Raw genomic sequence first — 55,296 nt, forward strand, 5'->3', positions numbered from 1 at the left:
ATCTTGAGCAGCTTGCCCGCGTTGGGCGCCACCTCGATGGGCGGCATCCCGGCGTCGACCGCGGATTGGACCGCGTGCGTGAGCGCCGCGTTTGGGCGGACGACGGCGGCGGACAAGTATTCCTCGACGGCTACCCAAGCGGGCTGGGCCTTGTGTTCAAGCATGGCCCCAGTCTGGCACCGGGCACGGGGCGGAGGGAAGGACTGCGGGGCACCCGCGCTGTCCAACGGGCCGGCAGGGGAGCCCTACTCCCTTTCTGCGATCGCGCTTTCCAGCCGCTCGACTTTGCCGGTGAGCTCCCCCGTGTACCCGGGGCGGATGTCCGCCTTGATCACCAGGGAGACCCTGTTTCCGTACTTGCCCACGGCCTCGGTGGCGCGCTTCACGACGTCGAACACCTCGTCCCACTCGCCTTCGATGGTGGTGAACATCGAGTCCGTCTGGTTGGGGAGTCCTGATTCACGGACCACCCTGACGGCAGCGGCGACGGCGTCGTGCACCGAGCCATCAACGGATACGGTGCCAGCAGCGGGCTGGCCGGACGGGGCAACTGAGAAGGCAAGCAACATGAATCCAGTCTTTCACGGGCAAGAATGTCACAAAACTATTGGGAGTCCCTCCGTTGCTACTGTGAACAGCATGGACCGGCCCTTAGAACGCAAGCCACTCAGAGCTGATGCTGCACGCAATGTGGACAAGATCATTACGGCTGCGCGCCAGTGCTTCCGCGAACTGGGCCCCGAGGTTCCGCTGCAGACGATCGCCACCACCGCAGGTGTTGGCCCGGCTACTCTCTTCCGAAACTTTGCTGACAAGGAACAACTCGTCCTTGCCGCACTTTCGCGGCAGCTCAGGCTGACTGTGGATCCCGTCGTGGAAGACGCCCTCGCGGGCATGGATGCGGCCGTCGGGCTCATCAACGTGATCGACGCCGTGGTGCAGGTTGCCAGCGAAGACGCGAACCTGCTTGGCGCCGTCGCCGGCCGTCGAGGGCTCCTGGTTGGCATCACGGGTGGATTGATCGATTCGATGGCTGAGTTGCTTGCCCGTGGCCAGGGCCAGGGGTCGCTGCGCCGGGATATTTCGATCGAAGACATGGTGCGCCTTGTTGCAATGCTGATCGGCGCAGTGGACACCATGGAACCGGGCTCCCGCGCCTGGGAACGGCCGGTTGCCCTCCTTGAGGACGCCATCCGCGCCGAACGCCCGTCGCGCCCCCTGCCGCCTCAAACTCCCATCCCGGGGATGACCTTCGAGGAACCAGCGCACGACGGCGGCGCGCGCCACAGCAGCGACCGTTAAGGACGCCGGGTGGCGGGTCGCCGCCGTCGCGCTCGCCAAAAACCCCAGTCAGCGCCAGCCGAGGAGCCGCAGGCAGGCTGCCGCCGCTGATCCGACGATGACCACCACAAGGAACGGCGCGCGGAGCCATAGCGCGATAGCCCCGGCAACCAGCGCGCCGAGCCTGGCGTCGAACGCGAGGGACTGCCCCGACGCCGCCGCGTTGACCACCGTCAGGGACGCCAGCAGGCCGATAGTCATGGTGCCCGCCACGCGCATCATCCGGGGACTCCGCAGCAGCTTCGCCGGCACGAAATAGCCCGAGAGCTTGGTGAGGTACGCCAGTCCGCAGGCGATCAGTATCCAGAGCCAGAGATTCATTCAGCGTTCCTTTCCTTGCTGGCCTGGTTCGCCTGGTCCGAGCGTGAACGCTGGTGCGGGTAGGGATCTACGTCGGGCTCCATGCCTTCATCGCTGCGTCCGTGACTGAACCAACCGACGGCTCCGGCCACCACGGCAGCCACCAAAATAGGCACGCCGGCCGGAACCAACGGCACCGCAATGATGGTTGCCAGAGCAGCAGCTGCGGCAATCGCCCACGGCTCACGGCCTTTGAGCCGTGGCCACAGCAACCCCAGGAACGCAGCCACCGCGGCGCCATCGAGCCCCCACTGCTTGGGGTCGCCCAAGGCATCACCTGCCAAAGCTCCGACCGCCGTGAAAATGTTCCAGAGCACGAAGATGCCGACTCCGGCGGTCCAGAAGCCTCGGCGTTGTTCATCCGGATCGCTTTGGCCTGAAGCTGTGGCCGTGGACTCATCGATGGTGATGTGGGCTTGCGGGTATTTGAGCCAACCGCTGGGGCGCAACAGCACGTTCATCTGCATCCCGTAGATGCCGTTGCGCAGGCCTAGTAGCGCGGCCGCAGTCATGGCCGCAATCCCGGAGCCGCCACCGGCCACGACGCCTATAAAGGCGAATTGCGAGCCGCCGCTGAACATGAGCAGGCTGAATGCCATGGTCTGCCAGAAATTGAATCCTGAGGCCGAGGCCAACGCCCCGAACGAGACGCCATAGAGGCCCGTTGCGATGCTGATGGAGAGGCCGACCTTTACGGCCGGGGAGTCAAGGAGTTTCATACGCCCCGCTTCACTCCGGCCAAACTCCGTGCCCACAGAATCAGCGGAAGCTGCAAGGGCAGGCGAAGTGTGTGAATCCGCCGCTCGGCCGCGGTCCCTCCGGGTGAGTACACGCGGCGGAGTGCGTCCACATGGCCGGCCAGGAACGCCGTGAACATCAGCGTAGTGCCCCGGGCTGCGGCCTTGCGTGTGGCAGGAATAAGGAGCCCGACGGCGGCGGCCGCCTCGAGCAGTCCGCTCACCGCGATCCATTCCTCCCGGGACATGACCGCCAAAGCGCCGTTCCGTGGTGTGGCTTCCTTGGCATTGGGTTCGCCGTGCTCGGCTGCAAAATCCTCACGGCATAGGTAGTCCGGGACCACCGGAGAGAAGAACTTCGGCTCCTGGAAGTGCTTCATGGCACTCGCGAACAATAGTGCGCTCAGGGCCGCCGCGGAGATTGTCTGGGTTGTCCGGGCGGACCATGAAAAAGGCATGTATTCATGCAACCACAGCCCCGCCCGGCACGATAAACGGAACGGAGCGCACTGAACCAGCAACTTCACCAGTGTTCAGAGTATTGAACCGGGTTCAGTATAGTGTTAGCTTTTCTTGGTGGCCTTTGTCCGGCAATGTCCACCGCCACAAGCCCGGCCGCCGGCCAGGACAATCGGCCCGGCAAGTGGGTCCGGCTGAAATTCAACGAGGAGTTCCATGCGCATCGCCCGACTACAGACCCCTTCCGGCCCCACGCACGCAGTCCTGCGCAACGGAAACTGGGATCACATTGAAGATCCTTTTGCCGAGACCCTCTCTTACACGGGGGAATCCAGTTCTGCCGACCAGGCCGTGCTCTTGGCTCCGGTCCGGCCTTCCGTAGTGCTTGGAATCGGGCACAACCTGGGGAACAACAACCACGTGCTGCCCATCCAAGCCTGGCACAAGTCTGTCCACAGCATCGCCGGCCCCGGTGATGACATTGTTGCCGTACGCGGCGCAGGCACGGTGAACGTGGAAGGCGAACTGGCTGCCGTCATCGGAAAGCGGGCGGAGAAGCTCACAGCCGAGAACGCCTTGAGCCACATCCTCGGATACACCGTGGTCAACGACGTCACCAACGTGGACCAGAACCAGATCGACGAAAAACTGTTCCAGGGCAAGTCCGGACCCAATTACACACCGCTGGGCCCTTGGATCGAGACCGACGTCGAGGATCCGGACAACGTCAGCACCGAGGTAGTGGTCAACGGCGAAGTCAAGGCCCGCTCCGGTTCCTTCAACCTGCCGTCCTCCATCACGGATTGCCTTGTCTACGTCACTGAATGGCTGACCCTGGAGCCCGGCGACATCATCATGACGGGGGCACCGAACACTTTCGTGGCTGTGCAGCCCGGCGACAGGGTGGACATCACGCTGGGCGGCATCGGAACCCTCAGCAACACGGTCATCTGACTGGCAGTTGGGACCCTAAAGCTGGGCGAGAACCTGCGCCGGCTTGTTGGTGGTGATCTCGTGGATTCCCAGGCCTTGGCAGAGGGCAACATCGTTTTCCGAATCAACGGTCCACACCCGGAAGCGTCGGCCTGATTCCAGCCAACGCTGAACGGTGCGGGCGTGTTTGCGGACGTAGTCGATACCCGGGCCAGCCAGTCCGACTTCGCAGTCGTCCAGGATCCGTTCGCCCTCCTGCTGGGCCGCCTTCATTACGTTGGCCACAGCTCCCCCGGTGATGACGCCCAAGCCAAGTTCATCGCGGACTTCTTCCACCGTGACGTCATCCACTAGCTGGCAAATGTGCTCCGCGGGAACGAACTGGAGCAAGTGCTTGACGGAATCCGGGCTGAAACTCATGAAGGAAACCTGGATGTTGTCCAGCATGGACGTCTCCGGGTTCCACCCTTCACTGCGCAGGAGCTCCAGCACGCGGTCTTCAAGCTTGAGCTGGTATGGGCTGGGGTGCTTGAGCTCAATGGCCAGGCCGATGTCCCTGCCGGCGCCGCGCAGGACCTCCAGCAGTTCAGCGAGCGTCAGCAGCTGCTCCGACTTTGCGCCGTACTGCTCCGGAATCCTCGCCCCTTTCCAGGAGGAGAAGTCGAGTTGGCGGAGCTCTTCCAGCGTCTTTTCGGCCACCGGGCCTGTTCCGTCAGAGGTACGGTCCAGGTTTGCATCGTGGAGCAGGACAACGTGCTGGTCCCGGGTCAGGTGCACATCGCACTCGACCCCGTCGGCGCCGTCGGCGATTGCCTTCAGGTACGCGGCACGCGTGTGCTCCGCGAACGCGGCACTGGCTCCGCGGTGGGCGTAGACCATGGGCCGCTGGTTTTGCTCCGTGCTTTCGTCTGGGCGACCAGGCTTGTCATTCGTCATGGGGACACGTTAGCCCACGCCGATGACAGCCACAGGGCTACGCTGGGCACATGCAGGTGAACTCTGAACAAATCCCGGCGACAGACAGCGCCCTCCCGGAAAAAGCCCCCCGGCACACAGGTGCCAGGACCGCCTCAACGGTTGCGGCCGGCGTCGGGCAACGGAACGGTGACGCTGAAAAGGCGGCTGCCTTGCGTCGGATGAAGTCGGTGGCGCTGGCGCTCCTGATCGTCATGGCTGTAGTTTTCACAGCCGCTTTCGCCTTGCAAAAGCAGTATCCGTGGATGGAATATGTGCGGGCAGCTGCCGAGGGCGGCATGGTGGGAGGTTTGGCCGACTGGTTCGCAGTCACTGCGCTGTTCAAGTACCCCATGGGCCTCAAAATCCCGCACACGGCCATCATTCCTCGGCGCAAGGACCAGATCGGCGCCTCGCTCGGGGAGTTCGTGGAGACAAATTTCCTGTCCGAGCAGGTGGTCCAGGAGAAGCTCGCGAGCGTGGACATCGCCCGGAAAGCCGGCACGTGGCTCGCTTCCCCGGGCGGCGCCGAGCGCGTCGCTAAGGAGGGTTCAGCGCTGATCCGTGGCGCGTTCACCGTGCTGAACGACGACGACGTCCAGGCAGTAATCGAGGGCATGGTCCGCAAGCACGTGCTCACTCCGCCATGGGGACCGCCCGTGGGCCGGATGGCGGAACGGATCTTTGCCGACGGCCACCACCATAAGCTCGTGGACCTGCTGGTTGACCGCGCGGCGGATTGGGTGGAAGCGAACCACTCCACGGTGAACCGGCTCGTCTCCGACCGTTCTCCCCTGTGGGTTCCGTCCTTCGTGGACGACATCGTGGGCGACAGGGTCTACAACGAGATCGCCAAGTTCGTCCGGGCGGTGCAGCAGGATCCCGATCACCAAGTGCGCCAATCGATCGATACATACCTCAACGATCTCGCCCAGGATTTGCAGCACGATCCTGCAATGATTGCCCGGGCCGAGGGCATCAAAACCCAGATCCTTGGCGATCCCGAGGTCCGCGAACTAGCCTCCCGCACGTGGGGCACTATCAAGAACGCGCTGCTCACCGCCGTCGACGATCCCGATAGCGAGCTGACACAGCGTTTCAATAGCGCCGTGCGGGACTTCGGTTCGCGGCTTGTCAGCGACGACGAACTGGCGGGCAAGGTCAATGCCTGGATCGGTGACGCTGCCGGGTACCTCGTGAACACGTACCGCTCGGAGATCGCCGGGGTCATCACGGACACCGTGGCGCGCTGGGATGCCGAGGAAACATCGCAAAAGATCGAGCTCCAGGTGGGCAAGGACCTGCAATACATCCGTATCAACGGCACTGTGGTTGGCTCCCTGGCCGGGCTGGCGATCTTCACCGTGGCGCACCTGGTATTCGGCTGACGCGGGCCCCTCGACCAGGAAGGGACATGCCCGCCCCTAGCGGCAAGCGATGGACATAATGCCAACATGTCCACTCCTCGCAGCCAGGAAGGGACATGTCCAACGCGGCGTACCCAGTAGCAAGAATGGGACATGCCCACTCCAACTACCCACCAACGGACATAATGCCAACATGTCCACTCCTCGCAGCCAGAGGGGCATGTCCAACGCGGCGCGGGCACCAGGAAGGGACATGTCCACTTTTGAGTGGCTCGGAGGCGCATGTCCAGTGAAGGGGACCCTCAGCCCAGGAAACGGATCCGCTGGCCCGGGCGGGCCTGACCCAACAAGTCCAGATCCGTGCGGCGCACCACGGCAATCACCGGGTAGCCGCCCGTCACGGGATGATCAGCCAGGAATACCGTGGGTAGGCCCGACGGCGGCACCTGCAGTGCGCCTAGCACCATGCCTTCGCTGGGCAGTTCCTCGTGCCGAGTCTGGGTGAGCGGTCGGCCCACCAGTCGGGCGCCGATCCTGTTGGAATCAGGCGACAGGATCCAGTCCTGGCTGACGAGGCGGCGCCAGGAGTCGTGGTCGAACCAGTCTGCACGCGGGCCGCGATCCACGCGGGCAGTGATGGCGCGCCCGGGATCAGGAGCGCGGCGGATGGCAGGAACTGCGGCTACGTTGTTGAGAGGCCAAGGGCCCGTACTGAATCCTGAACCGTTGTCCAACGAAACACGGCCGATCCCCAACTGCTCCCCCGATTTCAGCGGCGCCGGGCCTTCGCCGGAAAGCATGTCCGTGCTGCTTGAGCCGAGGAGTTTGGGCGCATCGATCCCGCCCTGGACAGCAAGGTAGTATCGCAGTCCGAACAGCGGAACCCCGAAATCCAGCACAGCTCCCGGAGCCACGCGGACGGCTTGGTTCAAGGACATTTCGGCACCATTGAGTGTCACGATTCCCTCGGCACCTGTCACCGCAACAGTCGACGCCGTGACGAACCGCAAGCGCAGCCCGCCCAGCAATATTTCCAACCCGGCCGCCTCCACAGGATTTCCCACCAGCAGATTGGCGAGGCGAAGAGACTGCCGGTCCAAGGCGCCGGAAGGGCTCAGTCCCAAGGAAGCCCAGCCCTGCCTGCCGAGATCTTCCACCAGGGTGAGCGGGCCGGGGTTCACCACCACAATCGCCATCAGGCCTCCACGAACCGGACCACGTCGCCCGGCCGGATCAGCGCGGGGTCCGCTTTGGACGCATCCCAAAGTGCCGCCGTCGTGGTTCCGATCAGCTGCCAGCCGCCCGGCGAAGATCGTGGGTAGACGCCGCTGAACTCGCCCGCAAGACCAACAGCGCCGGCTGGCACAGCGGTGCGTGGGGTGTTCCGACGCGGGACGCGGAGCCGCTCATGCGTCGTGACCAGATAGACGAAGCCGGGCGCAAAGCCGGAAAAAGCGGCCGTCCATTCCGAGGACGTGTGAAGCTCGACCACCTCGGCCTCGCTCATGCTGAGGAACTGTGCCGTCTCGGCAAGGTCGGGGCCTCCGTAGGACACCTCGATGGTCACTTCCCGGCCCGAGCTGACGGCGTCGCGTGCCGGCTCGGCGGATTCCAGCCAGTCGCGGACCTCTGCGGGACGGATTGCCCCAGGATCGAAGGTGACCAGGACAGTCCGGGCGGCAGGCACGACGTCGATGATCCCCCGCGGTAGGGAAAGGCTCGCGGCCGCGCCGGCCCCGGTCAGCCCACGATAGTACGCTACGACTGCATTGAGGTCCGGCAGTTCCACCAAGAATGCGCTGTCCCCGCAGGGCAAAAGGGCCCGGCCGCTGACGCCGCGCGAACCAGCGCCGGGCGAACCAGCGCCGCGCGAACCAAGAACCTCAGGCGAAGGATTCAATCTCCACACCAGCTTCCTCAAGGCCGGCGCGCACCGCCGCAGCGAGCTCAACAGCACCAGGGGTGTCGCCATGGATGCACAGCGAGTCGGGCTTCACGCGCACCACAGTTCCGTCCACGGCCAGCACCTCGCCCCGCACAGCAAAGCGCACGGCCCGCTCAACCACGGTGGCGGCGTCGTGCACCAGTGCGCCTTCCTGCGAGCGCGGCACCAGGGTGCCGTCCGGCATATAGCCGCGGTCCACGAAAGCCTCCCGGAACACCGGGTGGCCGGATTCTTCGGCGAGGCGCAGGAACGCGGAACCCGGCAGGCCAAGGACGGGAAGCCCGGGATCGTAGGCGTGCACGGCGGCAACTACGGCTTCTGCTTGCTCCACGTCGTGGACGATCCTGTTGTAAAGAGCGCCGTGCGGTTTCACGTAGTCCACGGAGGCGCCCACCGCGTGGGCCATGCCGTCCAGGGCACCGAGCTGGTAGAGGACGTCGCCGAAGAGCTCATCGAAGGACATATCCATCGCACGACGGCCGAAGCCGTGCAGGTCGCGGTAGCCCACATGGGCGCCTACACGGACGTCGAGTTCGAAGGCCGCACGGCAGCTGTCCAGCATGGTCACTGGGTCGCCGGCATGGAAGCCGCAAGCGACGTTGGCGCTACTGACAATCCGGAACATCGGGGCGTCGTTCCCCATGATCCAGGAGCCGAACGACTCCCCCGAATCAGCGTTGAGATCCACTATTTTCCGCCTTCCAGCGCGTTCTGGCGGGCGGCTGGGACCAGCTCGCCCGGGATGGTGTCCGGCATGGGACCGAATGCTTCCCTCGCCGCGGCCGCCACCGCACGCCCCATGATGCGGTTCCCGACTCCGCCCACCACGGCGCCGACGCCGAAAGGCAGCGCGCGGCCGAGGAAAGCGGCGCCTTGGCGCCTGACCAGCCTCTTGAGGAAGGCGCGCTGGATGGCATCACGAATGACCCCGAATCCGCCGCCGGGCAGCTTCTTGGTTAGGGTCTTGCCCCAGGCCTGGGTCACGCCTTTGCCCTTGCCAAGCGATTGGCCGCTGAGCGAGCCGAGCAGGGCGGTGCCCTCTTCGCCGAGCATGATAGCCATGACCATGGTGCGGGCACGGTCAGGATCGGTCAGGCGGATGCCGTGGAGTTCGGCCAAAGAAGCGGCGTAAAGCGCGGTGCCTTCCAGGAAGCCGATGGTGGCCACGGCCGACAGGCCCAGCGAGGCCGCCGTACCGATGCCGGGCACGACGGCGGTCGCCCCGACGGCGGCACCCCCGCCAGTGACTGCGGCGAGGTAGTCGCGCTCCAGTTTGGCGGCCAGCTGCGCCGCGGTGGCCTGCGGGTGTTTGCGCTGCAGACGACGCAGGTTCGCCAGGACAAGGGGACGCTGTACCTCGACGGCGCGAAGCAGCACATTGTGGACACCGGGCTTGGTGTTGCCGTTGGCGTCGAACACGGCGTTATGGGCGGTTTCCTGCGCAATCTTCACTGCCGGATTGGGTCGCTTGGCCATTCTTCACCTCTGCATTCAGCCGTTGGATTCTTGCGTTAGTTCCTTGGCCTAGCCTAGGCCACGCGCCCCCTCCCCGGCGTAGACTTTAAGGCGTTCGCGGGAACAGTCCACCGAAGGACAGGAAGTATCCGGAATGAAGAAGTCAGCAGAGCCCAACGACGTCCGCCACCACAGTGACGCCCCTGCCGAAGGGGAAACCGAGGGCTGGGTGTCCCACGATACCGGCCTTCATAGCCAGGAACCTGCCGAAGGGCCGGATACCGACGACGCCCCGGAATAATAGCGTTCAGCCTACGCAATCCTGGGGCTAGAAGTGGCTTCGCACGGAGTGCTCGTCCCCCCGGGGGATACCCACCCGGGGCAATTGTTGGCGCGCGTCCTCGAGGAACTGCGCGCTTTGGAGAAGCACGACGCCGCGAGCTTCCGTGCCGTCCGCCGCAGAGTTTCGGCGGAGATCTCCACTCTGGACGCCGCGGTCGTCTTCAGTCTCGCCGAAGGCCTGGTGGAAGCCGGCTTTGAGTGGGAGGGATGGGAGTTCATCAATGCCCATCGTGCGGCTTTCGCCGAACTCACGCCGGCCCGTTTGAAAGAGCTGGGGGCAGGCATCGCCTCCTGGGGCCAGGCCGATGCCTTCGCGACCATCTTGGTGGGGCCCGCGTGGCGCGAAGGGCTCATCTCGGACTCCGACGTCGACGGATGGGCACGGAGCCCGGACCACTGGTGGCGTCGTATCGCGCTTGTTTCCACCACTGTGCTCAACACCAGGTCGCGGTGGGGAACCGGTGATACGCAACGCACGCTCGCCGTCGTCGGCATCTTGATCAATGATCGCGACGACACCGTAGTCAAGGCAGCCAGCTGGGCGTTGCGGTCCTTGGTGCCGTGGGATCCGCGCGCCGTCCGAACCTTCCTGGAATCGCATGAGACCGAGCTCGCCGCCCGAGTGAAGCGCGAGGTGCGTACCAAGCTCGAGACCGGATTGAAATCGCGCCGGCGCAGCGTCCACGGCACTGATCTTTCCAAATGAAGCGTCCGCTGTTCCGTGACCGGTTGGTGGGCCCACTCCGGCGAGGGCCCCGGCCTGAGCTTGCGAAGGGTGGGAGCCGGAGGGGATGGCGGCCATGCACATAGCCTTCATCTGTCTGCCGGCGTCGGGCCATGTGAACCCGACCTTGCCAGTGGTTGCAGAGCTGGTCCAGCGTGGCCACCGGGTCACCTATGCGACGTCGCCGAAGTACGCGAAGGCGGTTGAATCTGCCGGCGCCGCCTTCTTTCCCAGCGGAGAAGATCTTGCAACGTTCCTCCCCCGACGCCTAGGTTCCGCTGATGGCGGTCCGGCACCGTCACCCATGACGGGCATGTTTGCCGGAATGGGATCCGGGATGATGTCGGGACTGCTGGAGCGGATTCTTGAGGGCGCGAAGAAGGAATTCCCCACACTGCTGGCCCGCCTCGCGGAGGACCCGCCGGACGGGATCTGCTACGACGCCATGACCTTGTCGGGCAAGATGGCTGCCGCGAAGCTGGCCTTGCCAGATATTGCGTTGCTTCCGAGCTATGCCACCAATGACCATTTCTCGATGAGGGACCTCATGCCGGCTCCGCCGTCGGCTGACATGCTCGAAGCCTGGAAACAGGTGGGCCAGCGGATCCATGAGTTCGCCGCCGAACAGGGTGTGGGCCATCTGCAATTCATGGGAGGTCCCCCTGCATCGTTGAACATCTCCTTCATCCCGAGGGAATTCCAGCCCTCGGGAGAGACTTTCGATGCCAGGTTCCACTTCGTGGGCCCCTGCCTCGGTCCGCGGGGAAACGAGGAGGCCTGGCGGCCCCGGGCCGAGGACTCGCCACTGCTGTTTATCTCATTGGGCACTACCCCGTTGAATGACCGGCCGGATTTCTTCAGGATGTGCCTCGAAGGATTTGCCGGCACCCCATGGCAGGTAGCCATGGCGATCGGCGACCGGGTCGAGGCGTCCGAGCTCGGGGACATCCCGGATAACTTTGACGTACGTCCTTTCTTTCCGCAGTTGCAAGTCCTGAGCCATGCCAACGCATTCCTCTCCCACACCGGGATGAATTCGACCATGGAGGCGCTGTACTTTGCGGTGCCGTTGGTGGCCTTCCCGCTGCAGCCAGAACAGCAGGCCAACGCGCGCCGGGTGGAGGACTTGGGACTCGGCCGCCGCCTCCCTCTTGAAGGGCTCACTCCCGAACTGATTCGGGAAACGGTCATTGAAGTCAGCGAGGATCCGGCGATTCGGGGCAACCTCGACGCAATGGGCGCACGCGTCCGCGGTTCCGGAGGAGCACCCGCAGCTGCCGACGCAATCGAGGACTTCCTCGCTCCATCTTCGACGTGAATACGGTTTTTGAATTGCCCCGTTTCGGGAACGTGCTGGAACGCCAGACGTGTCCGGGGAATCGATGAATGGATCGAGGACCAGAACTTCGCACGCGCAACCGGGTTCTGCAGCCGAATACTACTTCGTCAACGCTGCCGATCATCTCGAGACTCCGGCTCTTGATTCATGGGGCCATTGGTCCCGGTATTGGTCTGTGGTCCCCAGACCGGCGCTGAAGGCTTCCAGGAGATCGCGGCCTGTGTCCCAGCGTCCTAGGGAGCTCGCGGCGTTGATGTGGCCGAGCGGTCCGGCAACGAGGAGCCTCGCTCCCCATCTGGCTGCCAGATCCCGAGTTGCCGGCAAGGTCGCATAGGGGTCGGTTGTGGATGCTATGACCAGCGTTGGCACGGACAGGCGTGTCAGGCGCGACGAGAAAGAATGGGCAGCGGAAGGGAACAGCGAGCCGTGACGGTCCGGTGGTGCGACGAGAAATGCTCCGGTCGCTGCGCCTTCAGCTGCGTTCACAAGCCAAGACGCCACCGCGAGGCAGCCAAGGCTGTGAGCGACCAAGATAGTCTCAGCCGAGGCTTTAGCGGAAATAGAAGAGATCCAGTTCCTCTCGTCGGGTTCGTCCCAAGAGGCCGGTTCGATGCGGTCAGCCAGCGGCTTGAGTTCCTGTTCCCATAGAGACTGCCAATGAGAATCCTCCGAACCGCCTATTCCCGGAACCATAAGGTAGCGCATGAATATTCCAATCTCACGATGCCGCAGAGCGTTCAGTACAAGCTTCATGGAAGCATGCTGCATAAGCCGGGGCCTGTCGATCTGATGATTCATAATCAAATGGTGGAGAAACACAGTAGTTCACTTGACCAAACGGACCTTGAAATTATCAGTATCCTCCGGCACGAAGGCAGAGCCGGTGGCGCCGATATTGGACGACGGGTCAATCTGTCCCAGCCTGCCGTTTCAGCCCGGATCAAGCGGCTTGAAGAATCAGGAGTCATCCTCGGCTACCACGCCGAGCTGGACCACCAACGGCTCGGACTTACGATTCATGCCGTCGCGCGGCTCCGGACAACGCAAGCCAGCATCGCTCCGGCCCTGGAACTTTTCGCCGGGCTGCCCGAGATTGTTCGAATCTACCGGCTTACCGGTGAGGACTGCTTTCTGCTCGACCTCTTTGTCTCTGATGCGTTAAGGCTTGAGACCATTGTTGACGCCATCGCCCGTTTCGGCCCGGTCACAACTTCCCTGGTATTGCGCGACTACACCCTTCCCGGCCGAGACCTGCAGTAAAGCTGGCCAACAAATCGCCCCGTCTCCCTCACCACAAGCAATCGGCAACTCGCGGGGTGGTCCTGGTTCAAGCCGTCACGCCGGTCCTGAATCAAACTGCACTTCGCAGATGAGCACTTCGCCGGCCACCCATCGGGCGCCGTTCGGCCCCATAGTTTATAAATACGGAACATTGGTTGAATATTGCGGCTATTGATGGTGCGTCTGCCTAGGTGCCGGGTAGCTCGACCGTGCAAACGCACATATTCAGGTCGGTCACGGTGCCCTTAGTCTCTAATTCGAATGTTGTGCAAATCACAATGTGCGCGCGGCTGCCATCATTGGCAGCGGTCGGATCCCAGAGGGGCCGACTCGAGTTCAAGGGAAGATGGATTTTGACCACCTCAACAACGGGCCAGGCCCAAAGCGGCGGACTTGAAGTCCGCTCTATCGACTACGTCCCGTTGGACGAGCGCCACGGGAAAGTCTCCAGTATTGGGCCGCTGTGGTTCATGAGCAACGCGCAGATCGCCACGCTGGCGGTGGGGCTCATCGGCATCACAACGGGCGGGAACCTGATCTGGTCCCTGATCGCGATCGCCATCGGTGTGCTCGTCGGGACGCTCTTCATGGCGGCCCACTCCTCTCAGGGGCCTCAACTGGGTCTGCCTCAAATGATCCAGTCCCGCCCGCAGTTCGGCTACGTCGGCGCTCTCCTGGTCTGGCTCTTTGCCTACCTCCAGTACGCAGGCTTCAACATCTTCAACACGGTGCTGGCCGGGCAGGCCATCGCTGGCTCCGTTCACGTCGGTTCGGACAACCTATGGTTCTGGGTCGTGACGGTAGTCGCCGTCGTCGTCGCCCTTTTCGGGTACGACCTGATCCACCGCTTCGAGCGCTACCTGACCTATCTCACGATCGCGATGCTAGCGCTGCTGACCATAGCGGCACTCACCAAGCTCGACCTACCTGCCGATGCGCTCAACCTCGGCGACTTCCAGCCGGTGCCTTTCCTCGCCCAGTTGGGTGTCGCCGCGGGATACCAGATTTCGTGGGCGATCTACGTTTCGGACTATTCCCGGTACCTGCCGCCGAGCGCCGCGCGCCGAACCTTCAGCTACACCTTCTGGGGCAGCGCGCTCGGCGGAATCTGGGTGATGTTCCTCGGAGCGTTCATCGCCTCTTCCGCGGGCAAGGATTTCGACACCATTGGATCTATCCAGGCCACGGCGGACAAGCTTTTCGGCGGCTTCGGCTCGATCGCGCTCTTCATCGCCGCCCTCGGCCTCGTCTCCGTCACTGCGCTGAACATGTACGGCGGCTCGCTGACCCTCATCTCCTCAATCGACAGCCTCCGGAAGATCAAGCCGACCCTCAAGCTGCGGATCGTCACCATCGCGATCACCGCCGCCATCTCCGTGGTCCTCGCCAACATCGCCTCCGACGACTTCCTGGCCAACTTCAACGACTTCCTTCTGCTGGTGCTGTACTTCTTCATCCCCTGGACCGCAGTGAATCTCACGGACTACTTCGTCGTCAGGAAGGGCCACTACGCCATCGCCGAGATCTTCAAGCCCAACGGCATTTACGGCCGCTGGGGCTGGCCCGGCATCATCTCCTACCTCGTCGGCTTCGCGGTCATGGTTCCCTTCTTCTCCGCTGGAAAGCTCTTCGTCGGTCCCGTGGCCCAGGCGATGAGCGGGGCAGACATCTCCCTGTTCATCGGGCTGCCCGTCGCCGCCGTGCTCTACTGGCTTCTCGCGCGTAAGACGAATGTCGCGGCCGAAAGCGAGGTCGCAGAAGCTGAAGAAGCCGCCCTCGACATCGCCGCGCACGAGCACGTGATGCCGTAGCACCACGGACCGCTGACGGACGACGGCGCCGCGCCCCACCGAGGCGAGCGGCGCCGTCGTGCTTAACCCGCCGTCGGCATGACATCCTCGAATTGCTCCAGTCACGGCGACGGGCCGACCCAGGCAGCCCGTTGACCAGTACCTGCACGAACAACGGGTTCCGCTAAGCTCCTCACTCTGGGAAAAGAGTCAGGCAAACGGGACGGCGCTGGTAATTACTCGTTTGGAGGGCCCGTAGGCGGTTCGCCGTTGGCCGCCCGGAGATAGACGTCTGCAAGGTGCCTCAGGTGCGGCACCAGGGCCGCTGGTGACTCAACCGTAAAATTCATGCCGAGCATACCGATGTACGCGGCGATGGTCTCAAGGCTGTCGGCGCCGGTGACCAGCACGGATTCGGTGTCGGAGATCGACTCCACGACCCCCACCGCATGGTTGATCCGGGCCAGCACGGCCTCGGCGGGCGCGGCGATGCGGAGGCGTGCGTGCACTTTCCACCCGCTTGCGGCGATCGAACGCATCGCGAAGGCTGTGTAGTCGCCACCTGGCAGCTTGGCGGGAGAGAACCGGCGGCGGGTGGGCATCCGCGGCTCTATCCAGTCTGCGCGGAAGACGCCCCATTCAGCCGACTTCGGGTCACGCCCCACCAGGTACCAGCGCCGCTGCCAGTTCAGCAGACGATAGGGTTCCACGAGCATGGATGTGCCGCGGTCATCGAACCGGAACCATTCGACGTCGCGGATCGCGGCGGCAATGGCGGCGAGGACCGAGTGGTTGACTTCGGGGTCGGGGGCATCCGTTCCGATGTTCTCGGGCGCACGGTCGACTTTCGAGAGAGCCGTGACGGTTGGCCGCAGCCGCGACGGCAGCACCTGCTCGAGTTTCGCGAGGGCGCGGGCACTCGATTCTGCAATGCCGGCGATGCCGGTTGCCGAACGCAGGCCGATTGCGACGGCGACGGCCTCCTCGTCGTCGAGGAGGAGCGGCGGGAGTTTGCCGCCGGCACCGAGACGATAGCCGCCGGCAGCCCCGCGGGTCGCTTCGACCGGGTAGCCGAGCTCCCGCAAACGGTCGATGTCCTTGCGCATGGTGCGCGTGGAAACGCCGAGGCGTGCGGCGAGGTCGGCGCCCGTCCAGTCGGCCCGGGACTGCAGAAGAGAGAGGAGCGCCAGGAGGCGTTCAGCTGTGGAGGACATCGGGTGAGATTCCTGCTTCCATTAGGAAGAAACGGTTCCTATATGCACCGTACCGTCGTAGGCATGACGAACATCACAGACACCAGCATCGACATCCGCAACTTCCGCCTCGACGTTCCCCAGGCCGAACTCGAAGACCTCATGGAACGCCTCGCCCGGACCCGGCTGCCCCAAGCAGCACCCGGTGACGACTGGGACACCGGGACCCCGAACTCCTACCTACGCGAGGCCCTGGACGTGTGGACCACCAGCTTCGACTGGCGTGCCGAGGAAGCGCGCATCAACGCCGTGCCGCACTTTACGACCGACATCGACGGGCAGCAGATCCACTTCATCCACGTGCGCTCACCGCATCCGGGCGCAACACCGCTCCTCCTGGCGCACACCTACCCCGGATCATCCATCGACTACCTCGACATGATCGAGGAACTCACCGATCCTGTGTCACACGGCGGCCGTGCAGAGGACGCCTTCGACGTGGTGATCCCGGATGCTCCCGGTTACGGCTTCTCCACCCCCGTCGCCGACGCCGGCTGGACCACCGCACGCGTGGCCCGCGCCTATGACGTCCTCATGCGCGGGCTCGGATACGCCCAGTACGGAATCCATGGTTCCGACAACGGCGCGATGGTGGCCCGCGAGCTCGGGCTGCTGAACCCCGACGGATTCCTCGGCCTCCACGTACTGCAGCTCTTCTCGTTCCCGTCGGGTGACCCGAGCGAGTTCGAACGGCTCGAACCGCAAGACCATGCAGGCCTCGCGCACATGCAGTGGTTCCAGTCCGTCGGGGGCTACAACACCATGAACACGAGCCGGCCACAGACCGTCGCGGCGGCCTCAGCGACTCGCCGGTGGGACTGCTGGCCTACAGCGAGCTGTTCAACTCTTTCGGCAACGGCACCTCGCTCGTGCCGCTTGAGAAAATCCTCACTGAAGTCACCGTAAACTGGTTCGCGAATGCCGCGGCAGGCATGAGCCGAAGCTACTACGAAAACGCCCGCACCCAGGCCGAGCCACGCGTGAACGCAGCCCCCACCGGCGTCGCAGTCTTCAAGGACGACTTCCAGACGATCCGGGTCTTCGCCGAGCGCGACAACTCAAACATCGTGCAGTGGAGCCGATTCGAAGAAGGCGGACACTTCGCCGCCCTGGAGCTGCCATCACTCGTAGCCGGCGACATTCGCACATTCTTCGCAACGTTGCGCTCCGCGCAGTAACTGCCGGCATCACGACGCGGTCGCCAGCGAGTGTGCGCGGCCGCGTCGGAGCCCCGGCGCACTCTCAATCAGGACAACAGCTGACCTATTTGCCCCGCATGGTGTGGGCAAAACAAACGCATTCCGCTGAATGGAGATTCTGGTGACAAGTATTCCTGGTGGCAAAGCCACCCTGACCCCCTACATCGTGGCGCACGGTGCCGGGGCTTTCCTCGCGTTCATCGAGAAGGCCTTCGACGCCGACGTCTACCTCCGGGTCCCCAACCCGGACGGGAGCATCGGGCACGCCGAGGCAAAGATCGGATCGTCGGTACTGATGACCTTCGACGCATCGCCGGATTGGCCGGCCACGCCAAGTTTTCTCAGCGCATATGTGGACGACGTGGACGCCACCATCGATCGTGCGGTCACCGCAGGAGCCGTCATTGTCACCGACGTGATGGAGTCCGCCATCACCGGCGATCGCGGCGGTCGCCTCCGCGACCCCATCGGCAACGTCTGGTGGGTGCAAACCCACCAGCGGGACGTCTCTGAATCCGAGATGCAGACCGCCTTCGGAGACCACGGCGAACTGACCAAGATCCGTTCGGCGCAGGAGTCCTTCGACACCGAGATGAGGTCCAGACGGATCGACTGACGCACACGGTCGAGGCACGTCGGGCGCCCTCCCCGAGCCTCGCCTCCCTTTCAGCGACCAACCCCCTGCCTTAATCGATGCGACGCCCCTGGCTTCCACGATGTGCACGCTGAAGGATTGGGCAACGGATTTTGCTCACGGCCAACCCGGCGTCCATAAGCCGCCGGTTTGGCCCGCAACTTAGGCTTGGGGCATGGACACCATCTCTAGCGCTGACGAACTCGAAGACCTGATCGGGCTGCCGCTCAAGCGTGTGCGCCGGAAGGTGCGCACCTCGCTCAGCGATTTCGACAGGCAATGGCTGGCCGCCAGCCCCTTCTGCGTCATCTCGACGACGGACGCGCATGGTCGTGTGGATGCCTCACCGAAAGGCGATCCTGCCGGTTTCATCCGGGTGTTGGATGACCACACCATCGCTATCCCGGAACGTCCAGGCAACAAGCTCGTGTTCGGCTTCCACAACATCCTGGAGAACCCAAACGTCGGCATACTTTCCGTGGTTCCGGGTCGTACGGATACCTTGCGGATCAACGGGACGGCACAAATTGTCCGCGATGCCGGCTTCTTCGACCTGATGGTGGTCAAAAGGGCACCGGCCGCGGGCCGCCGTGGTGGTTTCCGTGGAGGAAGTGTTCACCCACTGCGGCAAAGCGTTCTTGCGTAGCGGGCTGTGGCAGCCCGAGACCTGGGATACAGACGGACTGCCGAGCATCGCGGTGCTCTCGAAGGCCTACACGCAACCCGAAACCCCGTTGGAGGAGCTTGAGTCCTATTACGGGCCGTCGTACGCCGAGCAGATTTATCGGGAGTAGGCAGACTCAGGCCAGGTAGACCGATGCCCGGCCCAGACTTGACCGCAAACCGCACGTCCATGCCCTGAGCAAGTCTCACTCTACAGAAAATCAGACCTGCTCCTCGATCCCGACGAGAGTACGCCCCGGCAGCGTCGACCGCGGCCGAGACGTTGAACGAGTCAGCGCCCGGTGAAGGATCCTAGTGGACCGTGCCGCAGAGGGTTCGGGTTGCGACCCAGAGAAGGCCCATTGACAGCGGTTCCATAGGAGCGTCCCATGTGAGTACGGGAAGCACCGATCTCCTTACCGGTTCAAGGAGCTAGAGCGAATGTCACGTGAACTGGCTATATGGTTCCTCAGAATTATTCCGCTACTCGGCGTCGTTGCTGCAGGCGTTGTCTACTATTTATTGGCCAAGCGCCGCGGACCCGTGTCCTATCCGCCTGGTAGGGGACTGCGGTTATTCGACAAAGACGGCAATGAGATCAAGAGCCTCCCGCTCAGGATTGTCACCGCCGTCGCGCTTGCCTGTGGGGTGATAGCGGTCTTAGCCATGGTCATTCTTCCTTTCACAATTCCGTAAGCGCACGGCAGCACGGGGCCAACGGAGACTCAGCCTCACGACTCCTGAGCCCAGACGCGCAATATGCGCGCAAGCGGTTCGGCCAAGCGGACGCCAAGGAACGGGTGACCGCTTTGGCATGCGTGCCGAGAGTGTCATCCCAGGGAGACGGGGCAGGTTTTCGCTGGATCCTCGGGCAGGACTAAGGGCTGCCGAGCCTTGGCCAAAAGGGGTCGACAGCCCCTAGTCCTGTCCGAGGTCGCGGACAAACTGTGCGAATCCGGGAATGGTGAATTCGAGGGTGCCGCGTCGGCTGGCTTGGAGGAATCCCTTGTCGATCAGCCTCGCGCGGGGCACGGAGAGGCTTTCGCTGCTCACACCAAGGATCCTTGCAACGTCGGTGCGGCGGACCGCGTCGTCAGCGATCGAGGCCATCGCAGCCATGAAGTCGCGTTCCCCAGCGGAGGCGTTAGCCCACCTCGCTCGGAAGAGGGCCTCCAAATCTGCCTCCATGGCGTCGCGTCCGATGCGCACGTGGGCAGCGGTGATAACCACGCCCGGGTCCGGGCGTCCGGCTGCGGCCCAAGCGGCGTCTCCGATGAGCTGGACCATGTAGGGATAGCCGCTCGCGACCGCGACGGCTTCCTCAAGCGCGTCCCGTTCCCAGTGCACCCCGAGCTCTTGCGCCGGGACAGCGAGAGCAAGCTCTTCAGCAGCAGGCTCGAGCGGTGGGAGCGGCCGGTAGGCGAACCGTTCGCTGAACGTGACCGCGGCAGCGACGGCGTCCGAAACATTCGGAAGCCCGGCGGTGAGGACCGCCGCGGGCACGTCCGCCCCCTCAGCCTGCAGATGCTGCCATGTGTACGCGAGTGTGCGAAGGCCCTCGGGGTCTGCTGACTGGATCTCGTCGATGAGAATCACCAGTCCGCTGTGACCGTCACCGGCGGCCGCGGCTCGCACCAGCGCTTCGAAGGCCCGGCTGTCCGCGGGAGCCGACGCGTCCTCTGCGGTGCGGAGGGTCGCGTCCGCTCCGGCAATACCAGGCAGGCCGATGCGCACAGTGAGGCTCTCGAGGCGCGAATGGACGGCCTTGCGGGCCTCCTCGCGCCATCCTGCCGTTGCCCGTGAGACCTCGGCGGCGACCTGTGGAATGAGGCCGCCACTTTCCCCTGCCGTGACCCAGATTGTGAGTACGCCGCGCTCCTGCGCACGGCGCTGGTATTGGCGCAGCAAGGACGTCTTCCCGAAGCCGCGGGGAGCATGATCGACGCGGATCCTGCCTACAAGGCGCCGCAGGTCCACCAGATAGGAAAGCCGTTCATCGAAGTCGGCCAGCTGCTGGACCCGGCCGGGAATCGTGCGCGCGATCTCACCGGGTGTGTATGGACTGGGCTGCATAAGCACCTCTCATTATCGTTTGTTATAGAACAATATCTCTATAACAAACGATAAAGCTCCAAACCTCTTCCACGGAAACGAACGCGCAGCGCCCCGTGCTACAACTTGGCCGGGGCGGCCGAATGATGGCCAGCCGGAGACTCCTACATATCCGGCCCAGTTCTCTCCGATCTTCATAGTCGAGGTGTCCGGTGGAGGATCGGCGAATTCAGGCGGTCGTTGCAACGGCGGGTTTTTCTGGTTCAAATAGTAGCCGTTCCATGGCCTGGGCGGGGGTGATGCCGCCCAGGGTCTTGCGGGGCCTGGCGTTTAGTTCGGCGGCGACTTCGAGCAGCCGCTCGGGTGAGTGCGCGGACAGGTCGGTGCCCTTGGGGAAGTACTGGCGCAAGAGCCCATTGGTGTTCTCGTTGGTTCCACGCTGCCAGGGTGAGTGCGGGTCGCAGAAGTAGATGTCCATCCTGGTCGCCACGGTGATCTGGCGATGCTGGGCCAGCTCGGTGCCCTGATCCCAGGTCAGCGACTTACGCAGGTGCTGCGGCAGGGACTTGATCGCCGCCAGCAGGCCGTCACGGACAGCGATGGCGCCGTGGTCATCGGGCAGGTGGACCAGCATCGTAAACCGGGTCTGGCGCTCCACCAAGGTGGCGATGGCCGAGCGGCAGTTCGACCCCAGCACCAAATCCCCTTCCCAGTGCCCGGGCACGGCGCGGTCGGCGACCTCGGCGGGTCGTTCGCTGATCAAGATCATGTCCGGGATCTTCCCCGCCCGCTTGCCGGTGGAGCGTCTTGGCCGCCTCACGGCGCGGCCCGTGCGCAAGTGTTGGTGCAGGTCAGCGCGCAGGTGACCGCGGCCCTGCACATACAACGCCTGGTAGATCGTCTCGGGACACACCCGCATCTCCGACCGGTCCGGGAACGTCATGGCGAGGTCGTCACTGATCTGCTCAGGGCTCCACTTCACGCACAACCTGGCCTGTACCAAGGATGCCAGTTCCGGGTCATCGAACTTGCTGGCCTTGGGCCGGCGTCCGCGCAGCTCGGCTCGTTTCTGCGCCGCGTACGGCGCATACTTCCCCCGTCCCCGCGCGCCCGTCCCGGGGCCGTTACGGCGCAGCTCACGGCTGACTGTCGAGGCCGACCGCTTGAGCTGTCCCGCGATCGCCCGCACACTGGTCCCGGACATGTGCAGGTCCGCGATCTGCAGCCGGTCCTCCAGGCACAGGTATCGGCCCGAAGGTTCGGGTTTCTTGCGCGGGATCCGCCCGCCGGTCGCCTGGCGCCAACGCCGCCCAGTTCGTCGATCCACTCCTACAGCCTCGCACGCCGCGATCAGGGTCGAGCCCTGGGCCATCAGCACCCAGAACCGGGCCTCCTTATCGATCCGTTCCTTCTTCGACAACATGCACAACACCTCACAATAAAAGGGGTGTTGCAACGACCGTTTGAACTCGCCATCCCTCACCGGACATGTTGGGATTTGCTCAGTTGGGGCTACGGGCCGGCCCTCACTTCAGCCGCTATCTCGACTGTTCCGCGGCAGCAGAATCCATCGCTGTCGCGCAGCTCTTAGGCGTACGGAAGAAACCTATACTGCTCACCCGTGTTCATTCCGGTGAAATATCTGACACTCGAACACCGGAAGCGAGTCCTGGGAAAGCCCCCAACTAGACTGCCGTGAACTCTTTTTCCCTCAAGGGGCAATACAGCTTGTGACGACCGACAGTGAATTACTCCATAGATCCCGCGATGACCCCGAGGCTTTCACTGCGCTGTACGACAAGTACTGCCGCGCAGTGCACCGGTACGCCGCGACCAGGGCGGGTGAGTCTGTGGCCGATGAAGTCATGGCGCAGACCTTCTTGGTTGCCTTTGAGAGCCGGGAATCCTTCGATCACCAGTGGGAAGACGCCAGGCCCTGGCTCTTTGGTATCGCAACCAACCTACTTCGCCGCCACCACCGCACCGAGGCAAGACGGCTCAAAGCATTCGCGAAGGCAGCGGGCCGGGACAGCTACGGCGACGGAACCGACCGGGTAGCCGAACGTCTGGACGCTGCCGCTGCCACAGCTCAGATTGCCGCGGCCATGCGGAAGCTTTCTCCCGCCGACAGGGAGTGTCTTTTGCTTTACGCCTGGGCAGACCTCACATATGACGGGATTGCACTGGCCACCGGCGTGCCGGTGGGCACCGTTAGGTCACGACTCAACAGGGCCCGGCGCATTCTTCGCGATGCTGCTGCCCTTCACCAATTCGATGACAAGGAGACTGATGATGAACGAGTTAACGCTCCTGCAGGCAATGCGTGACAAGACACCTGTCGCCACCGACGCCGCAGTAGAGGATGGCCGCAAGACGCTGCTCCGCCGCATCGACCCATCCCTGCCACGCGCCCGACCCACACACCGCCGGCGGACCGCTAAGAGGGTAGGAATCATCTCCTTGGCGACGGCAGCAATTGTGGCCGCCCTTGTGGCAGGCGACGTGCTCGGACCCACGGGCTGGCGCGGTGCTGCAACAGCCCAAGCTGCGCAGGTGCTCAACGATGCCGCCCAAACGACGATCGAAACGGCCGACCCGGTAGTAAACCCAGGTCAATTCCTGAAGATTCAGAGCAGCAATGTGTGGGGTTCCTATTCAACCGACGAAAGCGGCAAGCAGTTTCAATGGCTTGATACCGAAAACATGACGATGTACATCCCCGCCGATCGCACCGGCGAGTGGGTCTGGGAACGTTCGGGCCGGATCCCGACAACGTTCTTTGACGAAGCATCCAAAGAGCACGCCAAAAGTATCCAACTGGACGAACCAAAGGCATATGTTCTGCGGGGAGCAAACGGGGGCTTCTATGGGTCATCGCCGGTCCAGTCCGGATTCCCTTCGACTGACTACCTGGCGTCGTTCCCCAGGGATCCGCACATGCTCCTGAACAACATCTTCAAGAAGACCGTGGGGCAAGGCCAATCCATTGATGGCGAGGCATTGGTCTTTATTGCTGATCTGCTGCGCACGGGCATGGTTCCCGCAGATCTCCGGGCCGCCCTGTATAAAGCCGCAGCACTGATTCCAGGAGTTACAGTCACCGATGGCCAAGCCACCCTGGGTGGACGCAAAGGCATCGCGATCGGGCGCGTGGAAGAAGCTTCACATACTCGCCAGGACATCATTATCGATCCCAAAACTGGTCTGCTAATCGGGGAACGCCAAGTCCTAACCCAAGCTCAAGGGCCCATACCAGCCGGGACAGCCACCACGTTGACGACCATCGAAACCTCAGTGTCAGACACGGCGCCTTAAGACGCGGGACCGGCCGAGCGCGTCCCACATCGAACGCCAAGCGACAGCGTGTCCGAGTTCGTGGAACCGGACGCGCTGTCGTAGCAGCTGATACAGAAGGCGGGGCAGTCCCGGCAAGCCCGGTTCTGCCCTAGGGCTTGACTATAGGGACATCTCCGCAACTATCGCACGGGTCGCTCTTCCCCCACCATGGGCGCACCCTTTCGCCGCAGTTACCCTGTCTTGGGGTGCCCGTAAGACGGTCCCCCACCGGCGCAAGCGCCACCCAAAATTTCCAGATCACGATCGCCGCGTTTCCGCGGCCGGTCGATTCCCGTAGGACCCGCCCGCAAAAGTGCCCGGTGATGGGGGGCGAGTTCAAACGGTCGTTGCAACACCATGACCGGACTCCTCATCGGATACGCCCGCCGCCTGCCGGGCCGGGGACACCCTGGTCGTGGCCAAAACTCGACCGTCTTGCCCGGTCGCTGCACGATGCAAAGGACATCGTTGACGAACTCACCCGCCGCGAAGTCAAGCTGAGCATCGGGGGCTCCGTCCATGACCCGACCGATCCCGTGGGCCGGCTCCTCTTTAACATCCTGGCCATAGTCGGGGATTTCGAAGCCGACCTGATCCGCGCACGGACTCGGGAGGGCATGGCGGTCGCCAAGGCGAAGGGCCGCCTGCGGGAGAAGCGGCCCAAGCTCTCGAAAAACCAGGAAGCACACCTGGTCTCCGTTCACCGGGCAGGGACGCACACGACGCGGGAACTTGCCGAACTCTTCGCGGTAGCGCGTTCAACCGTCTACCGTGCCATTAAGCGAGCAGGCGACCCCGCCTGACCGCTTAGCGTGATTTCCATCGGCCCCGAGCGAAGGCGCCAGCGCAGTAGCCGCAACCGTCCGGCGCGGGCGACTTCGATGACCCTCGTCATCGGGATCAGCTGGAACCGCCAAACCGAACTGTGAAAAAGCCGCCATTCCGAACCTACAGTCACAAGCAGGACTTCGGACATTCGTGCACTCGCCTTCGGAAAACGACATGTCGGGGTGTCTCGATCGCCAGTCTTGCAACCCGTGGCATGGAAGACAACAGAATCGGAAGGATTCGGTCCAGGGGGTAGCGGCACGACGCCTGTGGTTCGGCCGCCGGGTCTCCCCGCCACCCTCCGGCCGGGGCTCGTGGCCGCGACGGACATCTGAGGAGCCGGGCATCTCGAGTGTTAATGCCCTTACCCGACCCGCAGCCGCGAGGAATATAACGCTGTCGAATCCCCCTTCGATAGGCCGTGTGGGGAAACAACAACGGAAAACCCTGGTCGCAGCAGAATTGAAATGCTCAAGAACAAAACTGCCGGCCAAATCAGGGAAGACACATCACTAACGTGACTTACCCGGGCATTGGCCCCATTCCCCATTTCACTGGTTCGCAGGCCACCTCATGCTGGGCGTACACCTCTGAGGAGAGGCAGCAGTGGCTACCCTCCTCAGAGGTTCCCTCGGTGTTGGCCTCTCCTAAGCCCTAGGACGCCGGGAACAATGCCGCGAGGGCACTGCTGGAGTCCGGGCAGTAGTTCGACGTCGAGGCACCCAGAAGGAAGCCGAAGTCTTTGCCAGCTGCCCCCGCAGTGATATCAAACGTCGGCTGGCTCGAGGATTTGATAACCTGCGTGACGAGCGACGCCTGTGTTGCCCCGCCATTGGCCAAGGCAGCACAGGCGGTCTGGCCCATGACGGATAGGTCCGCGTCGCTGAGGGCGGCCAGCGTGGTGGTTTGTTTACGGACCAGTGCCACGAAGTCTGCATCTGGCATCTTGCCAACCGCGAATTCAGAAGCCATACGGGTGCCGGAAGGACTTGCCGAGACTACCGACGACGTCGGGCTCGGAGTCGCCACGGCCGAAGCAGCCACGGCGGAAGCGCCATTAGTCGATGGGCTCGTGGCTCCTCCGCAGCCAGCGGTGAGAGCGAGTGCTGCTGAAACCATAGTGATAGTGATGAGCTTTTTCATAGCATCCTTCAGGGTCATTTGGTGGGGGAAGCACAGACTTGGTACCGATAATCGCGGCCGCGGACAATCTGCACGAGTCTGTTCCCGACAGAAACTCGCCCGTCCGCGTTGGATCGATCAACCGGGAAGTCTGCGGGGGCCAAACTGGGGATTGGGGCGTGAACTCGGCCAGAAAAGGCAACTTGGGGCCACGCGAGAAAGAGTCTGCATCGTCCCCCCAAAATAATGCCCGAAACTGTGCCGGTGACCCCGGGCGGAGGCCCGGCCCACGCCGCTCCGGGTGCCGTCAGAAGCCCGGCATCGACCGACAAACCGCAAAGAGCACGCAACAGCACTGAGGAACGAGAACCCACGGGACCACTTTCACGAGGAGGCTAGTGCGCGGGTTCCCAAATAGGCCGTTCCCCAAAGCACGGATATCTGAGAGCAAACTACATGTCGGCTGGATAAACGCGCAATACGCGCGCAAAACCGTCGATTTATTACAAGACCCACAAGCGACGTCCCACCCCGACGGCCATCAGGCGCCCGAAGGCGCTGGCACTCACAGGCCGGGAAGTCGGGTCGGACCGTCCCTAGTGGCCAATGTGCTGGACGGATACCACCCCCTCGCCCCCAGACCTACGGCCCAACCCTGTGTAGCGTGTAGCCAACACCCGCGCGACACCCGCCAGGAAGGACACCCTCACATGGCCGCTGGATCCAAGGAAGACCCGTGGACGCTCACCACACCGCCTGGCTCCTCCGAATACACGATGTACCGGGATGAGGCGGGAGACCCACCGGCGCTGGTCTGCCAGGTCGGCTCCACCACCCTCAAATACCATTTGAGCGCCATCGAGGACCTGCATGCGTGGCTACTCCAGCAAGGCGGTTGGGTGCCGCTCGGTGCCGCCGACGAGAACAAGCCTGCCGCGGAAGGCACAGTTGAGGCCTGGGGGCGCGGCGGCGGCAATCCGGTGGGCGGTTGGTATGGCCTGCGCAAGGGTTACCGCGGCCGCTTCGGTATGTACATGCCACCGCTCCTGGAGGCTCTTGGCCTCGCCGAACTTACCCATGAGAAACGGAACAACAGCATGCGGGGCATAGCGCCTCAGTAGGGAGCAACTCAGGCGGGGTTCGACGACGGCGCGCCCGCCGTCGTCGTGCGCGTTCCCAGGCGATGTCGCCGAGAGAGCGCCCCGGCGAATCATCCGTTGCGATATGCACGCGCGATCAGCTTTCCGCCGGGAGAGACTGCTTCGCAGAGGACCCGCCCGATGGATTACCCCAGTATGTGGCCTTCCGAACGCGCGGCTTGGCCGCAGTTTGCTCACCTGAGCACCCCTTGGGAGGTGGGCGTGAAAACGTTTTGTACGTTGCTGAACTGATCGTTTGTAAGGATGCCCTGGGTCATGACGGGGTTGAGGATCTGACCTGTGAAGCCCTCTCCGAGACGCACAGCCCCGGAAGTGGAGGGAAGGCGGCTTTGGGTCGAGGTTGCGGCCGTGGTCCAGGTTCCGCTGTAGCCCGCGGAGTTCACGGTGATGCGCAACTGTTGATTGACCTTGTCATAAACAGCGCAAATGAACATCCAGGCATTGTCCGACTGTGGCCAGGTCTGGACCTGTTCCAGCGTGTTGGCCGTGGTCCAGGTATCCAGTTCGGGCGAGCCCTTTGGATCCAGCCGCAGTGCCCCGCCCAGGGCCCCGCTATCGGCAACCTGCGCTACCAGCGACTGGGTTGTTCCACCTGCTATTTTTGTGGGGCAGAACCATCCTGAGACGCTGAAGCTCTCCAGCGTATTCACTGCCAGCGACGCCGTCTCCCCGAACTGGCCTGGTGCCCCATTCAGTTGAAGGGCATTCATCTTAGTGCTCCCGGGATAACCCGAGCTCACATCTCCCTGACAAGAACCGGTGGCAATGGGCGTGCCGCGGGTTTGGGTAGCAACAGGCACCCAACTCCCTCCGCTCGGTGCGGTGATCGGCAGCACGGTAGTGGGAGTGGGCATGGCGTTTGCCACGCTGAACCGGTAGGAGGTCGGATAACTAACATTGCCGGCGTAGTCGAACGCCCAAACGCTGATAAAAGTGAAGTAATCAACAGACCCCACTGTCGCTGTCGCGTTCCGTCCATCGGCCGGACAGACCACCACAAATTGCGCGACCCGTGGGGTATCGCAGCTGACGTTGACTGGGTATGAGGAGACCGGAGCGCTGGAAACCGAGTAAATAAAGCCCTTCGCCGGATACGTGCCCGGCTCATTGATAGTGAAATCGTATTGACCCACACCAACAGTCCCTCCGCCATTGACCGTGCCGGTGTTGGTTCCGGTGATGGTCGTAATGGCCGTGGGCGGCGTGATGGTCGGAGTCTCCGGCGGCATCAGCTGCCCCATGAAGTAGCCCGAGACGTCGGCAATCAGCTGCGTGGAACCGCCGGAACGGTTGAACAACGTCACCTTCCCATCAGCCCCTACCGGCACCGTCACGGAGTTCGCCACGGTCTGACCAACACCGAAGTTCACATTCGACGCATTCGGACGCTCAGTCCCGGAAGCAAACGCACTGACGAACCCGAACGACTGCGGCCCCGTCACCGTCAGATTGAACACCACAGCCGAAACATTCGCCGGGATCCCCGACACACCGCCCACCTGGAAAGACATAGGCGAATCAGCACCCGCAGGCGAACCGCCACGGGTATCCAGCATCCGCGAAGGAGCCAACGGCGCAAACGCACCCGGAACGAGCGGAGCCCCGGGAAGGAAATAGCCCGAAACGTCCGCAATCAGCTGCGTGGAACCGCCGGAACGGTTGAACAACGTCACCTTCCAATCAGCCCCTACCGGCACCGTCACGGAGTTCGCCACGGTCTGACCAACACCGAAGTTCACATTCGACGCATTCGGACGCTCAGTACCCGAAGCAAACGCACTGACGAACCCGAACGACTGCGGCCCCGTCACCGTCAAGTTGAACACCACAGCCGAAACATTCGCCGGGATCCCCGACACACCGCCCACCTGGAAAGACACAGGCGAATCAGCACCCGCAGGAACACCGCCACGGGTATCCAGCATCCGCGAAGGAGCCAACGGCGCAAACGCACCCGGAACGAGCGGAGCCCCGGGAAGGAAATAGCCCGAAACGTCCGCAATCAGCTGCGTGGAACCGCCGGAACGGTTGAACAACGTCACCTTCCCATCAGCCCCTACCGGCACCGTCACGGAGTTCGCCACGGTCTGACCAACACCGAAGTTCACATTCGACGCATTCGGACGCTCAGTACCGGAAGCAAACGCACTGACGAACCCGAACGACTGCGGCCCCGTCACCGTCAAGTTGAACACCACAGCCGAAACATTCGCCGGGATCCCCGACACACCGCCCACCTGGAAAGACACAGGCGAATCAGCACCCGCAGGAACACCGCCACGGGTATCCAGGGCGCGGAACGGTGAAAGCGACACAAATGTGCCAGGGTCCACCGGTCCCGTTGGACCGCGCATTGCAGCAGACGCTCGGGAATTCTCGGGAACGCGAGCGGACGCTGGGAGTGCTGAAACCCCGATGGAGACGAGCAATCCAAGCAGGACAGCGAAAACAGCCAAGAACCTTAATCCACGCACGCGCAAGGAGACCCCCAATAACCCTGGCGGCATGGACCACCGTCAATTTTGGGACAATCTACCAGAATCGAGGGTGGGCCATCGAATCTAAACGACACTCCCGTACTGAGGGTCCACGCAACTGCCGTTTTGGACGCTCAGAACGGCAGTTACGGGGGCCCACGCCGGCGAGGGCCCCCGCCTGAGCTTGCGACGGCTGGGAGCCGGTGGGAGCAATCGATTGGCTAGACCCGCGCGTTTCCGATCACGGGGAGTCCCGCCGTCGGGAAGAGACTCGGGAAGACCGACGGCGCAGGGACCGGCACCGCGTCGAGCGGCACAGTGACACTCTCGACGCCGACGACGACCCGCTGCCCGCGCACGCTGACCTCCAAAGGCGCGGGGACCTCCAAAGGCGCGGCACCGGCGTCGGGCGCTGAACCTGAATCCGCAGTCAGCGCAAGGCTGATGGACCCCGGGCGCAGCTCGACGGACAACAGCCGTCCACGGATCTTGAGCCGGAAGGACAGGCTGTCCCACTCGGCCGGCAGCCGAGGATCGAAGTGCAGGACCTGGCCCTGGTCCCGCATGCCCGCGAAACCGCACACCAAGGAACTCCAGATGCCACCCGTGGACGCGATGTGCACGCCGTCAACGGTGTTGCTGTGCGTGTTGTCGAGGTCAATGAACAAGGCCTCGGTGAAGTGCTTGAGCGCGACGTCGGAGTAGCCCACTTCGGCCGCCATGATCCCCTGCACGCATGCCGACAATGTGGAGTCGCCGGTGGTGATGGGATCGTAGAAGTCGAAGGCGCGCTGCTTTTCCTCGGCCGTGAAGTCCTGCCACTGCAGGAACATCGCCAACACCGTGTCCGCTTGCTTGAGGACTTGGTGCCGGTAGATCACCAGCGGGTGGAAGTTGAGCAGCAGCGGGTACTTGGACCGCGGCGTGGACCAGTCCCACGGCTCCAGGGTCATGAAGTCGTTGTCCTGGCTGTAGATCTCCATGTGCGGATCGTAGGGAAGGGACATGCGCGCGGCGGCCTGTTGCCACACCATCCGCTCGGTTTCCGGGACGTCAGGATGTTCCAGGGCCGCGGCAGCACGCAGGTTAAAGCGGGCCATGACGTTGGTGTAGAGGTTGTCGTTGACTACAGCCGTGTACTCATCCGGGCCGGTGACGCCGTGGATGTGGAACAACCCGTCCTTGCCGAAGAAGCCCAGCGAAGCCCACATGCGTGCTGTCTCAATCAACAGATCGGCGCCCACCTCGGTACGGAAGCCGGCGTCGCCGCTGGCCCACTGGTAGCGGTTGGCGGCGAAGGAGATGGCGGCGGCGATGTGGAACTGCGCGGTGCCGGCGGCGTAGTACGCGCTGGCCTCGAGCCCGTTGATGGTGCGCCATGGGAACAGCGCTCCGTCGACGCTCAGCTCTTTGGCCCGGATCCGGGCGTCGGGCAGCATGGCATGGCGCGACTCCAGTACCTGCCGGGCCGCTGAGGGGTTGGTGTACGTCAGGTACGGCAGCAGGTACACCTCCTGGTCCCAGAAGTAATGGCCTTCGTAGCCGGAGCCGCTGACTCCCTTGGCGGGGATGCCCGCGACGCCGGCACGGGCGGTGGCTTGGGCGAGCTGGAACAAGCTCCAGCGGACGGCCTGCTGCAGTTCGGGCTGGCCACCAATGGTGATGTCCGCGGTGGACCAGTAGTCGCGGTAGTGCGCAGCGCCTTCAGCGAGGAGCGCGTCGAACGGCACGAGTCCCAACTCGGCATCCGACGCCAGGATCTCGCCGGGCTCCGCTGCGCTTGCGTCGGCGCTGTTCACGACGTAGCTGACGCTCTTCTCCAAGCGGAACGTCTCGCCCTCGCTCACTGCCATGACGTAGCGGACCGTGGACTCGTCCTCCCCCACCACGGTTTCGAACGGTTGGCCTTCCGCAGAGATCCAGTGGTCCACGGCCATGCCGATGCGCTGGTGGGATTCCGCGGTTTCCCACGCCAGGCGCAGGGAACCGTCCGAACCCTGGAGGTGGAGCGGGCGCAGTACCCGGCCGGCGTGGCGGCCTGCGCGGCGGGGGTCATGGGCCGAGTGGTCGTCCACAGGCTGGTCCTGCCGGTTGATCACCAAGGACGTGATGTCCGCAGACACCAGGCGGTCCGCGGTGAGGCTCAGCTCGATGCCAATGGAACCCCTGGATTCGATCCCGACGACTCGGCGCTCCACCGTGGTGACGGTGGCCCCGGAACGGCATTCCCAGGTGATGGCGCATTCGTACACGCCGGTGGCGAAGTCGATGCTGCGCCGGTAGTTCTGCACCGTGGACTCGGCGAGGCTCAGTTGCTCACCGTCGACCACAACGTTGAAGTTGTTCGCGTCGGGAACGTAGACAATCCTTTGTCCCGTGCGCGCGAAGCCGTAGGCGTTCTCGGCATGCTTGATGTCCCAGGTTTCGTGGAAACCGTTGATGAACGTGCCGGGAAGTTCGGTGTCCGCCCCCGCCCAGTGGGCGCCGCGGATGCCCAGGTGGCCGTTGCCGAGGCTGAAGAGGGTTTCGAGCGTACCGGCGTCACCGGGAACGTGGATGCTCTCCACGAGCTTCCACGGTTCACAAGGGAAGCGCAGCCGATCAGAGCTGATGAGTGCCATGGACTGTTGGGTTCCTTCTGTTTCTGGGGAAACGGCTTGGTTAGAGGAGATCGTCGAGGTCGTCGACCACGAACGTTGCACCGGCGTCGAGCAGGGTCTGGTGGCCGGCCCCGCGGTCCACTCCGATCACGGCGCGGAAGTTGCCGGCGCTGCCGGCCTGCACGCCGGACACTGCGTCCTCGACGACCACGCAGCCCGCCGCGGGAACGTCCAGCAGCGCGGCGGCGTAACGGAAAGTGGCGGGGTCCGGCTTGCCGGGAAGCCCGACGGCGGCCGCCACCTGGCCGTCGACCACCACAGGGAAGTAGCCATCCAGTCCGGCCGCCTTCAGGACGGCGGGTGCGTTGCGCGAAGAGGATACGACGGCGAGCTTGAGTCCCAGCTCCAAGGCGGCGTGGATGAAGCGGACGGAGCCCGCGTAGGGCTCGACGCCGCGCGAATCCACGATCTCATTGAAGATCCGGTTCTTGCGGTTGCCCAGGCCCTGCACGCTGGTGTTGGCAGGATCGTCGTCGATGGGTCCTTCCGGCAAGCTGATTCCGCGGGAGGTGAGGAAATCCCGTACACCATCGAAGCGCGGCTTGCCATCGATGTGGTCGAAGTAGTCACTCTCCTGGTAGGCATCCGGGTGGCCGGTTTCCGCCAGGTAGCCGTCGAAGAGCTCCTGCCAGGCCTGTTCATGCACGACGGCGGTGGGCGTCAGCACGCCGTCGAGGTCGAAAAGGAGCGCGGCAGCGCCCGTCCAGGCAGTTTTCTGGATTGCTCGGGTATCAGTCATGGTGTGCAGTGGTCCGTTCAGCGCTGGCGGCGCGTGGTTTTGCGTTCAATGAGCTTGGTGTCGAGGAAATGGTTGGAGGGTTCGTTCGGGGCGTCGGCGTTCTGGAGGCGGTCAACGAGCAGGTTGGCAGCGAAGGCACCTTGGTCCGCCACCGGCTGCGCCACTGTGCTCAGTCCAAGGAACCAACTCATGGGGTGGTCGTCGATTCCAATCACCGAGACATTCTTCGGCGCGGACAGTCCGTGCTCCCGCATGGCCATCAGGGCTCCGAAGGCCGCCTCATCACAATCCGCGAAGACCGCCGTGGGAAGGCTTCTGTGGGCAATGAGTTCGTTCATGGCTTTGCGGCCGCCGTCGATGGTGGAATCCGAGTTGATGACCAAGTCCGGATGAACGGTCAGGTGGTGGTCTTTCAATGCCCGGCCAAATCCTTTGAGCCTGTCGCTGGACGTCAGCACGGAATTCTCCCGGGTTTCGCGACCGGAAAGGACAGCCAAATCCCAATGCCCCAGCCCCAAAAGGTGCGAGGTGGCCTGCCAAGCCGCAAGTTCGTCGTCGATCCCTACGTTGTCCCACGGTACGGAAGTCATCCCCACGCTTGCAACTGCAAGGCCGGATGCGGCCAGGAGGGCAGCCTCGTATTCGCTCAAGTCAACGTTGAGGAGCAACACGCCGTCCACGCGTTGGGAGAGGCCAAGGAGGTCGCCGAAGATCTTCCGTTTGACGCTCGACTTGCCACGCAGGCTGATCAAAACAGTGTCGAAACCGCTGTCTCCGAACACTTCCTCGGCTGCCTCGACGGCCTGGGCGAAGAACCAGGCCGTGGCGGTGGGGGCGATGATCGCGATGGAACCAGTACTTCCGCCGGCCAACCGGGCTGCGGCGGAGGATGCCTTGTAGCCGAGCTTGGCGGCGGCGTCGGCCACTTTCGCTTGTGCTTTTTCGGACACGTTCGGCAGGTTCCGCAGAGCGCGTGAAACGGTGCAGATGGACAAGCCTGAGAGGACTGCGACGTCCTGAATTGTCACGCGTTGAGCCTTAACCATTCAACACGGCCTCAACCCTTTCATCTTCTGGATTAGGCGGGACATCCGTGCACCGCCGAAGAAGAGTGTAAGCGCTTACAATTTTGGCAATCAAGAGTTGTTTTCCAGCGTCACTGAATGTGACGCGGACCTCACCTCAGTGGAGGACGTAGTACTTCAGAAACGCGCTGACATCAGCCATTTCCGGGGCCTCGATCCGATGCCCCATGCCGGGGTAGGTTCGCGCGGTGAGGGCGGTGTTATTGTCGAGCCATTCCGCGGTGTGCTCAATGGCATCGTTGAAGATCACGGGATCGGCCTTGTCCCGGCCCCAGAAGAACGGCGGTGGCGAGTCGAAGGATTCACTGAGGGCCAAGAGATCGTTTTCCAGGACGAATCCGGAGAGGCCTACGGTCGCCTTAAAGCCTTCCGGACGAAGCCGCAGGAGGGTACTGGCCATGGCCATGCCTTGGGAATAGCCAAGGAGGCTCACGCTGCTGTGGTTGCGTTTGACTGAGTCAATCCAGGCGAACACCTTGTTGGTGGCGGTGATGACGTCCGCAAAGTCGTTGGCCAGGAAATAGTCCAGCAGGAACCAGCCGTAGTGGTCGCCGATCGGCATTGGCCCACGGAGCGCGGCGCAGGTGAATTCTTTAGGGAGCTGTGGGAAGAGATTCACCATTCGTTGCTCGTCCGTACCATATCCGTGCATCATCACAAGCAGCGGCGTCCCGGCGCGCTCACTTTCCGGTTTGGACCAGGCGACTGTTTCCATGGGAAGAGCCTATGTTGATGGGCCCGCCGGCGCCGTCGAAATCGCCGGAACGCGCCCGGGTCGCCGAAAGGCTCGGGCGAGCCGGCACGGTTCCGGCGAGCTCGCGCAGTCGGCGGCCCCATCTTCGCCTGGCCTCGCTGCGTTGCCTTGACCGCCACGGAGGCAGGAAATCCTGCCTCCGCGGTCCGCGTTTAGGCCTCTGCGCGCAGGCGCACGGCTATGTATTGCCGGCCGGGCAGTTCAATGCGGAAGCGGCCTTCAAAGGTGTCAGGAAGGGTCTCCACCGTCATGTTCCATGTGTCGATGATGTCGATCTGGAACCGGATGCCCGGGGGCATGACGAACCGCCGGTACGTGGGCTGGTTGAAGCCGAAGTAGATCAGCTCGTATTGGTCCTTGACGCCCGCACTCGGGGCGTCCCAGTGGCCGGGCAGGGGTTCGAGGTGGCCTTCGGGGCTTTCCTCCAGGATGCCGCGCAGGAATCCGATCCGGTCCGGGCTGGTGCCGTGCAGCTTCCCGCCCTTCGCCCACCAGAGGATGTCCCCGGGATGGACGTAGGTCTCGCCGTGTCCGACGTAGCCGCCGCGGACGGCGCCTTCCCAGAACCGGCGGGTCATTTCCTCGCCGGTGATGTTGCCCCACCCTTGGTCGATGTTCCCTTCGTACGCGCATTCGTCGATGACGATGGGCTTCCGCCATTCCTGCCGCCACTCGGTTGTCATTTCGGCGGTCTTGTAGATGTCCAACCGCTGGATGCTGCAGTGCGTGATCCACGGACGTGAGTGGTCATACATCTCGCGGCAGTTGTGGATGGAAAGCAGGTGCTTGTTCGGATCGTTCTCTTGAACGATCGCGGCGAAGCGTTCCCAGTCCTCGATAGTTTTCTCAAACATGAGGTCGAACTCGTTCGCCAGCGACCACCAAATGTTCCGGTGGGATGCCAGACGCGCGGTGACGTATTTGACGTATAGGTCATCGGCCGCCGCGTTCATGGTCGAAAAACCCCACCGGTCGTAGGCATGGAAGAGGATCAGGTCGGCCTCGATCCCGAGGTCTTCCAATTGCGCGATGCGCGTCTCGAGGTGGCGGTAGTAGACGGGGTTCGGCCGGGTGTAGTCGAAGCCTCCCTCAAGAGTCCCCTCGTAGGGGTAAATCTCGGGCTCGTTCTCGTTGAATAGGTAGGACTTGGGGAAGACGCACATGCGCATCTTGTTGAAAGGTCCCGCCTTGAGGGACAGCAGGGTCTGTTCCTCGAGTGCTTCGCCTTGGTGCGTCCAGACGTAGGAGGTCGTGCCGAACGGAAGGTAGGGGGTTCCGTCCTCGTAGGCGAAGTGAAACGTGTCGGCCACCCGGACCACGCCACGGGAATCCGGGGCCGCGGACTTCGCGGTGAAGCGTCCCGTGATGGCGTCCAGGGACGCGGCGTTGCTACGGGTGGCGAAGGACCACTCCCCCTCGGCCGGGACGAGCAGGCGGATCAGGTACGTGCCTTCGCCGTCGTAGAAACCGGGAACCGTCAGGGTCCCGCCGCTGGAGGTGAAGTCGGCCGCGAGGTCCACGTCCGTGAACGGGTTGCCGTGCGAGGGGCCCTGCAGGGCGATCTCATACCTTTGCCATTTCCGCGTCTCGGTTGCGAAGTCGGCCCGGGCGCTTCCGTGCTCCACCGACTCAGGCTCGTAGTCGGCTACCGGTTCATGATGGCGGACGGAACGGTCCGGCCCGGGGGAAGGGTGCAAGGTCTCTATTTTTGCAAGGATCTCGGCCTTTTTCGCCGGGTCGTTGCGCAGGGACTCCTCGGTTCCAAGGATCAGGCCAAGCTGGTAATGGTAGAGGGTGTGCAGCAGCGGGTTGGCTGCAAGTTCTGGCACGTGGCGGGCAAGGATCTCGTGTCCGGCCGGGTCTCGCATGACCTCAAAGAGCGGGGTTGTAGCGGTGAAGGTCGCCATGATGGCCTTTCTTCGGTGAAATTTCTGGAACACACGGCAGGGTCAGCCCTTGACGGCTCCGGTGAACATGCCTTGGACGAAGTAGCGCTGGAACAGCAGATAGATGATGACCACCGGGAGGATCGACATGATGGTGAAGGCGTTCAGTGGCCCGTAGGAGCTGGTGAACTGGGATTGGAATCCCTGGATTGCCAGGGGTACCGTCTGCGATGCCTTGTTCTGCAGGATGACCAGCGCGATGGCGTATTCATTCCAGGTCGAGACGAAGTCCAGGATGAACAAGGCGGCAAGAGCGGGTTTGGACAAGGGCAAGATGATCTGCCAGAACAGCCGCCAGTTTCCGCCTCCATCAACGCGGACACTTTCGTCGATTTCCTTCGGGACAGCGGTGAAGAATCCGTAAAGGATGAAGATCTGGTACGGCAAGCCAAAGCCGATGTAGGGAAGGATGACGCCGATGGGGTTGTTGAGCAGTCCCAGGTCCAGGATCGTCCGGAAGAGCGGGCCGAGGGCCACCTGGATCGGCACCATGGAGCCCATGGCGAAGGCGGCGAGGAGGACCCGGCTGTGCTTGAACTTGATGCGTGACAGGGCGAATGCTGCGGCCGCGGAGATGAACAAGCCGATCGGAACCTTGACCAGGGCGATCAGCAGACTGTTCCCGCCGGCGGTAAGCAGGTTCCCGGTCTGCAGGGCCTTTGCGTAGTTCGCCCATTCGGCACTGGAGGGAAGCGAGAACGAGGAGGTGGAGAAGATCTGGTCCTCGGATTTCAGAGATGTGAAGATCACGAAGATCAATGGCATGGCCCAGGCAAGCATGGCCACGAACAGGGCGATCCACAGTCCGACGCGGATGTAATCGGCATTGCGACGGGGCCTGGGGCTCCTTTCGGAGCGCTTGCCGCGGCTGAGGGTGATGGTGCTCATTAGTCTTCGTTTCCTTTGGTGGACCAGATCATGTAGGGGACGACGAGGACCAGCGTTATGAGGAGGAGGATCGTCGCGGTGGCGTTGCCGAGTCCGAAGTCGTGGTTGAGGAAGGACTGCGTGTAGGACCAGAGGGCCAGGACCTGGGACTTCTGGGCCGGGCCGCCGCCGGTCATGCCGACCACCAAGTCGAAGACCTTGATGGAGTTCACAATCGTCAGGACCAGGACGACGACGACGGTCGGACGCAGCGCGGGGAAGGTGACGTGCCGGAAGACGCCCCAAGCGTTTGCTCCGTCAAGGCGGGCGGATTCGACTAGTTCCTTGGACACGCTTTGCAACCCGGCAAGGAACAACACCATGTTCAGGCCGGCGATCTGCCAGACGAAGGCCGCGAAAATGGCGTAGATCGCCACTTTGGGGTCACTAAGGAAGGTCGTCCCCGAGCCGTCTCCGATGTGCAGGGCCTTGGAAATGTCCGAGAACACACCGTAGTTCGGGTTGTACATCCAGCGCCACATGTTCGCGATGGCAATCGGGGCGAGGACGCCCGGAATGTAAAAGACGGAGCGGAACACATTCCGCCCGAAGACGGGACGGTTCAGTGCCAGGGCCATCACGAGACCAAGCGTGGTGGGGATGACCAGGGAGAGGAGGACCCAGACGATGCTGTTTTGCACGGCCGTCCAGAACACCGGGTCTTTGGTGAAGAGCCGGACGTAGTTCTGGAATCCGACAAAGACCTGCTGGTCGGTGGTGAAGCCGGACCATTTGTACAGGCTGAGGCGGATGGCGCTGAACATGGGGCCGATAACGAAGACCACATAGGCGGCCAAGGCCGGGGCGAGGAAGGGAAGTGCGGCGATGAATCCGCCGCCGGCAATGCGCTTCCACATTGGTCTTTTGGGAGATCTCCGCGGTTTCTGCTCCGGCATGTCGGAGAGGCGCGTGGCTGTGAGCTTGGTCAAGAGAGGTCGCCTTTGATCTTTGGTGCGGTCAGGGGTGTCGGCTGCGGACACGGACACCGCGTCCGCAGCCGACAGCAATGGCTAGTTGCTCGAATCCAGGAACTTCTGGAACTCCGAGCCCGCCTTGGCAGGATCCAACCCGCCGGTGGCGACGAGGTTCTGGATCCGCCAATACTCGGTTGTCGCCGACTGGGAGAGGTTCTGGTCGTTGTTCATGTATAGGCCCTTGGCGTTCTTGAAGATGCCGTCCCAGGACTTGCCCAGGGCGTTCGCGGTTGTCGAAGGAGCGACATCCTTGTTGACGGACTGGGTGGCAAAAGTTCCGAGAACTTCCTGCTGGACCTTGGTGGAGGTGAGGTAGTCCAGGAATTTCGCGGCAGCATCCTTGTGAGGGCTGTCCTTGGTGATGTACTCGGCTTCTTCGAACCCGTACAGCCGCCCGGTTCCGGTCGGGAGCGGGAAGACGCCGAAGTCATCCATGTTGACCTTCTGGTCGGAGATGTTTTTGTTGAACCAGTCGCCTTCCAGCGCCATGGCTGCCTTGCCGGTGTAGAACAGTGCCGAGGATTCGTCGTTGTTGATGCCGATGAAGCCGCTGTTCAGGTAGTCCTTAGACCACTTGGCGAGGTTGGTGAAGGACTTCGTCACGCAGTCCTCCTGCCCCCAGTTGGCCTTGTTGGTGACAAGCTGGTCGAACTTTGCCGAACCGCAGTAGCCCTCGAGGAAAGTGTCCAGCAGGCGCATGACGTGCCAGTTGACCGTGCCGCCGAACTCGATCGGGGTGATCCCAGCGGACTTGAGCTTTGCTGCCGCGTCGTTGAGTTCATCGATGGTCGTCGGCAGCTTGGTGATGCCGGCCTTGGCGAAAAGCGTCTTGTTGTAGTAGATGCCCTCGCCGTTGAGCTTCCACGGGACTCCCTGGAATCCGCCATACTGCTTGACCGGGTTCAACGCCGCGGAAGTGAATCGGCTTTCCCAGTTGTACTGCTTGTAGTAGTCCGCGAGATCGGCGCTGGCGTTGGCCTTCACGAGTTCCCCGCCAAGGCCCGGACCGGCCCAGTAGTTGTAGATGTCTGGAGCCGCAGACGTTCCAATGGCTGTACGGAGGGCGTCCTTGTGGGCGTCGACCGCCCGCGACGTACGCTCGATCTTGATCGTCGGGTTAGCGGCTTCAAAGTCCGAAATAAGCTTGTTGATCTGGTCGTCCGCGCTCGGTGCCGACTGGTTCAGAGTCCACCAGGTAACAACCGTCTTGCCTGTGCTGTCGGCAGCGCTGGAACTCGCTCCCGCTCCGCAACCGGCCAACAGGGCAACGGCGGCCAGTGCGGCTACGCCTTTGGCTAGCAAACGCATCGTCGCGTCCTTTCGTAGGTTAGTTGAGGGCTCTTTCGTCACGGATACCTCGGCCGAAGCCTTCCTCAGAGCACTTGGGTGTGACGTGGCCCATAACGAGTATGTGGGTTATCGATAACTCACGTCAACCGGTTGACCAATTTATTTCGTGAAATACGAGCAAGACCCCCGGGATGCCGGGAACTGATTACGCTGGTCTTGCTCCGAGCCTCAATGGATGTTGTCTCGGGCGCCTACGCAGGTGATCGTAAACTTGCAGTGGATGGGAGCACCTATCCAATCGGTTTCTGTCGCCCCAAACCTCGTGGATGATAACCGGCGGCCCCACGGCGTCAGGTGACAGACTGTGTGAAAGTTTGTGGACACTTGGCGAAAGCAAGGACGGCGACACGGCCCAGCATGGCGGACGTGGGTAGACTGGCCAACGTCTCAACTCAGACCGTGTCCCGCTATTTCACAGGTGTCGGTCATGTGCGGGCCGAAACGCGGGAGCGCATCGCAGCTGCCATCGAAGAATTGGGATACGTACCAAATCAATCCGCCCGTACCCTTCGCACGAGCAGGACGAACTCCGTCGGCGTCTTGACTATGGGCGCACTTAACTACGGGAGCGCAAGCGTGCTCACAGGGCTGGGGCTCGCGGCTCGCCAAGCCGATGTCACGCTCACTATCGCCCAGCTCGATCTCGACTTCGAAGCGAAGAACTGGGAAGTCGAGGCGCGACGGGCGCTCTCCCACTTCAAGTCGGTACAAGTTGACGGGATAGTGCTGTCTACGCCGTTGCCGGGCCTCGAGAAACTGCTCACCGGTTGGGACCAATCAACGCCCTTGATCACGGTTTCCGAACTGCCATTTGCGGACGAAGGCTCCGCAGGCACCCATTCGCACGCTGCCGGCTGGGATGCGACCCACCACTTGATCGAATTGGGACACCGCGAAATCTTGCATGTCGCCGGCCCTTCGACTCGCAATGAAGCATACGAGCGTGAGCGTGGCTACCGCGACGCAATGCAGAGCGTCGGCCTCACACCCCAAGTGCTCGATGTCGCAAAGGACTGGTCCTCGGTTTCCGGATATCGCGCTGGCGAACTCGCAGATCCCACCACGTTCACTGCTGTCTTCGCAAGCAACGACGAGATTGCCCTCGGCTTCATGAGCGCATTGGAAAGACGGGGCAATCGAGCACCTCGGGACTTTTCAATCGTGGGGGTTGACGACATGCCTACTGCCGCTTACTTCTCACCTCCGTTGACCACCATGCGACTTGACTTCCGTGCGCTGGGCATCGCAACTTTCAAGATGCTCCACCATCAGATCCTCACGGGAGAACGGGCTCCGCACTACGTTGTGGAGCCCGTTCTTGTGATTCGTGATTCGACGTCACGCATCGCACAGCGGAAAGAGCCATAGCAAGGTCACCACGGAAAGAAGGAGAAGGAAATGACGGGCAATTTCATTGCGCTTTCATCCATCGCGATCCAGGCAAGCGCCGATCGCGTGTGGTCCGTGCTCACCGACCCCCAGGCCATCAAGGAGTTCATGTTCGGAACCGATGTTGTCACCGACTGGACAGTGGGCGCTCCCATCGCTTGGCGCGGCATCTGGAAGGGCAAGGCGTATGAAGACAAGGGCGTCATCCTCGAATTCGAGCCGGGGAGGCGGCTGGTAAACACCCATTTCAGTCCGCTGTCCGGCCAAGACGACGAGCCTGGAAACTATCACACTCTGACATGGACGCTGGAGCCTGAAGGCGAGGCTACCAAGCTGACCCTGACCCAGGACAACAACGCCAGCCCCGATGAAGCCGCGCATTCGAAGGGCATGTGGGACAGCCTCGTTGAGAGCGTCAAAAATATCGCGGAGCGGGGATAGTCCCAACACCCACGCCCCAGGACCCGGCACGCTGACGGGCTGAGGGCACGTTCCGGTCGGGCGATAGGGCAGCCAGCCGCTACTTTGACCAACCCCCAAGATCTTTGTTTATGTTGTTTTCTGTTGACAGATCAACACGAACAAAGATAGAGTCAAGCAATTCCACATCATGTGATGACTGTCACTGATGTACTTGATCGCTTGTACGCAATGGAGGGTATGTGTTTGCTGAAGAGCGCCAACAGCTGATCTCCGAGCTCGTCGCCGAGCGCGGACGGGTCAGCGTCACGGACCTTGCGGACCGATTCAGCATCACCACGGAGACTGTCCGCCGTGACCTCGCTGCCCTTGAATCCACCGGCAACCTCCGCCGTGTGCACGGCGGCGCTGTCCCCTCAGACCGCCTCAGCACCCGCGAGGAAAGCGTTGTTGAGCGCGCCATCCAGCGCCAACCGGAAAAGCTTCGTATCGCCGAGGCCGCGCTTGCGCTCATCCCCGAGAACGCAGCCGGCAGCATCCTGATCGACGCCGGTTCCACCACAGAGGCCCTGGCCCGCCTGCTGGGACAACGCACGGCCCAGCACCTGGCCTCCGCCAACGGAAACGCCGCGCGTGAAGAACTGGTGGTTATCACCCACGCCATCCCCATTGCCGGGCGGCTGTCCGGCAACCCGAACATCTCCCTCCAGATCCTGGGCGGTCGCGTCCGCGGCCTCACGCAGGCCGCAGTCGGGCAGTCCACGGTCGAAGCGGCTTCCCGGCTCCGCCCGGACATCGCCTTCGTTGGCGCCAACGGTATCCATGCCACGTTCGGGCTCAGCACCCCTGACCCCGAAGAAGCCGCCGTCAAGGCCGCCTTCGTCACGTCCGCACGGCGCGTCGTCGTCCTAGCGGACTCCTCCAAGCTGGACGCGGAAACGCTCGTCCAGTTCGCTGCCCTGAAAGACGTGGACACCGTGATTACTGACCAGGAACCCTCCGAGGAGCTCTCCGCCGCTTTGGCCGAGGCCGGCGTCGACGTGGTGATCGCATGATTGTCACCCTGACCGCCAACCCCAGCCTGGACCGCACCGTGGAGCTCCCGGCCCCGCTGGCGCGCGGCGAGGTGCAGCGCGCTGTCGCCGTCCACCAACACTCCGGTGGCAAGGGCGTCAACGTCTCCCGGGCGCTGGTCGCCTCGGGCCTGGACACCGTCGCGGTCCTGCCGGGCGGGGATTCCGATCCCGTCCTCGCGGGACTGCTCGACGACGGCGTCCCCTACGCAGCGCTCCCCATCAGCGAGCCGCTGCGCAGCAACGTGACGCTCACCGAACCGGACGGCGTCACCACCAAGATCAACGAACCCGGCCCGAAGTTGAGCCTGGCCGAGCAGGAAGCCCTGATCGGGCTGCTGCTGGACCGCTCCCGTGGCGCGAGCTGGGTAGTACTGGCCGGATCGCTCCCACCAGGAGTTCCGGTGGATTTTTACGCCACGGTTGCCCGCCGGATCCGTTCCGGGAACGACGACCCCGCTTACGGCGGTCCGCCGCTTATAGCAATTGACTCCTCCGGAGCCCCGCTGGCGGCCGCCATCAGCGGCGATTCCACCAGCGCCATCAACGGCAAGCCCGATCTCCTGAAGCCCAACGCAGAAGAACTGGCCGAACTGGCCGCCGCAGCGGGCTTCACAGACGTCCACACAGCTGACGAACTGGAAGCGGACCCGGGCCTCGCCGCCAGGGCCGCCGCCGCCGTCGTCGGCAGCGGTGTGGGTGCAGTACTCGCAACACTCGGTTCCAAGGGCGCCGTCCTGGTAACCGCCGACGGCGCGTGGCTCGCCACGCATCCGCCGATCCAAGCCGTCAGCACAGTTGGTGCCGGCGATTCATCCCTTGCTGGCTACCTGCTGGCCGCCACTCGCGGCGGTTCCGCGCAGGACTGCCTCCGTCAGGCTGTGGCACACGGTGCCGCCGCTGCTTCGCTGCCGGGCTCCACTGTCCCGGCGGTCCACCAAACAACTCCCGACGCCGTAACCATTACGGCCCTCCAGAAGGACTAACAGTGACCCAGCTCATCACCCCCCAACTGGTCTCCCTTGACCAGAACCTCGGCGATTCTCCCGCCGACGTCATCCGTTTCCTGGCTGGCAAAGTTGCCGCAGCCGGACGCGCCTCCGAGGTTGAAGGGCTCTTCGCCGACGCCTTCGCCCGCGAGCAGAAGACTGCCACAGGCGTGCCCGGCGGCATCGCTATCCCGCATTGCCGCTCCGCCGCCGTGACCGAGCCCGCCTTGGCGATGGCCCGGCTCTCCCAGAAAGTGGACTTCGGCGCCAAGGACGGCCCCGCAGACATCATCTTCTTCATCGCAGCCCCTGAAGGAGCAGACCAGGAGCACCTGAAGCTGCTCTCCAAGCTGGCCCGTTCCCTCATCAAGAAGGACTTCACGGCAGCCCTCCGTGCGGCCGCCACCGAGCAGGACATCGTGGACTTGGTTGACGGCGCGCTGACCGACAAGCCAGCCGCACACGCAGCAGGGCCCGTTGCAGAGCCTGCCGCAGAGGCTGCACCGGCTTCGGCCCGCGCTGCTTCCTCGACGGCGCCCAAGCGCATCGTCGCCGTCACGGCGTGCCCCACCGGCATTGCCCACACCTACATGGCGGCCGATTCCCTCGTGGCTGCGGCCAAGGAATTGGGAGTCGACCTGCAGGTGGAGACGCAGGGCTCGGGCGGATTCACCCCTCTGGACCCGGCCGTCATTGCCGCAGCAGACGCTGTGATCTTCGCGGTAGACGTGGATGTCCGCGGCAAGGAGCGCTTCGCCGGAAAGCCCGTCATCAACGCGCCCGTGAAGCGCGGCATTGATGAGCCGGCCAAGATGGTCCAGGAAGCCATCGCCGCCGCGTCAGACCCCCACGCCCACCGCGTTCCGCACTTCGGCGCCGAAGAAAACGCCGAACACGCATCAGAGGCCGCCAGCGAGCACTTCGGCACCAAGGTCAAGAAGGTCCTCCTGACCGGCGTCAGCTACATGATCCCGTTCGTCGCCGGTGGTGGCCTGCTCATCGCTTTGGGCTTCCTCTTGGGCGGCTACGAAATCGCCAATGCGGCGGACAAGATTCTTGCCGCAAACAACCTTGGTAACCTTCCCACCGAGTTCCCCGCGCATGCTTGGGGCCCAGTTGGCGCCTACCTGGGCGCAGTGCTGTTCAAGATCGGCGCGTTGTCCCTTAGCTTCCTTGTCCCTGCCTTGGCGGGCTACATCGCCTACGGGATAGCGGACCGGCCCGGCATCGCTCCAGGGTTCGTCTCCGGCGCGGTTGCCGGCTACATGGGCGCAGGCTTCCTGGGCGGCCTTGTTGGCGGCCTGCTGGCTGGTGTCACGGCACACTGGATCGGCACCTTCAAGGTTCCGCGCTGGCTGCGCGGCCTCATGCCCGTGGTCATCATCCCGCTTGCGGCCTCGATCATTGCATCCGGGCTCATGTTCCTGGCTCTCGGCGTCCCGATCGCTGCCGCCTCAAAGGGCCTCAGCGCCTGGCTCTCCGGGATGACCGGCACGTCGGCAATCGTTCTCGGTATCATTTTGGGCCTCATGATGTGCTTTGACCTGGGCGGTCCCGTCAACAAGGTTGCCTATTCCTTCGCCGTAGCCGGCCTCGGCGCGGGAAGCCTCGCCAACCAGGCTCCTTGGCAGATCATGGCTGCTGTCATGGCGGCCGGCATGGTCCCGCCGCTGGCCATGGCCCTCGCCTCAACTGTCCTGAACAAGAAGGGCTTCAGCCTGGCCGAGCGTGAAAATGGCAAGGCAGCCTGGCTGCTGGGTCTGTCCTTCATCTCCGAAGGCGCCATCCCGTTCGCCGCTGCCGACCCACTGCGCGTCATCCCGGCCAGCATGGTGGGCGGCGCAGTGACGGGCGCTTTGAGCATGGCTTTCGGGGTCACCTCGCAGGCCCCCCACGGTGGAGCCTTCGTCTTCTTCGCCATGAACAACTTCCTGTTGTTCTTCGGCTCGATCGCGGTAGGCGTCGTGGTCACGGCCCTCGTCCTGCTCGCACTCAAGCGCTGGGCAGTCCGGACACCGGTTGAGGCAGAGCCCGTTCCGGCCGTTGCCGCAGCCTGACGCCAACCGTTAGCAAGTAAGTAGAGGACTAATCCATGCAGACCTTTTCAGGCGTAGGCGTTGCTCCCGGGCGCGTTCTGGGGCCGGTGCGGCAGATGCCGAAGCCGGTGCAGGAACCGCACGCAAACGTCAACATCCCTGCGGACGTTTCCGTCGAATCGCAAGGCCAGCGCATAAAGGATGCCGCCAAGGCCGTGCAGGCGGAACTCCGTGCCCGAGCCGCCACCGCGTCCGGCGAAGGCAAAGAGGTCTTGGAAGCAACCGCCTTGATGGCCGCCGATCCGATGCTGGTGAAATCGGCCATCAAGCTCCTCTCCCCCGATGCCCCGGGCGGCGCACGTACCGCTGAACGGGCCATCTGGGAGGCAGGTGCCACGGTTGCAGACTCATTGAAGGCCCTCGGCGGCTACATGGCAGAGCGCGTGGCGGACGTCCTGGACGTCCGCGCCCGTCTCGTCTCGGAACTGCGCGGGCTGCCTGCGCCGGGCATCCCGGCGTCGGACGTTCCGTTCATCCTGGCCGCCGAGGACCTCGCCCCGGCAGACACTGCCACTTTGGACCCTGCCAAGGTGATCGCCTTGATCACCTCAAGCGGCGGCCCACAATCCCACACCGCCATCCTGGCCCGCGCCCTGGGCCTGCCTGCGATCGTCGCGGCCCCGGGGGTCGACGAGATCGGGGACGGCACCGAGATCTACATCGATGGCGCTGCCGGCACCATCACGGTGGATCCGGGTGAGGAACTCCGCCTTGCGGCCAAGGCATGGGCCACCCAGGCGTCTACGATTGCCGCGTTCAGCGGCAGCAGCGTGATGGCCGACGGGTTCCGGGTTCCGCTGCTCGCCAATGTCGGTACCGGTTCCGATGCGGTCAAAGCCGCCGACGCCGGTGCCGAGGGCGTCGGTTTGCTGCGAACCGAATTCTGTTTCCTGGATCGCGACGACGAGCCCACCGTCGAGGAGCAGATCGCGGCCTACGGCGCCGTCTTTGCTGCGTTCCCGGGCAAGAAGGTTGTGGTCCGAACGCTCGACGCCGGCGCTGACAAGCCCCTGCCGTTCCTCACCAACGCGGATGAGCCCAACCCCGCTCTGGGCGTCCGCGGGTACCGCACCGATCTGGCCTCCCCCGGCGTCCTCGAGCGCCAGCTCAAGGCGATCGCTGCCGCGGAGGCCGCCAACCAGGCCGAAGTGTGGGTCATGGCGCCCATGATCTCCACGGCGGAGGAAGCCGCGCACTTCGCATCCCTGTGCTCCGCCGCCGGCCTGAAAATCCCCGGCGTCATGGTGGAGGTCCCGTCGGCTGCCCTGACCGCCGCCACCCTGCTGCGCGAAGTCAGCTTCGCGTCGCTCGGAACGAACGACCTCACCCAATACACCATGGCCGCGGACCGCCAACTCGGCCCGCTCGCCGCGCTCAATGATCCGTGGCAGCCTGCCGTGCTCCAGCTCGTGAAGTTGACCGCCGACGGCGCTGCTGCCGCCAGCGCGGGTGGCACTGCCCGGCCCGTGGGAGTCTGCGGCGAGGCAGCCGCGGACCCTGCCCTCGCCGTCGTACTCGTTGGACTGGGCGTCGCGACGCTCTCCATGAGTGCCCGCGCACTGGCGGCCGTCTCCGCCGTGCTGGCAACCGTCACGGTTGCGCATGCCCAAAAACTCGCGGCGGCCGCATTGTCCGCCCCGAGTGCATCAGCCGCGCGCCAAACCGTCCGCGCCCAGCTGCCCATTCTGGACGAGCTGGGTCTCTAGACTTTCCCCAAGCCCACAATCGAAGGAGCAACAATGTCCGAACGTACCGCCACCATTGCCAGCCGCGTCGGCCTGCACGCCCGCCCGGCAGCCATCTTCGCCGAAGCCGCCGGCGAACTGGACCTCGAGGTCACCATCGCCCGCGAAGGCGAACCCGCCGACGACGCCATGGACGCCGCCAGCATCCTGTCCCTCATGAGCCTCGGAGCTTCATACGGCGACGTCGTTGTGCTGCGTGCCGAGGGCGCCGGCGCCGACGAAGCCCTGGAGCGCCTCGTGAAGATCCTCGAAACGGACCACGACGCCGAGTAACCCACTGAGCATGCCCCCTCTTGGCACTGAGGAATGGACATATTCGCACTATGTCCATTCCTCGCAGCCAACGGGGAGCATGCTCTTTTGTTTTTCACTGCAGAAACATCAGATAGTCCGCGATATCCGACTCCGTGGCCCTGAGCTGTTCGAGATCACCGGCCAGGAAACCCTCCACAACGCGAGGATCAACGTAGGCGGCCCTGGCCACCGTTGGCGTGTTGCCGAGTAGTTCAGCGGTTTGCTTGATGGCCTCACGGATCTGCTGGCCCGCCGGCAATTTCCCGGCCGTGCCCGCGAGTGCCATGCCGGCCGCAGCAGTCCCTTTCCAGGTGCGGAAGTCCTTGGCGGTGTAGTCGCCGCCCGTGATGTGGCGAAGATAGTCGTTGACCATCGCGGCATCCAGGGAGGCCCAGCCGTCGCCTTCTTTGAAGGCCAGCAGTGGTTGTTTACCAGGCCTGTCTGCCAATGGCTTGAGGAATCGGGCCAGCGCGGGGTCGTTTATGGTGGATTCCCACGCTTGACCGCTCTTTCCCGGAAAATGCAGGGAAACCGTGTCTCCGGTGACCTGCACGTGCTTACATCTCAGGGTCGTGAGGCCATATGATCCGTTGCTCCGCATGTAGCCCTCTGATCCAACGCGCAAGGCTCCGAGATCCATGAGCCGCACAGCCGCGGCCAGGGTTCTGGTCTTTTCCGAAGGTGACTCGCGCAGATGTCGCGCGGCCAAACGCCGCGCTTTGGGCAAGGCGACCCCGAGCCGCGCTGCCCGGATGAACTTTTCAGTGTCCTGGCGTGCCCGCCACTCGGGGTGGTAGATGTATTGGCTCCGGCCGGCGTCGTCCACTCCCATTGCCTGGATATGCCCGTTTTCGAATGGGCAAATCCAGACATCGGCCCACGCGGGAGGAATTGCGAGAGCTTCCAGGCGCGTGCGCTCATCGCCTAGTACAAGGGATCCGTCCGGGCGGTGGTAGCTGAAACCACGGCCGGACCTTCGCCGGGAGATACCAGGCGTGCCCGGGTGACTACGTCGGAGCCGCGGCATGCGCTGGCCCTAACTCCTGCTTCCTGGTGCCTAAGCTTCCTGTGGGTCTGCCACGGGCGCGCCGGCGGACATGATCTCGGCGCTTATCATCCACGCGAGCTGCTCCAAACGTGCGATGAACGCATGCAGGAGGTCCGCCGTCGTGGGATCTTCTTCGTCCACTTGGTCGTGGACATCGCGCATGGTCTGGACAGTCCGCTCCAAGCGATCGGTGATCAGCTTCACGGCGTCCTTGGTCTTCGTCAATCCCGCGGGGAACTGCTCCAGGCGGGTCGAGGCAGCGATGGTGCTGCTCCTGCCATCGGGGAGCGCATGAAGCGCCCGCATCCTTTCTGCTGTTTCGTCAGCGAACTCCCGCGCCGCTGCCACGAGTTCGTCGAGTTGCAGATGCAGGTCCCGGAAATTGGCGCCAACAATATTCCAGTGGGCCTGTTTGCCCTGTAGCTGGAGCTCAATAAGGTCCGTCAGGACAAGCTGAAGACTGTCTGCCAGAGCTTGCGATGCTTTCATGGTTTCCCCTCCAAGACGACTGCTGACAATGAGTCAGGATCAGCGCCAGATAGCGGCGCCAGTCCTTCCACCCACCATATGACGATACCCAGAATTTTTGATAAGTGTACTTAGCACTTGATTTGATAAGGGTGCTTAGTAGTACGATGGAGGAAGTCGGTACCGGTTCGGACTGGATAAAAACTCCGGGAAACAATACGGCATCCGCTACAGAAACACTTCGCACGGAGTCCGGGGGGCTTGGTGCGGAACCACGGTTCGGAAGCGAACTGACAACCGAATACACCGCGAGGGGCCGGGCATTTGCCGGCGGCCCCGCTCAAGTAAGGAATGTGTGACTATGAACACCCTTCTGATCATTGCAGGCGTTGCGGCGATCATCCTTCTGCTCGTCGGCGGATTCTCGCAGGCCGTCAGCTGGCTCCTCTGGGTCGGCGTGGTCCTCCTGATCGTCGCGGCCATCGGCTGGCTCCTCAGCTTTATGTCCGGCCGCAGGTCCCGCGCCTAACCAACGGCAGCTGGCCCCACAGTGGCCCGCCTTCCGCCACTTGGCGAGAAGGCGAGAAGAAGTAAAACCATTACCACCAAAGGAGTACGTCCATGGGTGCAGATGACAAGATCCAAAACGCCGGGGAAAAGCTTGCGGGTAAATCCAAGGAAGCCGCCGGAAAGCTGACAGGCAACGAGAGGCTCGAAGCCGAAGGCAAGATGGATCAGAGCAAGAGCGACCTGAAATCGGCCGGCGAAAAGGTCAAGGACGCTTTCAAGAAGGACTAGTCCACTCGAAGTGCGGCTCCTGCCATGGGCGGGAGCCGCACTTCCGTTCCAGGGGTTAGGTCAATGCCGCCGCGCGTTCCGGATGGAGCTCCCCTCATAGCCGGAAATCGGCCGGCGCGGCGGCACCTCGGGCGACCATGAGTACTGGACAGTGCCCCAACTCAAGTCCCGAGCCAAGGAACTGGGCCTCACAGGCTACCAAGGCAAGAAGAAAGCCGAACTCATCTCGGCCCTGCGAAACCACTAGGCCATCCACCGGACATGCTCTCCGCACGGGCCCAGGAATGGACATATTCGCATTATGTCCATTCCTCGCTTCGCACGAGGGACATGTCCAGTGTGGGAGGGCCCAGAGGGACATGTCCAGTGATTGCTGAAGCGCCCGACGGCGGCGCGTCAGGCTTTCTTGACCCTCGCCCTGGGCTTGCTGGCCGCTTTGGCCGTCCCGGCGTCGTCGGACTCCTCGCTGGCGGCGGAACCTTTGCCCCGCTTCTTCTCGAGGCTCCGCTTGAGGGCCTCCATGAGGTCGATGACCTCGCCGCCCTCGCCTTCGCTTGCTGTCACGCCGAACGTCTCCTCGGTGTCGATGGAGTCGCCCTTTTCGAACTTGGCCGCGATGAGTTGGCGCAGTTGCACTTGGTAATTGTCGGTGTATTGCTCGGGCTCGAAGTCGCGGGCCATGGAGTCCACCAAGGCCGAGGACATCTCCAGCTCCTTGTCCGAGATCTTGACGTCGGTCTCCAGCGACGGGAAGTTGGCTTCACGTACCTCGTCGTCCCAGAGCAGGGATTGCAGCATCAGGACGTCCCCACGTACGCGCAGGGCCCCCAGCCTGGTCTTCTGCCGCAGGGCGTACTGCACAATGGCCACGCGCTCGGTGTCCTGGAGGGTGCGCAGAAGCAGCATGTAGGCCTTGGGCGACTTGGAATCCGGCTCCAGGTAGTAGGGCCGCTCGTACATGATGGGGTCCAGCTGCTCGGCCGGGACGAACTCCACCACCTCGATTTCGCGGCTATTCTCCGCAGGCAGGGACTTCAAATCCGCGGAGGACAGCACCACCGTGCGGCCTTCCTCTTCGTAGGCCTTGTCGATATCCTCGTAATCCACAACAGAGGCGCAGATTTCGCACTTCCGTTGGTAACGGATGCGGCCGCCGTCTTTGTTGTGGACTTGGTGAAGACTGACATCGTGGTCCTCGGTGGCGCTGTAGAGCTTGACGGGCACGTTGACCAGCCCGAACGCGATAGAACCCTTCCATATGGCCCTCATGCACTAAGTGAACATCACAACTCGGCGGAGGTGAAGAGGTGGCAACCAGCCAAAAGGAGCGCGTCAACGTTGAAGGCCATGAACTGACGCTCACCAACCTGGGCAAAATCATCTACCCGGAGACTGGCACCACCAAGGCCGAAGTGCTCGAGTACTACGCAGCCGTGGCACCCTTCCTGATCCCCGCCGCCGCCAACAGGCCCGCCACGCGTAAGCGCTGGGTGCACGGGGTAGGGACCACGGAGGAACCCGGGCAGATGTTCTTCCAGAAGAACCTGGACGACTCCACCCCGTCCTGGGTTCCGCGCGTCACCATCCAGCACCGGGACCACAGCAACGTTTACCCCCTCGTCAACAACCTCGCCACACTGACCTGGCTGGCCCAGATAGCCGCCTTGGAGATCCACGTGCCGCAATGGCAGGTGGACGCCGACGGAACCATGTTGCCGCCGGACCGCCTGGTCCTTGACCTCGACCCTGGCCCGGGCACAGGCCTCGCCGAATGCGTTGAAGTGGCCAAGCTGGCGCGCAGCATCCTGCAGGACATCGGGCTCGATCCCGTGCCTGTGACGAGCGGCAGCAAAGGCATCCACCTCTACGCCGGGCTGGATGGCACACGCAAATGGGAGCAGGTTTCAGCGTTCGCACACGAATTGGCGCGATCGCTCGAGGCGGACCATCCTGACCTGGTGGTCAGCGATATGAAGAAGACCCTGCGCAACGGCAAGGTCCTGGTGGACTGGAGCCAGAACAGCGGCAACAAGACCACAATCGTCCCGTACTCCCTTCGCGGACGCGCACACCCCATGGTGGCCGCACCGAGGACGTGGCGTGAACTCGCCTCCCCCAAGCTCGAGCATCTGGACTTCACGGCCGTCATGAAGCGGGTCAAAGAAGGAAAGGACCCCTTCGCCGCAGTGGCGGCCTGGCGCTCAGGGCACTCGCCCGTGTATGCGATCAGCGGATCCAGAAACAAGAACGACGACGACGGCTCCCCCGGCGCGGCCCGTGCCAGCACCGCCGTCGGGAGCACCGCCGTCGGGAGCACCGCCGTCGGAGGGACCGCCGTGAACCCGCGGTTGGCCAGCTACGTGGACAAGCGCGATCCGCAGCGGACACCGGAACCGTTTCCCGCCGTCGGACATCAACCCGGTTCGCGCCCACTCCAGGCCGACGCGGAACCCAATCCGCCCGGCGGAATCTTCGTTATCCAAGAACACCATGCCCGCCGCTTCCACCTGGATTTCCGGCTGGAACACAACGGCGTCCTGGCGTCGTGGGCTTTGCCACGCGGCGTGCCGGACACTCCGGCCAAGAACCACCTCGCGGTACGCACCGAAGACCACCCAATGGAGTATGCGCAATTCGCGGGCATCATTCCAAAGGGCGAATACGGTGCCGGGACGGTCAGCATTTGGGACAGCGGCGAGTTCGAATGCGAAAAATGGCGCGACGGCAAAGAAGTGATCGCTACCCTCACCGGCAAGCCCGGCGGCGGATTGCGCGGCACCCGCCGTTTTGCGCTCATCCACACCGGGGAGTCGCCGTCGCAATGGCTGATCCACCTGATGAAGGACAAACCGGGCCATCGGACCGTGCTGTTGCCTGATGCCCCGTCGCGTTCGAGCGGCACGCCGAGCTACGCGCCCATGCTCGCAACCGCCGGGACCACGGCCGATGTTTCCTCCGGCGACTGGTTGTTTGAACTCAAATGGGACGGCTTCCGCGCCATCGTTTCAGGTTCTGGCGGCAAGATCAGGCTGACCAGCCGCTCCGGGATCGACATGACGCCCACGTACCCCGAGCTATCGGATCCGCGGTACTGGCCCCACCACGACTTCGTGGCAGACGGCGAAATCGTGGCACTCAGCAAGAACGGCCGGCCCAGTTTCGAGTTGCTCCAGAAGCGGATGAACCTCTTCAAACCTGGCGACGTCGAACGCGCCCGGGCTGCGGTCCCCGTGCAGCTCATGCTGTTCGATCTCCTGTACGACGCCGGATCCCGCGGCAGCGCCGAAAAAGGCGGCAACGCCGAAAAAGGCGGCAACAACGCCGACCTCACCTCCCTGCCGCTCGGCGAGCGCCGGGACCGGCTGGCGGCCTTCCATGCCGAACTGCCTGCCGAGGGCTCCCCCATCCATGTATCCGAAGCGTTGGAGCACGATCTTGCCGACATTCTGGCCAGCGCCGCGGAACTTGGATTGGAAGGAGTCATGGCCAAGCGCGCGGATAGCCGATATCAGTCGGGTCGGCGCAGCAGGTCCTGGATCAAGCTCAAGTTGGAACGCACGCAGGAAGTGGTGGTGGGTGGTTGGCGGCCTGGCGCCGGGGCGAGGCTCGGGACCATTGGGGCTTTGCTGGTGGGGATCCCCGACGGCGACAAACTGCGCTACGCCGGCCGCGTCGGCACCGGCTTCAAGGACTGGCAACTCCGCGACATCCTGCAGCGTTTGGAACGGCTCGACCGCCCGGGCTCCCCTTTCCATGACATCCCGGCCGAGGACGCCGCCACCGCCCATTGGGTTGCCCCCGAGCTCGTGGGAGAGGTGACGTTCGGCGATTGGACCGGCACCGAGAGGATGCGGCATCCCGTCTGGCGCGGGTGGCGCCCGGACAAGTCCCCTGGTGACGTCCAGCGCGGCTAGTCGCGGCCAGGTCAGCCCGGGCGCGGCCAGGTCAGCCATGACACCGAAAATGCCCTGCGCCACCGGAATTCCGGTCTCGCAGGGCATTTTGCGTGTCGAGGGGCGAATATTTCTAAGAGGAGTGCGGCATCTGGGGACGGCTGGTGCGGTGGACCGCGGTGACCGCCGCTTGCTGGCCGACGCGCCCGTGGTTGGCGCCGCGGTCCTTGGGGTGCTTGGTCTTGCCGCTGCCGTCCGGCCAGGCCGGTCCTTGGGTTGAGCCCAGCGTCATGGCCACAGTTGCCGGGGCCGGCATGGGCACCATATCCATGGACTCAACCAGGTGGCTGGCTACCTCGGAGTTGATTTGTTGCGCAACGCGCTTCGCAGCCATTGTTCTTCCTTTCTGCGTTGAAACGAAGGGATTTTCCATACTAGGTGGGAGCGATCCGCTTGTCTGCAGGATCTACCAGCGGACTTTCTTCTCGGACTTGGCGAGCTTGCCACTCGCTTGAGTGGGCTTGTGTCCTTTTCCGGTGCTTTGCCAGCTGTTCCCTGCCCCGCCACGGGACTTGCTGGCCAGCATCTCCTTTTGGGCGTCAGTCAGTTTCGATCTGACACCGGCAGCCGGGGTGTCAGTTTCCTGCTCGGCGGGTTCCTGCTCGGGGTTGGTCTCGGGTGTGTTGGGTGTCATGCAGTGGACTCCTTAAAGCTCTTGATTTGCCGGAGGAGGTCTCGGGACGCGACGTCCTCTGCTGGGTCCAAATAGCAACAGTGACAGAAACGGCGCGGAGGCGAAGCCTCAACAGGCGTGGATTTTTGTCGGTTCAAACTCAACGGCGTCGGATCAACGTCAGCAGTGGCGTGGCCAGCATCTGCAACGAACCAGGACCCGCT

At 63.4% G+C, this 55,296-nt stretch carries 56 protein-coding genes and 2 pseudogenes (1 of these 58 cut by a window edge); 29 read left to right on the top strand and 29 right to left on the bottom strand.

Annotated elements, in window-relative coordinates; genetic code table 11:
- Positions 1-164: the start of an O-methyltransferase gene (locus tag AC3ANQ_RS22115; protein ID WP_488303023.1), read on the bottom strand. 520 nt of this gene lie to the left of the window's left edge; 164 of the gene's 684 nt are visible here — the first part of the coding sequence; it begins with the start codon at positions 162-164; the stop codon falls past the left edge of the window.
- Between the two features lie 81 nt (positions 165-245).
- Positions 246-569, bottom strand: coding sequence for a thiamine-binding protein (locus AC3ANQ_RS22120; protein WP_488303024.1), 324 nt, complete (start codon positions 567-569; stop codon positions 246-248).
- A gap of 70 nt (positions 570-639) precedes the next feature.
- Between AC3ANQ_RS22120 and AC3ANQ_RS22125 the strand changes: the two genes are divergently transcribed.
- On the top strand, positions 640-1,302 hold the full coding sequence (locus AC3ANQ_RS22125) for a TetR/AcrR family transcriptional regulator (RefSeq protein WP_488303025.1): 663 nt from the start codon (positions 640-642) through the stop codon (positions 1,300-1,302).
- A gap of 48 nt (positions 1,303-1,350) precedes the next feature.
- Here the strand turns inward: AC3ANQ_RS22125 and AC3ANQ_RS22130 are convergent, their stop codons facing one another.
- The 3 genes from AC3ANQ_RS22130 to AC3ANQ_RS22140 are packed head-to-tail and all read right to left on the bottom strand — an operon-like array spanning position 1,351 to position 2,896.
- The gene (locus tag AC3ANQ_RS22130; protein ID WP_488303026.1) at positions 1,351-1,662 is read right to left on the bottom strand and encodes an AzlD domain-containing protein; all 312 of its coding nucleotides are present in this window, start codon (positions 1,660-1,662) and stop codon (positions 1,351-1,353) included.
- Positions 1,659-2,420, bottom strand: a complete 762-nt coding sequence (locus AC3ANQ_RS22135) for an AzlC family ABC transporter permease (protein ID WP_488303027.1) — start codon at positions 2,418-2,420, stop codon at positions 1,659-1,661. Before AC3ANQ_RS22135 ends, AC3ANQ_RS22130 begins: the two co-directional genes overlap by 4 nt.
- A complete protein-coding gene (locus tag AC3ANQ_RS22140; protein WP_488303028.1) occupies positions 2,417-2,896 on the bottom strand; it encodes a DoxX family protein in 480 nt (159 codons plus the stop codon). Before AC3ANQ_RS22140 ends, AC3ANQ_RS22135 begins: the two co-directional genes overlap by 4 nt.
- 217 nt (positions 2,897-3,113) lie before the next feature.
- Between AC3ANQ_RS22140 and AC3ANQ_RS22145 the strand changes: the two genes are divergently transcribed.
- Positions 3,114-3,851 carry a fumarylacetoacetate hydrolase family protein gene (locus AC3ANQ_RS22145; protein ID WP_488303029.1) on the top strand — a complete coding sequence of 246 codons (738 nt, stop codon included), beginning with the start codon at positions 3,114-3,116 and terminating at the stop codon, positions 3,849-3,851.
- Between the two features lie 15 nt (positions 3,852-3,866).
- On the opposite strand, the gene AC3ANQ_RS22150 is transcribed toward AC3ANQ_RS22145, so the two are convergent.
- Positions 3,867-4,766 carry a glycerophosphodiester phosphodiesterase gene (locus AC3ANQ_RS22150; RefSeq protein WP_488303030.1) on the bottom strand — a complete coding sequence of 300 codons (900 nt, stop codon included), beginning with the start codon at positions 4,764-4,766 and terminating at the stop codon, positions 3,867-3,869.
- Positions 4,767-4,966: 200 nt separating this feature from the next.
- On the opposite strand from AC3ANQ_RS22150, the gene AC3ANQ_RS22155 reads away from it, so the two are divergent.
- Positions 4,967-6,172, top strand: a complete 1,206-nt coding sequence (locus AC3ANQ_RS22155; RefSeq protein ID WP_488305393.1) for a DUF445 domain-containing protein — start codon at positions 4,967-4,969, stop codon at positions 6,170-6,172.
- Positions 6,173-6,453: 281 nt separating this feature from the next.
- Here the strand turns inward: AC3ANQ_RS22155 and AC3ANQ_RS22160 are convergent, their stop codons facing one another.
- Genes AC3ANQ_RS22160 through AC3ANQ_RS22175 form a run of 4 tightly spaced genes read right to left on the bottom strand, consistent with a single transcriptional unit; the run spans position 6,454 to position 9,572 of the window.
- Entirely contained in the window at positions 6,454-7,347 is an 894-nt protein-coding gene (locus AC3ANQ_RS22160) for a 5-oxoprolinase subunit C family protein (protein WP_488303031.1), read from the bottom strand.
- A complete protein-coding gene (gene pxpB / locus AC3ANQ_RS22165) occupies positions 7,347-8,060 on the bottom strand; it encodes a 5-oxoprolinase subunit PxpB (RefSeq protein ID WP_488303032.1) in 714 nt (237 codons plus the stop codon). Before pxpB ends, AC3ANQ_RS22160 begins: the two co-directional genes overlap by 1 nt.
- The gene (locus tag AC3ANQ_RS22170) at positions 8,035-8,784 is read right to left on the bottom strand and encodes a LamB/YcsF family protein (RefSeq protein ID WP_488303033.1); all 750 of its coding nucleotides are present in this window, start codon (positions 8,782-8,784) and stop codon (positions 8,035-8,037) included. The genes pxpB and AC3ANQ_RS22170 overlap by 26 nt, the downstream gene beginning before the upstream one ends.
- Entirely contained in the window at positions 8,784-9,572 is a 789-nt protein-coding gene (locus AC3ANQ_RS22175) for a hypothetical protein (RefSeq protein WP_488303034.1), read from the bottom strand. Before AC3ANQ_RS22175 ends, AC3ANQ_RS22170 begins: the two co-directional genes overlap by 1 nt.
- Positions 9,573-9,705: 133 nt before the next feature.
- Between AC3ANQ_RS22175 and AC3ANQ_RS22180 the strand changes: the two genes are divergently transcribed.
- From AC3ANQ_RS22180 to AC3ANQ_RS22190, 3 genes are all read left to right on the top strand, one after another.
- On the top strand, positions 9,706-9,852 hold the full coding sequence (locus tag AC3ANQ_RS22180) for a hypothetical protein (RefSeq protein ID WP_488303035.1): 147 nt from the start codon (positions 9,706-9,708) through the stop codon (positions 9,850-9,852).
- Positions 9,853-9,885: 33 nt separating this feature from the next.
- On the top strand, positions 9,886-10,599 hold the full coding sequence (locus tag AC3ANQ_RS22185; RefSeq protein ID WP_488303036.1) for a DNA alkylation repair protein: 714 nt from the start codon (positions 9,886-9,888) through the stop codon (positions 10,597-10,599).
- Positions 10,600-10,693: 94 nt separating this feature from the next.
- Entirely contained in the window at positions 10,694-11,935 is a 1,242-nt protein-coding gene (locus AC3ANQ_RS22190) for a macrolide family glycosyltransferase (RefSeq protein WP_488303037.1), read from the top strand.
- A 141-nt stretch (positions 11,936-12,076) separates the two neighbouring features.
- On the opposite strand, the gene AC3ANQ_RS22195 is transcribed toward AC3ANQ_RS22190, so the two are convergent.
- The gene (locus AC3ANQ_RS22195) at positions 12,077-12,724 is read right to left on the bottom strand and encodes an RBBP9/YdeN family alpha/beta hydrolase (protein ID WP_488303038.1); all 648 of its coding nucleotides are present in this window, start codon (positions 12,722-12,724) and stop codon (positions 12,077-12,079) included.
- Between AC3ANQ_RS22195 and AC3ANQ_RS22200 the strand changes: the two genes are divergently transcribed.
- Both AC3ANQ_RS22200 and AC3ANQ_RS22205 read left to right on the top strand, forming a co-directional pair.
- On the top strand, positions 12,614-13,216 hold the full coding sequence (locus AC3ANQ_RS22200) for an Lrp/AsnC family transcriptional regulator (protein ID WP_488303039.1): 603 nt from the start codon (positions 12,614-12,616) through the stop codon (positions 13,214-13,216). The genes AC3ANQ_RS22195 and AC3ANQ_RS22200 overlap by 111 nt on opposite strands.
- A 374-nt stretch (positions 13,217-13,590) precedes the next feature.
- Complete coding sequence (locus AC3ANQ_RS22205) at positions 13,591-15,048, top strand: purine-cytosine permease family protein (protein WP_488303040.1); 1,458 nt, start codon at positions 13,591-13,593, stop codon at positions 15,046-15,048.
- 215 nt (positions 15,049-15,263) lie between these two features.
- On the opposite strand, the gene AC3ANQ_RS22210 is transcribed toward AC3ANQ_RS22205, so the two are convergent.
- Complete coding sequence (locus AC3ANQ_RS22210; RefSeq protein WP_488303041.1) at positions 15,264-16,241, bottom strand: helix-turn-helix transcriptional regulator; 978 nt, start codon at positions 16,239-16,241, stop codon at positions 15,264-15,266.
- A gap of 63 nt (positions 16,242-16,304) precedes the next feature.
- Between AC3ANQ_RS22210 and AC3ANQ_RS22215 the strand changes: the two genes are divergently transcribed.
- From AC3ANQ_RS22215 to AC3ANQ_RS22240, 6 genes are all read left to right on the top strand, one after another.
- Complete coding sequence (locus tag AC3ANQ_RS22215) at positions 16,305-17,186, top strand: epoxide hydrolase family protein (RefSeq protein ID WP_488303042.1); 882 nt, start codon at positions 16,305-16,307, stop codon at positions 17,184-17,186.
- Positions 17,150-17,458, top strand: coding sequence for an alpha/beta fold hydrolase (locus AC3ANQ_RS22220; protein ID WP_488303043.1), 309 nt, complete (start codon positions 17,150-17,152; stop codon positions 17,456-17,458). The genes AC3ANQ_RS22215 and AC3ANQ_RS22220 overlap by 37 nt, the downstream gene beginning before the upstream one ends.
- Positions 17,459-17,600: 142 nt before the next feature.
- The gene (locus AC3ANQ_RS22225) at positions 17,601-18,095 is read left to right on the top strand and encodes a VOC family protein (protein ID WP_488303044.1); all 495 of its coding nucleotides are present in this window, start codon (positions 17,601-17,603) and stop codon (positions 18,093-18,095) included.
- 193 nt (positions 18,096-18,288) lie between these two features.
- On the top strand, positions 18,289-18,759 hold the full coding sequence (locus AC3ANQ_RS22230; RefSeq protein WP_488303045.1) for a pyridoxamine 5'-phosphate oxidase family protein: 471 nt from the start codon (positions 18,289-18,291) through the stop codon (positions 18,757-18,759).
- Positions 18,752-18,907 carry a hypothetical protein gene (locus tag AC3ANQ_RS22235; protein WP_488303046.1) on the top strand — a complete coding sequence of 52 codons (156 nt, stop codon included), beginning with the start codon at positions 18,752-18,754 and terminating at the stop codon, positions 18,905-18,907. The genes AC3ANQ_RS22230 and AC3ANQ_RS22235 overlap by 8 nt, the downstream gene beginning before the upstream one ends.
- Before the next feature lie 310 nt (positions 18,908-19,217).
- Complete coding sequence (locus AC3ANQ_RS22240; RefSeq protein WP_488303047.1) at positions 19,218-19,472, top strand: hypothetical protein; 255 nt, start codon at positions 19,218-19,220, stop codon at positions 19,470-19,472.
- A gap of 222 nt (positions 19,473-19,694) precedes the next feature.
- On the opposite strand, the gene AC3ANQ_RS22245 is transcribed toward AC3ANQ_RS22240, so the two are convergent.
- Together AC3ANQ_RS22245 and AC3ANQ_RS22250 are read right to left on the bottom strand one after the other, a co-directional pair.
- Positions 19,695-20,849 carry an ATP-binding protein gene (locus tag AC3ANQ_RS22245; protein WP_488303048.1) on the bottom strand — a complete coding sequence of 385 codons (1,155 nt, stop codon included), beginning with the start codon at positions 20,847-20,849 and terminating at the stop codon, positions 19,695-19,697.
- 208 nt (positions 20,850-21,057) lie between these two features.
- A complete protein-coding gene (locus tag AC3ANQ_RS22250; protein ID WP_488302640.1) occupies positions 21,058-22,251 on the bottom strand; it encodes an IS30 family transposase in 1,194 nt (397 codons plus the stop codon).
- A 307-nt stretch (positions 22,252-22,558) separates the two neighbouring features.
- On the opposite strand from AC3ANQ_RS22250, the gene AC3ANQ_RS22255 reads away from it, so the two are divergent.
- From AC3ANQ_RS22255 to AC3ANQ_RS22265, 3 genes and pseudogenes are all read left to right on the top strand, one after another.
- A complete protein-coding gene (locus AC3ANQ_RS22255) occupies positions 22,559-23,155 on the top strand; it encodes an RNA polymerase sigma factor (RefSeq protein WP_488303049.1) in 597 nt (198 codons plus the stop codon).
- Complete coding sequence (locus AC3ANQ_RS22260; protein ID WP_488303050.1) at positions 23,118-24,143, top strand: CU044_5270 family protein; 1,026 nt, start codon at positions 23,118-23,120, stop codon at positions 24,141-24,143. Before AC3ANQ_RS22255 ends, AC3ANQ_RS22260 begins: the two co-directional genes overlap by 38 nt.
- 406 nt (positions 24,144-24,549) lie before the next feature.
- A pseudogene (locus AC3ANQ_RS22265) lies at positions 24,550-24,967 on the top strand (recombinase family protein); the annotation flags it as partial.
- 679 nt (positions 24,968-25,646) lie between these two features.
- Here AC3ANQ_RS22265 and AC3ANQ_RS22270 read toward each other — a convergent pair.
- Positions 25,647-26,135, bottom strand: a complete 489-nt coding sequence (locus tag AC3ANQ_RS22270) for a DUF732 domain-containing protein (RefSeq protein WP_488303051.1) — start codon at positions 26,133-26,135, stop codon at positions 25,647-25,649.
- A gap of 689 nt (positions 26,136-26,824) precedes the next feature.
- Here AC3ANQ_RS22270 and AC3ANQ_RS22275 point away from each other — a divergent pair.
- Positions 26,825-27,235, top strand: coding sequence for a DUF6855 family protein (locus AC3ANQ_RS22275; RefSeq protein WP_488303052.1), 411 nt, complete (start codon positions 26,825-26,827; stop codon positions 27,233-27,235).
- 212 nt (positions 27,236-27,447) lie between these two features.
- Here the strand turns inward: AC3ANQ_RS22275 and AC3ANQ_RS22280 are convergent, their stop codons facing one another.
- From AC3ANQ_RS22280 to AC3ANQ_RS22320, 9 genes are all read right to left on the bottom strand, one after another.
- Complete coding sequence (locus AC3ANQ_RS22280) at positions 27,448-29,589, bottom strand: hypothetical protein (protein ID WP_488303053.1); 2,142 nt, start codon at positions 29,587-29,589, stop codon at positions 27,448-27,450.
- A gap of 383 nt (positions 29,590-29,972) precedes the next feature.
- On the bottom strand, positions 29,973-32,372 hold the full coding sequence (locus AC3ANQ_RS22285) for a glycoside hydrolase family 65 protein (protein ID WP_488303054.1): 2,400 nt from the start codon (positions 32,370-32,372) through the stop codon (positions 29,973-29,975).
- A gap of 40 nt (positions 32,373-32,412) precedes the next feature.
- Positions 32,413-33,150, bottom strand: coding sequence for an HAD family hydrolase (locus AC3ANQ_RS22290; RefSeq protein WP_488303055.1), 738 nt, complete (start codon positions 33,148-33,150; stop codon positions 32,413-32,415).
- Positions 33,151-33,167: 17 nt separating this feature from the next.
- Positions 33,168-34,178, bottom strand: a complete 1,011-nt coding sequence (locus tag AC3ANQ_RS22295) for a LacI family DNA-binding transcriptional regulator (protein WP_488303056.1) — start codon at positions 34,176-34,178, stop codon at positions 33,168-33,170.
- Positions 34,179-34,332: 154 nt separating this feature from the next.
- A complete protein-coding gene (locus AC3ANQ_RS22300) occupies positions 34,333-34,950 on the bottom strand; it encodes an alpha/beta hydrolase (protein WP_488303057.1) in 618 nt (205 codons plus the stop codon).
- A 191-nt stretch (positions 34,951-35,141) separates the two neighbouring features.
- Positions 35,142-36,896 carry a DUF5605 domain-containing protein gene (locus tag AC3ANQ_RS22305; protein WP_488303058.1) on the bottom strand — a complete coding sequence of 585 codons (1,755 nt, stop codon included), beginning with the start codon at positions 36,894-36,896 and terminating at the stop codon, positions 35,142-35,144.
- Between the two features lie 42 nt (positions 36,897-36,938).
- A complete protein-coding gene (locus AC3ANQ_RS22310; RefSeq protein ID WP_488303059.1) occupies positions 36,939-37,823 on the bottom strand; it encodes a carbohydrate ABC transporter permease in 885 nt (294 codons plus the stop codon).
- On the bottom strand, positions 37,823-38,791 hold the full coding sequence (locus tag AC3ANQ_RS22315; RefSeq protein WP_488303060.1) for a carbohydrate ABC transporter permease: 969 nt from the start codon (positions 38,789-38,791) through the stop codon (positions 37,823-37,825). Before AC3ANQ_RS22315 ends, AC3ANQ_RS22310 begins: the two co-directional genes overlap by 1 nt.
- A gap of 81 nt (positions 38,792-38,872) precedes the next feature.
- On the bottom strand, positions 38,873-40,144 hold the full coding sequence (locus tag AC3ANQ_RS22320) for an ABC transporter substrate-binding protein (RefSeq protein ID WP_488303061.1): 1,272 nt from the start codon (positions 40,142-40,144) through the stop codon (positions 38,873-38,875).
- Positions 40,145-40,543: 399 nt separating this feature from the next.
- Between AC3ANQ_RS22320 and AC3ANQ_RS22325 the strand changes: the two genes are divergently transcribed.
- From AC3ANQ_RS22325 to AC3ANQ_RS22355, 7 genes are all read left to right on the top strand, one after another.
- A complete protein-coding gene (locus tag AC3ANQ_RS22325) occupies positions 40,544-41,554 on the top strand; it encodes a LacI family DNA-binding transcriptional regulator (protein ID WP_488303062.1) in 1,011 nt (336 codons plus the stop codon).
- A 30-nt stretch (positions 41,555-41,584) separates the two neighbouring features.
- Entirely contained in the window at positions 41,585-42,016 is a 432-nt protein-coding gene (locus AC3ANQ_RS22330) for an SRPBCC domain-containing protein (RefSeq protein WP_488303063.1), read from the top strand.
- 221 nt (positions 42,017-42,237) lie between these two features.
- Positions 42,238-43,050 (top strand): DeoR/GlpR family DNA-binding transcription regulator, encoded by an 813-nt coding sequence (locus AC3ANQ_RS22335; protein WP_488303064.1) that lies wholly within the window; start codon positions 42,238-42,240, stop codon positions 43,048-43,050.
- A complete protein-coding gene (locus AC3ANQ_RS22340) occupies positions 43,047-44,054 on the top strand; it encodes a 1-phosphofructokinase family hexose kinase (RefSeq protein ID WP_488303065.1) in 1,008 nt (335 codons plus the stop codon). The genes AC3ANQ_RS22335 and AC3ANQ_RS22340 overlap by 4 nt, the downstream gene beginning before the upstream one ends.
- Positions 44,055-44,056: 2 nt before the next feature.
- Positions 44,057-46,114, top strand: a complete 2,058-nt coding sequence (locus tag AC3ANQ_RS22345) for a PTS fructose transporter subunit IIABC (RefSeq protein WP_488303066.1) — start codon at positions 44,057-44,059, stop codon at positions 46,112-46,114.
- A 35-nt stretch (positions 46,115-46,149) separates the two neighbouring features.
- Positions 46,150-47,859, top strand: coding sequence for a phosphoenolpyruvate--protein phosphotransferase (gene ptsP / locus AC3ANQ_RS22350; protein ID WP_488303067.1), 1,710 nt, complete (start codon positions 46,150-46,152; stop codon positions 47,857-47,859).
- 33 nt (positions 47,860-47,892) lie between these two features.
- Entirely contained in the window at positions 47,893-48,171 is a 279-nt protein-coding gene (locus AC3ANQ_RS22355; RefSeq protein ID WP_488303068.1) for an HPr family phosphocarrier protein, read from the top strand.
- 94 nt (positions 48,172-48,265) lie between these two features.
- Here the strand turns inward: AC3ANQ_RS22355 and AC3ANQ_RS22360 are convergent, their stop codons facing one another.
- Together AC3ANQ_RS22360 and AC3ANQ_RS22365 are read right to left on the bottom strand one after the other, a co-directional pair.
- Positions 48,266-49,219 carry a DNA topoisomerase IB gene (locus AC3ANQ_RS22360; protein ID WP_488303069.1) on the bottom strand — a complete coding sequence of 318 codons (954 nt, stop codon included), beginning with the start codon at positions 49,217-49,219 and terminating at the stop codon, positions 48,266-48,268.
- Between the two features lie 30 nt (positions 49,220-49,249).
- Entirely contained in the window at positions 49,250-49,729 is a 480-nt protein-coding gene (locus AC3ANQ_RS22365; RefSeq protein ID WP_488303070.1) for a Dps family protein, read from the bottom strand.
- Positions 49,730-50,069: 340 nt separating this feature from the next.
- On the opposite strand from AC3ANQ_RS22365, the gene AC3ANQ_RS22370 reads away from it, so the two are divergent.
- From AC3ANQ_RS22370 to AC3ANQ_RS22380, 3 genes and pseudogenes are all read left to right on the top strand, one after another.
- Positions 50,070-50,237, top strand: a complete 168-nt coding sequence (locus AC3ANQ_RS22370; protein WP_488303071.1) for a hypothetical protein — start codon at positions 50,070-50,072, stop codon at positions 50,235-50,237.
- Positions 50,238-50,329: 92 nt separating this feature from the next.
- The gene (locus AC3ANQ_RS22375; RefSeq protein ID WP_059388403.1) at positions 50,330-50,506 is read left to right on the top strand and encodes a CsbD family protein; all 177 of its coding nucleotides are present in this window, start codon (positions 50,330-50,332) and stop codon (positions 50,504-50,506) included.
- A 106-nt stretch (positions 50,507-50,612) separates the two neighbouring features.
- Positions 50,613-50,753: pseudogene (locus tag AC3ANQ_RS22380) on the top strand (Rho termination factor N-terminal domain-containing protein); the annotation flags it as partial.
- Between the two features lie 149 nt (positions 50,754-50,902).
- On the opposite strand, the gene ku reads toward AC3ANQ_RS22380, so the two are convergent.
- Positions 50,903-51,775, bottom strand: coding sequence for a non-homologous end joining protein Ku (gene ku / locus AC3ANQ_RS22385; RefSeq protein ID WP_488303072.1), 873 nt, complete (start codon positions 51,773-51,775; stop codon positions 50,903-50,905).
- Positions 51,776-51,813: 38 nt separating this feature from the next.
- Here ku and AC3ANQ_RS22390 point away from each other — a divergent pair, with 38 nt between their 5' ends.
- Positions 51,814-54,420 carry an ATP-dependent DNA ligase gene (locus tag AC3ANQ_RS22390; protein ID WP_488303073.1) on the top strand — a complete coding sequence of 869 codons (2,607 nt, stop codon included), beginning with the start codon at positions 51,814-51,816 and terminating at the stop codon, positions 54,418-54,420.
- A 112-nt stretch (positions 54,421-54,532) separates the two neighbouring features.
- Here the strand turns inward: AC3ANQ_RS22390 and AC3ANQ_RS22395 are convergent, their stop codons facing one another.
- Both AC3ANQ_RS22395 and AC3ANQ_RS22400 read right to left on the bottom strand, forming a co-directional pair.
- Entirely contained in the window at positions 54,533-54,793 is a 261-nt protein-coding gene (locus tag AC3ANQ_RS22395; protein ID WP_488303074.1) for a hypothetical protein, read from the bottom strand.
- A 72-nt stretch (positions 54,794-54,865) separates the two neighbouring features.
- A complete protein-coding gene (locus AC3ANQ_RS22400; protein WP_488303075.1) occupies positions 54,866-55,093 on the bottom strand; it encodes a hypothetical protein in 228 nt (75 codons plus the stop codon).
- Between the last annotated feature and the right edge of the window lie 203 nt (positions 55,094-55,296).

Source organism: Arthrobacter sp. DMZ02-1R, from assembly GCF_057747935.1.

Coding starts and splice junctions, on each gene's coding strand:
- AC3ANQ_RS22120 (WP_488303024.1), bottom strand. CDS start 569: ATGTTGCTTGCCTTCTCAGTTGCCCCGTCCGGCCAGCCCGCTGCTGGC.
- AC3ANQ_RS22125 (WP_488303025.1), top strand. CDS start 640: ATGGACCGGCCCTTAGAACGCAAGCCACTCAGAGCTGATGCTGCACGC.
- AC3ANQ_RS22130 (WP_488303026.1), bottom strand. CDS start 1,662: ATGAATCTCTGGCTCTGGATACTGATCGCCTGCGGACTGGCGTACCTC.
- AC3ANQ_RS22135 (WP_488303027.1), bottom strand. CDS start 2,420: ATGAAACTCCTTGACTCCCCGGCCGTAAAGGTCGGCCTCTCCATCAGC.
- AC3ANQ_RS22140 (WP_488303028.1), bottom strand. CDS start 2,896: ATGCCTTTTTCATGGTCCGCCCGGACAACCCAGACAATCTCCGCGGCG.
- AC3ANQ_RS22145 (WP_488303029.1), top strand. CDS start 3,114: ATGCGCATCGCCCGACTACAGACCCCTTCCGGCCCCACGCACGCAGTC.
- AC3ANQ_RS22150 (WP_488303030.1), bottom strand. CDS start 4,766: ATGACGAATGACAAGCCTGGTCGCCCAGACGAAAGCACGGAGCAAAAC.
- AC3ANQ_RS22155 (WP_488305393.1), top strand. CDS start 4,967: ATGAAGTCGGTGGCGCTGGCGCTCCTGATCGTCATGGCTGTAGTTTTC.
- AC3ANQ_RS22160 (WP_488303031.1), bottom strand. CDS start 7,347: ATGGCGATTGTGGTGGTGAACCCCGGCCCGCTCACCCTGGTGGAAGAT.
- AC3ANQ_RS22175 (WP_488303034.1), bottom strand. CDS start 9,572: ATGGCCAAGCGACCCAATCCGGCAGTGAAGATTGCGCAGGAAACCGCC.
- AC3ANQ_RS22180 (WP_488303035.1), top strand. CDS start 9,706: ATGAAGAAGTCAGCAGAGCCCAACGACGTCCGCCACCACAGTGACGCC.
- AC3ANQ_RS22190 (WP_488303037.1), top strand. CDS start 10,694: ATGCACATAGCCTTCATCTGTCTGCCGGCGTCGGGCCATGTGAACCCG.
- AC3ANQ_RS22200 (WP_488303039.1), top strand. CDS start 12,614: ATGAGAATCCTCCGAACCGCCTATTCCCGGAACCATAAGGTAGCGCAT.
- AC3ANQ_RS22195 (WP_488303038.1), bottom strand. CDS start 12,724: ATGCAGCATGCTTCCATGAAGCTTGTACTGAACGCTCTGCGGCATCGT.
- AC3ANQ_RS22210 (WP_488303041.1), bottom strand. CDS start 16,241: ATGTCCTCCACAGCTGAACGCCTCCTGGCGCTCCTCTCTCTTCTGCAG.
- AC3ANQ_RS22215 (WP_488303042.1), top strand. CDS start 16,305: ATGACGAACATCACAGACACCAGCATCGACATCCGCAACTTCCGCCTC.
- AC3ANQ_RS22230 (WP_488303045.1), top strand. CDS start 18,289: ATGGACACCATCTCTAGCGCTGACGAACTCGAAGACCTGATCGGGCTG.
- AC3ANQ_RS22240 (WP_488303047.1), top strand. CDS start 19,218: ATGTCACGTGAACTGGCTATATGGTTCCTCAGAATTATTCCGCTACTC.
- AC3ANQ_RS22245 (WP_488303048.1), bottom strand. CDS start 20,849: ATGCAGCCCAGTCCATACACACCCGGTGAGATCGCGCGCACGATTCCC.
- AC3ANQ_RS22250 (WP_488302640.1), bottom strand. CDS start 22,251: ATGTTGTCGAAGAAGGAACGGATCGATAAGGAGGCCCGGTTCTGGGTG.
- AC3ANQ_RS22260 (WP_488303050.1), top strand. CDS start 23,118: ATGATGAACGAGTTAACGCTCCTGCAGGCAATGCGTGACAAGACACCT.
- AC3ANQ_RS22270 (WP_488303051.1), bottom strand. CDS start 26,135: ATGAAAAAGCTCATCACTATCACTATGGTTTCAGCAGCACTCGCTCTC.
- AC3ANQ_RS22275 (WP_488303052.1), top strand. CDS start 26,825: ATGGCCGCTGGATCCAAGGAAGACCCGTGGACGCTCACCACACCGCCT.
- AC3ANQ_RS22285 (WP_488303054.1), bottom strand. CDS start 32,372: ATGGCACTCATCAGCTCTGATCGGCTGCGCTTCCCTTGTGAACCGTGG.
- AC3ANQ_RS22290 (WP_488303055.1), bottom strand. CDS start 33,150: ATGACTGATACCCGAGCAATCCAGAAAACTGCCTGGACGGGCGCTGCC.
- AC3ANQ_RS22300 (WP_488303057.1), bottom strand. CDS start 34,950: ATGGAAACAGTCGCCTGGTCCAAACCGGAAAGTGAGCGCGCCGGGACG.
- AC3ANQ_RS22305 (WP_488303058.1), bottom strand. CDS start 36,896: ATGGCGACCTTCACCGCTACAACCCCGCTCTTTGAGGTCATGCGAGAC.
- AC3ANQ_RS22310 (WP_488303059.1), bottom strand. CDS start 37,823: ATGAGCACCATCACCCTCAGCCGCGGCAAGCGCTCCGAAAGGAGCCCC.
- AC3ANQ_RS22320 (WP_488303061.1), bottom strand. CDS start 40,144: ATGCGTTTGCTAGCCAAAGGCGTAGCCGCACTGGCCGCCGTTGCCCTG.
- AC3ANQ_RS22325 (WP_488303062.1), top strand. CDS start 40,544: ATGGCGGACGTGGGTAGACTGGCCAACGTCTCAACTCAGACCGTGTCC.
- AC3ANQ_RS22330 (WP_488303063.1), top strand. CDS start 41,585: ATGACGGGCAATTTCATTGCGCTTTCATCCATCGCGATCCAGGCAAGC.
- AC3ANQ_RS22340 (WP_488303065.1), top strand. CDS start 43,047: ATGATTGTCACCCTGACCGCCAACCCCAGCCTGGACCGCACCGTGGAG.
- ptsP (WP_488303067.1), top strand. CDS start 46,150: ATGCAGACCTTTTCAGGCGTAGGCGTTGCTCCCGGGCGCGTTCTGGGG.
- AC3ANQ_RS22355 (WP_488303068.1), top strand. CDS start 47,893: ATGTCCGAACGTACCGCCACCATTGCCAGCCGCGTCGGCCTGCACGCC.
- AC3ANQ_RS22360 (WP_488303069.1), bottom strand. CDS start 49,219: ATGCCGCGGCTCCGACGTAGTCACCCGGGCACGCCTGGTATCTCCCGG.
- AC3ANQ_RS22365 (WP_488303070.1), bottom strand. CDS start 49,729: ATGAAAGCATCGCAAGCTCTGGCAGACAGTCTTCAGCTTGTCCTGACG.
- AC3ANQ_RS22370 (WP_488303071.1), top strand. CDS start 50,070: ATGAACACCCTTCTGATCATTGCAGGCGTTGCGGCGATCATCCTTCTG.
- AC3ANQ_RS22375 (WP_059388403.1), top strand. CDS start 50,330: ATGGGTGCAGATGACAAGATCCAAAACGCCGGGGAAAAGCTTGCGGGT.
- ku (WP_488303072.1), bottom strand. CDS start 51,775: ATGAGGGCCATATGGAAGGGTTCTATCGCGTTCGGGCTGGTCAACGTG.
- AC3ANQ_RS22395 (WP_488303074.1), bottom strand. CDS start 54,793: ATGGCTGCGAAGCGCGTTGCGCAACAAATCAACTCCGAGGTAGCCAGC.
- AC3ANQ_RS22400 (WP_488303075.1), bottom strand. CDS start 55,093: ATGACACCCAACACACCCGAGACCAACCCCGAGCAGGAACCCGCCGAG.